Raw genomic sequence first — 56889 nt, 5'->3', positions numbered from 1 at the left:
GGCCATGCTGTCCAATGGCCTTGATATCTACCGTGGCAATATTGATTCCGTTGGCATTACGGGCGGCGGGGCTACTGCTGCGCGCAGGGTGCGCCGGTATGGCAGCCGGGATCTGGTCATTGCGGTGGCCTTTCCCCGTTATATGGCTGACACGATCACGGTCGCACGGGACGCGCGGGCACAGGGCGCGCGTGTCATGGCGATTACCGACAGCCCGGCTTCACCACTGGCGGCCCTGACCGATCTTGTCCTGTATGTCACGGCAGAGCGCCAGTTCGCCGCCAATTCGGATGCAAGCGTCCTGGCAATGATGGAGGCACTTTGCGCGGCGGTTGCCCACAGCACGCGCGGCGCGGTGGATTCCGCCAACAAGTACACGCGCACGATCCTGCGTTGGCTCGATATGGATTCACGTCCCGGCAATTCCGGCAGCCCCAGGCGGACGACCACGACACGGAAATAAACAAACGATTACATCACAATACAATATTCATATCCGTGGAAGCTGCTTTTTTAGAACAGAATTCTGTCCTGACGCTTTGTGAAAACAGCTGTACCAAAACTTTCATAAGGTTTTCAGGACATTTCACAGACAGACGACCCGGAAGGGTCTGCCTGTGAATCTGGTGAAGTCAAAATATAAACGACAACCTATTTTCCTGTTGTCGGTCCTGCATGTTCTTATGCCCGGAAGCAATGTCTTCCTGATCCATGCGCATAAATATCAATCGAACCAAATATATTCCCGTGCCGGACGGAAAGCCTGATCCTGTTCAGGCTTTCCGTCCTCTGGCTTCAGAAACCTGTCGACACCGTCACCATCGCAGCAGAGGTACTGGCGACGTAATAGGCTGGCGAGTTCTGCGCGACTGTCTGACCATTGGCCGCCGTCGTCTGATAGGCGTTGGTGGTTACGGCTTCCACGCCTGACAGATAATGGAAATCACCAACTGACGGGACATCCACGCCAGCACCGCCCCGTCAGGCCCGGAGCGCATCAGTTAGGAGAGGATGTTGGTGTCGAGAACGATCACCCCCCGAAATCCATGTCCCTGATGGCCTCACGGGACACGGGAGGCAGGTCTACCCCGTCCAGCCTGGCAAAACGCTGATAAATGGCCTGACCGGCATCTACGCCTTGGGACACTTCAGTGGAAAGAGCCGAGCACAGGATATCGCGCACCTCTTCCTCCATAGAGCGTCCATGCCGTGTTGCGCGCAGACGGAGCCTGTGGAGGCCATCGCATCGGATATATTCTGAATTGCGTTAAGGGAAGATGGACCCTGAGCCCGCCCTCAAGCGGATCGCCTTACGCCTGCGAGAGCCATTTCACGGTAGACTGTAGCGCGACCGAGGCCGAGTTGCCGTGCGGCTTCGGTGGGTGATACCCCCGCTTCTACAAGCTTGAGCGCAGCGTTCGCCTTTTTCGGGTCGAGTGGTCGGCGTCCTGGCAATTTTCCCTTGGCGCGCGCGGCGGCGATGCCGTCCTTGGTCCGTTCGGCGATCAATCGTCTTTCGAAATGCGCGATCGATCCGAACACGTGAAACACAAGTTCGCCCGCCGCCGACGAGGTGTCGATTTTTTCTTCCAGGCTGAGCAGGGCGACACCACGCTCTTTCAATTCCGTCACAATTTTCAACAGCTCGCCAAGCGATCGACCAAGCCGATCAAGGCGCACTACCGCCAACGTATCCCCGGCACGGGCGTAAGCAAGCAACTCGTCAAGGCCTGGGCGGTCCATCGACTTGCCCGAGCGCACGTCGGTAAACACCTTTATCGCGCCAGCCTGTTCGAGCCGCATGGCCTGCCCGGCAACATCCTGATCACTGGTGCTTACCCGCGCATACCCCAGAATGCCGCTCATCCACCGTCTCCCAACCGCTCGGTCTGTGGACGTCTGAGGCGTAGACGCACCGCAGACCCTAAACCCGTCCAGAGACTACGTCTCAATAATACCTTAAGTCCACAGTTCTTCTTACCCATTTGTGGACGGATTTATCATGGCACGACGCGATCTCCTGACCGATAGCGAACGCCACGCGCTGTTCAGCGTGCCCGATACGCGCGAGGATCTGGCGCGACACTATATATTATCGCCGCGAGACCTCGCACTGGTTGTTATGCGACGGGGTGACGAAAACCGTCTCGGCTTCGCTGTGCAACTCGCGCTGATGCGCCATCCGGGTTTTGGATTTACGCTCGAAGGCAGCGCGCCCGAACACCTCGTCGCGTTTATGGCGGAACAGATCGATGTGCCCGCATGGGCGTTCGACAACTACGCCTTGCGACCCGCGACCGCGTCGGTCCATGCCCGCGAAGTCGGAGACGCTCTCGGGCTTCGTGGTCCGACCAATGCCGACTTGCCATTGCTGATTGAGGCTGGAGCGAAAGCCGCCTGGTCAACCGATCGCGGCTTGCCAATTGTAAGCGGCATCATGGAAGTGCTGCGTGCAGATGGCATCACGCTACCATCACAATCGGTTATCGAACGCGCTGGAATTGCGGGGCGCGCCCGCGCTCGGAAACGCACTTACGACGCACTGCTCGCGTACGTGTCTGTCGAAAGCCTGGCCAAACTCGACGCCACGTTGATCGTCGATCCGAAAACCGGAGTGACGTCGCTCGCCTGGTTGCGCGAAATCGCTACTGTGCCAACGCCGGACAATGTGCGTGGGCTACTTGATCGATTGGCCTACTTGCGCGCTATCGAGCTACCCGTCACCATCGGGAACGCTATTCATGCTGATCGGTTGCGACAGCTTATCCGAGAAGGGCGTGCCTCGTCCGTGCAACTCATCGGACGTTATACGCCATCTCGTCGGCGAGCGACGCTGGCGGCGATGATTCTGGACCTGGAAACACGACTGACCGACGCTGTGCTCGACATCGCCGATCGCATCATCGGTGGCAGCTTCACGCGCGGGAACAACAAGCAGAAAAGGAGCTATGCCGAGACCACGCGCGACGTGGGGCATATCATGCGCCTGTTTGACCAGACCGTTGCCGCCTTGGCTGAGGCACAGGAAATCGGGATGGAAGGCTTTGCCGCAGTTGATGCGGCGGTGGGCTGGGACAAGCTGCTTCGCGCACGCGGTCAGGCCCGGCAGATAGCCGACCTGACCGCGGAGAGTCCGCTCGTCCGGGCGGCGGACCAGTGGAGCCGGCTGCGCAAATTCGCGCCGCTTTTCCTTGAGGCAATCGATTTCAAGGCAGGGCGGGGGAGCGCCTCGACGATCGCGGCGTTGAACACGTTGCGCGAGATGAATCGTTCGGGAAGCCGCGATGTACCACCAGACGCGCCGATGCCGTTCCGCAAGGAATGGCGGACTCTGGTCAGGGCGGGCGGCGGAAAACCTGATCGCCGGTTATGGGAAACCGGGGTTCTGGCGCACCTGCGTAATAAATGGCGCTCCGGCGACATCTGGGTTGAACGCTCCGCCAACTACCGCAAGTTCGACAGCTATATGCTCTCCTCCGCAGAGGTGGAAGGATCGAAGAACCCTTTATTGATACGCTTGGCTGGTGATTTCAGGCTTGTGGTGATTTGATTGACTACTTTTGGGTTCGTTTTCGATCTGCGTTTTGAGCAGATCGAGTGCCGCCACCCGCTGGATTGCTATGCATTCGCGCTGATCCGCTCCAGGAAGAGGAAGCGGCGCATATTATAGACGATATTGGCCAGGCCGATCCTCATGGTGGCCCGGGTGATACCGACAGTTCGGACGAACAGACCCATTTGCGATTTCTGGTCAGCAAAGACATGCTCGACGCGGGATCGGATCACGGACTTTCCTGCATTGGCCTGCTGGATATGGAGTGGCATGGGTTTGAGATGCGGCTTCTTCCTGTGAACCTTTGAGACAAAGCCCTGCTTTTCCATGAAGTCTTCATTGGCTTTTGAGCGATACGCTGTATCAGCCCAGACGCTTGAGGCCGTATTGGCTTTATCCAGCAGTCCCTCTCTCAATCGCGCGCCATCACTGGCGGCGGCATCTGTTGTCTTCCATTTCCGGATGAACCGATACTTCCGGTCGATGGAGACGTGATCTTGTACCGAGAGCGCAAGCAATTTTTCCGGTTTCAGGAGTTCTTTTCGATCCGATTGGAACGACGTCCTGCTCTGATGTTTTCTCCGACAGTATAGCGCTCCAGAATGATGGCTTTTGCTTCACAGAGGGTGATGCTGTTTCCCTCCCTGTCGCGCACTTCATAAGGCTTTCCTCGTTTGAGAACGCTGAAGATCCGGTTCACAATACGATTGGCAACGGCACATAAAGCCTGTTTGTGATGATGACCTTTCGCCGTCATCAGCCTCCAATAAAGTTCTGCCAGTTCAGGATCTGTTTTTCGTGCCGTATCAGCAGCAAGATAAAGTGCATGTTTGATGCGGTTATTGCCACCCTGGGTCAGGGTCTGGCCCGCTCGCTCCACACCACCACTATCAGCCCTCCGGGGAAACAGGCCACAAAAACCTCGTAAATGTTTTTCGGAATGAAACCGTTCAATGTTCTGCAAGATACCAATCAGGGTCGGCGCAAGATGTCGGCCGACACCCGGAATACTGAGCAGAAGAGCCTGTGGGTCGAGGTGTTTGTAGAGATCGGCAATATGCTGCTCAAGATCTCCAACTATTTGAATTTTCTTCAGAACATTCTCAATTTCCGTCGCAATTTCGAATTGCAGTTCCGAAAAATCAATGTGTGCCCCATGAAGGTTCTGGGCGTATTGCGCCGCTTCACGTAACCCTGTGATCAGCGTTTCCACAAAGGGCCCACTGCGCGGATGGTTCCCTCCTGCATGGGCTGCAACATATTTGGCGAGTGTCGTACGACGCGCCTTCAAAACATCCGAGGGGTGAAACCATTTCTGCAACAGGGCCAAAGAGAGCCGTGTTCCTAAGTCGGGCAAGACTGCTTCAAGCCTGGGGGATGCCCAACGAATGAGATCAAGCAGGCGCCGCCTGGCATCCGCGATCTCGTTCTGAAAGCGGCTTCTCTGTTTGGTTAGACGTTGAAGAGCGTGGCTTTGCGGATCCGGAATGTGGACTGGATCAAGACGTGGTCCACCAAATGACGGTATGGCCGCCAGGATCTGGGCATCAGCCATATCCGTTTTGGCGTGTTCGGAAAGGTAACGGCGTAGAGCCTTGACCCGTTTTCCCTTGACGCGAGCCACGGTGACGCCAGCATCTGCAAGATGGTGGGCAACAGGAAACCAGCTCATGCCGGTTGGCTCCATGATGGCCTGAATGTGGTCATCCGCCCTCAGCCCCATCACGGCTGTCTGAACAAAAGCGGCGAGTGAAGGCTGATCGTGCCTGAAACGAATTGCACGGCCATTAGGGCGGCCATCGTCATAGATCTGAGCGAGGTGATCTCCGCGAATGGCCAGATCAATACCAATGGTACGGAATGTCATAGTCGGTCCTTTCTGGTGAGGGAACCAACGCTACGGTCACAGTCAGGTGTGTCATTCGTGGCCGATCAACTTCACTCAAAGCAGACGCCACAATCTTGTTACTCTTGCCCCGTCAGCGCGGCCGGACCGGGTTCATGCTTCACAAAAGACGAGACGATCGGCGGATCTCTCAGGGACTTCAGCCCCGAACCGGCCTGGTTCGCTCTGAGAGTATAGACCCGGTTCCCGGCATGCCGGGAACCGGGTCTGATCCACAACCACGTCTCCGAAGCCTGCGCTTCTCCGACTTTCTCCATGGCATCAAACCCGGTCCCGCTATCGATACCTGGGATTTGTAGCCAAAGAATGGGATAGCGAGATCACTCGACGGCATGGTTCCATCGTCCTGCCGCTTCGCTTTGGTGAACTTCAGCGTCCAGCGCGCATGACGATCCTTGTGCGACAGCTTTGACGGCTTGTCCTGCCAGTCTTCGGGAATACGGCCTGCCCGGAGATCGACTTTCTCGGCGTTCGTGTTGCGCTGCTTTGGAGCCGCTACCAATGTTGCGTCGAGGATCTGGCCTGACATCGGGAGATAACCGGCGTTCTTCAAAGTAGCGTCAAAGCGGTCGAACAGTCTTTCAATCGCACCCGCCTGGGTCAGGCGTTCACGGAACAGCCAGATTGCTTTGGCGTCAGGTACACGGTCCGACAGCCCCAATCCCAGAAAGCGCATCAATGACAGACGGTCGTTGATCAGATACTCCGTCCGTTCGTCGGACAGATTGTTCAACGTCTGGATCACCAGAATTTTGAACATCAGCACCGGATCGAATGGTGGTCGCCCGCCTTTCCTGCCATCCGAATAGGCCAGAGCCTTCTCCAGATCAGGGCGGAAAACCTCAAAATCCACAGTCCGGGAAAAGGCTTCGAGTTGATCACCAAGCCCGCTCAGCCGAGCAAGCCGCTCTTCAACGTCAAAAAATCCCGCCTGTTTCATCTTCCATATCCCAATCAACGCACGAGAAATAGAATCACAGAGCAGACCTCAAAACCAGAGGGTTTTTCGAACCCTCCATCTCTGGCAGGACCAGAGCGATCCGAACCGTTTCGTGCTCGACGAGCTGTACGCGGACGCGGATGCGGTTGCCGCCCACCGCGCGACGCCCCACTTCCAGAACTATCTCTCTCAGATCGGCGATCTGGCCGAGCGCGGCGCGTTCGTCTTCAACCCCGTCTCGGCGACCTGAGGGTGGTGCCATGGGCAAGCTTAAAGAATGGGTGGGGTCGGCGCTGCTGGCACAACCGTTCTACATAGAGGAGCTGCGGATGATCGGCCTGTTGGCACCTGCGCTTCGCCTGGGCCTTATGGGCCTCGTTCATCCACGCGGCTACCGCTGGCGCGGGGCCGCGATCCGGCGAAAAATCAATAACTGACTTGAAGGAATACAGTCGTGACCAAGGGTATCGAAGGCAAGGTCATTCTCATTACCGGCGGCAGCACCGGCATCGGCGCAGAAACCGCGCGGCTTCTCGCGGAACGCGGCGCAAAGGTGGCCATCGCCGCGCGGCGCAAGGACAAGCTCGACGAGGTCGTCGCGGACATCGCCGCAAACGGCGGCACGGCACGTAGCTACGCGCTCGACGTCACCGACAAGGCGGCGGTCCAGTCCGTCGTCTCCGCAATCATTGCCGACTTCGGCCGCCTCGACGTGCTGATCAACAACGCAGGGCTGATGCCGATCCGTCCGATGGCCGAGGTCAACACCGACGAGTGGGACCAGATGATCGACGTCAATCTGAAGGGTACGCTCTACGGCATCGCGGCGGCCCTTCCCGGCTTTCTCGAGCAGGGCAGCGGCCACATCATCAACCTGAGCTCGGTCGCCGGTATCAAGGTCTTCGCACCAGGCGGCACGGTCTACTCCGGTACCAAGTTCGCGGTCAGCGCGATCAGCGAGGGCTTGCGCCACGAGGTGGGTGAAAAGGTCCGTGTCACGTCGATCGAGCCCGGAGCCGTGGAAAGCGATTTGAAGTTCACGACGTCTGGCACGGCAGCCGAGACGGTGCTAGACTTCTACAAACAGGCCATCCCAGCGGCATCGGTGGCGCGTGCTATCGCGTTCGCTGTCGAACAACCTGATGACGTTGACGTCAACGCGATCGTCATCCGGCCGACCGCACAGCAGTTCTGATTTCGACGAGGAGGCGGGGCCGCGTGTGCTCCGCCTCATGGGGAACGTACCGGCCCGCTCGTCCGTTACTCTGCCGAATGATATCTGTCCGTTTAACTTGAGGAGTCGATAATGCCCAAACTCGCGCTGTACGTGCCACTGAAGGCCAAACCCGGTAAAGAGAGCGATGTCGCCAATTTCCTGACCTCGGCATTGCCGCTCGTTCAAGCCGAGCCGGGCACTCTGACCTGGTATGCGATCGAGGAAGGTCCCGGTGCGTACGCGATCTTCGATACGTTCGACACAGAGGAGGATCGGCAGGCCCATCTTGACGGCAAGGTTGCCGCCGCGCTGATGGAGAAGGCGGAAGAACTGTTCTCGGAACCGCCGCAGATTCACAAGTTCACCCTGCTGGCCGCGAAATAGCGGAGCGGTCGGCACACCAAGCTGCCGTACGACTGCACGGTTAGGGTCGCCTGCCGTCGGGAATGGACGGCCTGGCCGGCTCTGGAACTAAATAGAAGAATACGACAGGCCATCCGCGATAGTGGATGGCTTTGTCTTTTGCGCTTATCCTGCCTTTTGATGCTGCTGCTGATAAGTCGGCGTTGATATGTTGCGTTATCATGGCGCCGTTGGTTTCGCAGGAACTTCTTGAGGTCATCAATCTGCCGCTTTTTTAGATCGTCCTGGCCCAGGCAATCGAAAAGCCGCCGTAAATCGATCCGAGAACTGCCGAACGGGAAGGAACCGCTCAGGCATCAGGCCGTTTAGGAGACAGACATCGGTTGGAAAGATGCGATGCTATGCGCCTTTGCGCTGGTCCGGAGCATCAGCAAGCTCTCGATTTGATGACGCCCAGAGCAGAGCTACAAAAGGAGAAGATCCGTGAAAGCTGTCGTGTACAACGGGCCAAAAGACGTTTCCGTCAATACCATCGATGATCCCAAGATCGAAAAGCCGACCGATGTTATCATCCGGCTGACCACGACCAACATTTGCGGGTCCGACCTTCACATGTACGAGGGCCGTACCAGCTTTGAGAAGGGCAGGGTCTTCGGTCACGAAAACCTTGGCGAGGTCATCGAAGTCGGCGCTGCCGTAGATCGTATCAAGAGGGGCGATCGCGTCTGCATGCCGTTCAACGTCGGTTGCGGGTTCTGCGAAAATTGCGAACGCGGTCTGACTGGTTTTTGCCTCACGACCAATCCTGGAACCGCCGGCGCAGCGTATGGCTTTGCCGAGATGGGGCCGTGGCAAGGCGGTCAGGCCGAGATGATGCGCGTACCTTATGCCGACTTCAATTGCCTGAAGCTGCCCGAGGACGCTGAGGAGAAGGAGGATGACTATGTCATGCTCTCCGACATCTTTCCGACGGGTTGGCATGGCGTCGAGTTGTCGGGTTTCTTGCCTGGTGAGAGTATCGCGATCTATGGGGCTGGTCCGGTCGGTTTGATGGCCGCGCACTCAGCCGAAATTCGCGGTGCCTCTCAGATCTTCGTGGTTGATTCTCACGACGACCGTTTGAAACTGGCCGAGGCGATGGGCGCGATTCCGATCGACATGCGCAAGGGCGATCCCGCCCAGCAGATCCTTGACGCGACCGGCGGCGTCGGGACCGACCGTGGGGTCGAGGCGGTAGGGTATCAGTGTTGCGATCGCCACGGCAAGGAGCGCAGCAATTACACGATGAACTGCCTCGTCAAAAGCACGAAGGCCACCGGCGGCATCGGCGTCGTCGGCGTGTTTATCCCGGAAGACCCGAATGCGCCCGACGATCTCCAGAAGGAAGGCAAGATTGCGTTCGACTTCGGCAACTTTTGGTTCAAGGGGCAGAAGATCGGCACCGGGCAATGTAATGTAAAGCATTATAACCGGCGGCTGATGAACCTCATTAAGCATGGCCGGGCCAATCCTGCTCAAATCATCTCGCACCGACTGCCGCTCGATCAGGCGCCAGACGCCTACAAGCATTTCGATGCGCGCGATGATGGATGGACAAAGGTCGTGCTTAAGCCGACCGCCTGACCTTAGTCTTCAACGGAATAGGGAATAGATTATGACGTTAGAGGGCAAATCAGTTGCCGTTCTGATCGCGCCCCGCGGGACGGAAGAGCCAGAATTCTCGAAGCCCAAGCAAGCTATCGAGGAGGCTGGCGGCAAAGTGACCGTGGTCAGTTTTGAAGCGGGCGTGGCTCGCACAGTCAATAGCGACCTTGACGAGGGCGGCAGCTATACTATCGACAAGACGTTTTCCGATGTCAAAGCCGACGATTTCGACGGACTAGTTGTGCCCGGAGGAACGGTCGGTGCCGACAAGCTGCGCGGCAGCGCCGAGGCAATTGATTTCATCCGGGCTTTTTTCGATCAGAAAAAACCGGTAGCCGCGATATGCCATGCACCCTGGACATTGATCGAGGCGGGCGTGCTTAAGGGTCGCACCTTGACGTCCTACCCGACGCTGAAGGTCGATATCGAGAACGCCGGCGCTACATGGACCGATGAGGAAGTCGTGGTCGACAACGGCCTTGTTACCAGCCGCGACCCCGACGACTTACCCGCCTTCTGTGCCAAACTCGTTGAGCAAATCGCGGAAGGTGCCGGCGCTGGGCCCGCGGCCGCGAATTAATACGGGACGGTTTCGACGAACCATGTGAGGGCGCGCTCCCTGGTGAAGGTCCACACAAAACAGGCGTAGCGGATGGCCGGCGATTGGCTGTCCGCTACGCCGCGTATCAGACGAAAACGGCGCACTTCCGAGGACTCAATCCCCAACAAGCCGCGTCAACCGCGGTGACACCTCGCCGGCTCCCGCTTCCAGATGCGACCCATTTCAGCGTGCGTGCGGTTGAGATACGCCTGATCGAACGTGCGTTCGGCCAGGTTTACGACCTACAGCGCCGCTTTGAGATAGGGGGCGGTGAGACTGCCTTCTGCTTCCGCAACGAAGAAAGGGACGCCGCTGGCAACGATACGGCCGCCATCTTCCCCAGCCCCCGGTCCCAGATCGATGACTCAGTCCACCTGCCTGATGGCGCGCATGTCATGTTCGACGACCACGACCGTATTGCCGGCGTCGACGAGGCCCTGCAGGTGTTGCATCAGCCGGTCGGCATCTGAGGGGTGAAGCCCCGAAGTTGGCTCGTCGAGGATGTAGATCGTGTTGCCGCGTTGAGCGCGTTGCAGTTCAGGCGGCAATCCGTCGATCGTGTCGACCTCCGGCACGCCGGCCTGGTCGATAAGGCGACGGGCATAGGGCGCAACCGATTCCAGATAACGCCGCTGGGCTTCGGCATAAAGGGTGCCGAACGCGAGCGATGACTTGCCCGAGCCCGATATGCCGGTGAACACCACGAAGGCGTCACGCGGTACATCGACGTCCACATTTTTTAGGTTATTCTGGCGCGCGCCGCGAACCTGCACGCAAGCGGGCGGTCCCGCATGCCCATGATCGGTGGCGGGCGTCGTCGCGTGTATATCCTTGTCCTTCAATTCAGTCTTCCTGCCATATCCGCCCGTGCGGCCCGTGGTTCATTACGGTCGGGGTAACGGATCAATGCGTTTCCGACTCAATACATCCAACGGCCAGGCTGGCTCGATGTTCGGAACCTTTGAAATATTTTTCCAGCATTAAACAAAGGTTACGACAAAACCATTTTCCCGTTAGGTCGCGCGACGAGGCCACACACACTCCGCTGGTAAGCACCTGGGCCAGGCGGGCCTGGTCCGTGCCGCTATCGGCGTGTAACGACTGCACTTCGGCGGTTGTTACCACATCGCGACGCGTTGCCCAGTTGCCAGAGCGCGCTTCATCATGGCCAGGGTCGGGCTATGATGACGGCTGGCCTGTCAATCCGAGCGTCTGGCGCCGCGTCTTAGAACGCGACTGAACGGTCGACGTTGGCGGCGTCGAGGAAGAGGGGGAAGAAAATGCCGTCACCCGAGATAACCGGAGTGGTTATCCGGAACTTCCTCGATGTCTGGTGTTGCCAGAGGCGCTTTGGATCGGCGGGTCAGTAGTGAATGACCGTGCGGATCGACTTACCTTCGTGCATCAGGTCGAACGCCTCGTTGATCTCCTCCAAACCCATGGTGTGGGTAACGAACGGGGCCAGATCGATATCACCTCTCATGGCGTCCTCGACCATGCCGGGGAGCTGTGTACGTCCCTTGACGCCGCCGAAAGCGGACCCCTTCCAGACGCGGCCCGTAACGAGCTGGAATGGACGGGTGGAGATTTCTTCGCCCGCGCCGGCAACGCCAATCACGATCGACTGACCCCAGCCACGGTGCGCTGATTCAAGAGCGGCGCGCATGACATTGACGTTGCCGATGCACTCGAAGGTATGATCGATGCCCCATCCCGTCATCTCGATCAGCACTTGCTGGATGGGCTTGTCATGGTCCTTGGGGTTGATGCACTCGGTCGCACCGAACTGGCGTGCCAGCTCGAACTTGGACGGATTGGTGTCGATGGCGATGATGCGACCCGCCTTCGCCTGGCGCGCGCCCTGAATTGCCGCGAGGCCGATCCCGCCAAGGCCGAACACGGCGACCGAGTCTCCAGGCTGGACCTTGGCGGTATTGTGGACTGCGCCGATGCCGGTCGTGACGCCGCAGCCCAGCAGACAGACATGTTCGGGGTTAGCCTCGGGATTGATCTTGGCGAGCGAGACTTCGGCGACGACAGTATATTCACTGAAGGTTGAACAGCCCATGTAATGATAAAGGGGCTGGCCATTGTACGAGAAGCGGGTGGTGCCATCGGGCATCAAACCCTTGCCCTGCGTTTCGCGGACAGCGACGCACAGGTTGGTCTTGCCCGACACGCAGAAATCGCACTTGCCGCACTCGGCTGTGTAGAGCGGAATCACATGATCGCCCGGCCTGACGCTGGTGACGCCCTCACCGACCTCGACAACGATGCCCGCGCCCTCGTGGCCTAGAACCACCGGGAAAACGCCCTCCGGATCACTGCCCGCCAGCGTGTACGCATCGGTGTGGCACACGCCGGTGTGCGTCACCCGGATGAGCACTTCGCCCTTCCGGGGTGGAGCGACATCGATTTCGACGATTTCGAGTGGCTTGCCCGGCTCGAAGGCTACAGCGGCGCGAGATTTCATGTTGGGATACCCTCGTTGATGGAAACTGATTGCCGGTGCGAGGCCGTTGCACCATCGCAAATTCGTCGACGTTCTCATACTGTCAGGGAGTATCTTTGTCATACTCCCTGACAGTATACAAGAGGTGTCCTACCGAGGATCTCAAACCAGAGAAGGCAGCAGGGGCTGGCTTCTAAGTGCGAGAGAGCACGGGCAAGAAAATGAGCCTGAAATCGTCATTTAAGATAAGTACGCAGAATCTTCATTACGCCCTCCACGCCGTCATCGTGATCGCTGCCCTCGCTTTTGAGGGCCGGATCTGCGCCGGAACCGAATGTTTCCCTGAGGTGACTCTCCATCACTTCCGCCATCAGCCCGTTTGTCGCGCCACGCATGGCGACAATTTGCTGCAGCAGGGGAGCGCAATCGGCCCCGGCTTCGATCGCGCGTTCCAGAGCGTCCGCCTGACCCTTGATACGCCGCAAGCGTGTGATGGCTCGCTTTTTGTCCTCTGATGAATGTGGCATCGCGTTTTCCCGAGAAATCGCTTCAGCATACTATACAGGGGGGGAGTTTCAATCCTGCACTGAGACGGGCGTTTCTCTCATCGGGCGAGGTTCCGGTCATGCTCTCAAGCCTGCGCCGCAAGCAACCACGGCATGGGCTGAGGGTCCGATCATGTATCTGGGAGGGGGAGCCATCGCTTGCTCCCCAGGTTTGCCGGTCAGACCGTAACGACGACCTTGCCGATCTGGTCGTTCGATTCGAGGAAGCGGTGCGCGTCCTGGATGGCGTCGAGCGGGAAAGTGCGCGCGATCCGCGGCTTGAGCGCGCCCGATTCCAGACCCGCCACGATGAAGGCCTTGGCGCGATCAAGGGCGGCGTCGTCCGAGACGATCTCACTGTAGAGATAACCCTTGAGCGTAAGGCTCTTGCCCAGCACGGAGAACAACGGGAACGGTGTCGGCTCGCCGCTGAGCGCGCCATATTCGAGCAGGATGCCGCCGCGCGCCATGCTCGCGGTCAGCGGCTCGAACGACGGGCCTCCGACCGGGTCGAGCACCACGCGCGCACCTGCACCATCGGTTATCTTCATCACCCTCGCCACCAGATCCTCTTCCTCGGTCGCGACGACATGATGTGCACCGGCATCGATCAGGGCCTGGCGCTTGGCTCCGGTACGCGTCGTCGCGATTACCGTCGCGCCGACCATCCGCGCAATCTGGAAGGCAGCAAGGCCGACGCTACTGGAAGCAGCGGTGACGATGACGAAATCGCCCTCGCCGAGCTTCGCCTGCTCCACCAGCGCGCCCCAAGCGGTGACATACTGCATCCACACGGCCGCCGCTTCCTCGAACGACAGCGCGGCCGGATGCTTTACGACAAGGCGGGCAGGCACGTTGGCGACCTCGCCATAGGTGCCCCAGCACGCGATGTCGAGCGGGGGGATGACGCTGACGGCTTCGCCTTCCGCAAACCCGGTCACGTCCGCGCCGATCTTAACGACGGTGCCGGCAGCCTCATAGCCAAGGCGGCTCGGGAACTCGGCTTCCTGAAGGTAGGCATGGTTGCGGAACATCACCTCGGCGCGGTTTATGCCTATCGCCTTGACCGCGATCTGCACCTCGTCGGCCGCGGGCGCGGGCACTGCCAAATCTTCAATCTTGAGGACACTGGCGTCGCCATATTCGTGGATTCGAACGATGCGGCTCATGGGCCACTCCTTGAATATTGAATGATCGTTCAGTATCGGTATGGGCCACCAGCTTCAAGCTATTATTTATCGATCATTCCATATCGGGCGCGAGACATGACTGAGACGAAAGCCCGTCGCGGCGCAGGTCGCCCTCGTGTGTTCGACACTAACGCAGCGCTCGACAAGGCGGTGCGGCTGTTCTGGCAGCGCGGCTACGAGGCGACATCGATGGCCGATCTGGTGGCGGAGACTGGCGTCGCCGCCGCCAGTCTTTATGCGGCGTTTGACAACAAGGCGGGGCTGTTCGCGGCGGTGATCGAGCGCTACGCCGCGACGTTCAGCGTCCACCTCTATGCACCCATCAACGATCCGGCGTTATCTACCTTCGAGGCCGTCAAAGGCCTGCTGGAACGAGCGGCGTCATCGTTTTCGGAACCTGGAACGCCCGCCGGCTGCTTCATGTATTCGGCAGCGGCAGCCGTTTCGCCAGCGTCTGCCGCCATCGAATGCCTGCTGCGCGAAAAACGTATCGCGGCGGAGGCCCTCCTGATCGAGCGTCTGCATCGCGGCGCCGCGCAGGGCGAGCTTGCGGCCAATGCCGATCCGGCCGTGCTAGGCAAATTCATCAATACGGTCATGGAAGGCATGTCCGTTCAGGCGCGCGACGGCGCTACGATCAACCAACTGCTCTCCATCTGCAAAATGACACTCGATCGATGGCCGGCCGGGATATGATTGTTAAATGGTGGTCATCTGCCAATCCGCTTCCCGCGACCGAACAGTCGAACTTATCTCATAGGACGAAAGCACATGAAACACGTGGAGGGATCGAAGAACCGTTGATTGGCGCGCGTGGGTCCTGATTTAAGGCTTTTGTCGTGGTGATTGACGGTTCCCGGGGTGGCTTTCGACCTTCGCTTTGAGCAGATCGGGGGCTGTCATCCGCTGGATGGCTACGCGCTTGCGTTCAACCTCTCCAGGAACAGAAAGCGCCGCATGTTGTAGACGATATTGGCCAGGCCGATCCTCATGGTGGCCCGGGTGATACCCACGGTCCGGACGAACAGACCCGTCTGCGATTTCTGATCGGCAAAGACGTGCTCGACGCGGGATCGGATCACCGACTTCCCTGCGTTGGACCGCTGGATATGGCGGGGCATGGGCTTGAGATGCGGCTTTTTCCTGTGGACCTTCGAGACGAAACCCTCTTTGTCCATGAAGTCCTCATTGGCTTTCGAGCGATACGCGGTGTCGGCCCAAACGCTTGAGGCCGTATTGGTTTTATCTAGCAGGCCCTCGCGCAGTCTGGCGCCATCACTGGCGGCATCCGTCGCTTTCCATTTCCGGATCAGTCGAAACTTTCGATCAATGGAAACATGCGATTTGTAGCCAAAGAACGGAATGGCGAGGTCCGTGGCCGGGGGCGTCCCGTCCTCCTGCCGCTTTGCCTTCGTGAACTTCAGTGTCCATCGCGCATGGCGATCCTTGTGGGATAACTTGGCCGGCTTGTCCTGCCAGTCCTGCGGAATGCGGCCTTCCCGAAGATCAACTTTCTCCCCGTTGGTATTGCGCTGCTTTGGCGCTGCCACCAGCGTGGCATCCATGATCTGGCCGGACATCGGCAAATACCCGGCGTTGCGCAGAGTTGCATCAAACCGGTCAAACAGTCTTTCAATAGCTCCCGCCTGGGTCAGGCGTTCACGGAACAGCCAGACCGTTTTGGCGTCAGGCACCCGGTCCGATAACGCCAGGCCGAGGAAGCGCATGAAGGATAGCCGGTCGTTGATCAGATACTCCGTTCGCTCGTCGGAGAGATTGTTCAGCGTCTGGATCACCAGGATCTTGAACATCAACACCGGATCGAACGGGGGGCGGCCGCCTTTGCTCCCGTCTGAATAGGCCAGAGCCCTGTCCAAATCAGGGCGGAACGTCTCAAAATCCACAATCCGGGAAAACGCTTCGAGCTGATCGCCCAGCCCGCTTAACCGAGCCAGTCTTTCGTCAACATCAAAGAAACCCGGCTACTTCATGAGCCATTCCTCCCGTCATCACACCAAGGATCGAATCACACAGAGAGGGCCAGAACCAGGGGTTTTTCGAACCCTCCACTTAGGTGCTCTAGATAAGGGGGAACAATTTCTTAACGGAAGCTATAAATATCTTGTTTGGACAGAAGATACCGACACCAAACCGTTAGAAGTTCTCCTCGTGGCGAATGGAATTCCCTCCGATCAGACACTGATCTTTAGCTATCAAGCAAGCAGTAAGGTCGATGCAGCTAAATTAATGGCTTCTTTTACGGAACGCGTGAGACCGGGAGTCAGAGGTGGCCCCCATTTTTCGGACAGGTGTCTAAGCTCTCATGACCGTCATTAGGGGAGTGCAGTTGCAAGAAGCCTACACCATGACTGGTGTCTGGTGTGACCAAAAACTGATAGTGGACCTGACGGGTGTGCCGCGAGCCGATCGACGACGATTGATCATGCTCTCATCCGCGGGTTGGCTACCGCATTTCCCATTTCCGTCGTGGGCCTTCCTCTCTCTATAGACGGGCGTCGGTCGAAACCTGCCCCAGCTTACAACGAGGATTACCCATCTTGCCTGGTCTTCGCGGCACGCCCGTCAGGTCCGATGACCGGGCGAAGGAAGCCGTGTCAGGTTGGTTGCACGCGGCGACCGATATCCCAGATGAAGCCGACCAGCTCGCGCGCGATCGCCGTGATTACTTTCGGCAAGGCTTTACCGGATGCCGCTAAAGTTCGGTAGCGCTGGCACAAGCGAACTTGCGCCTTCCATGCAATTGCCCTGATTTCCTCTGGCAAGTCCTCGACACGCGCCCGATAACGGCGCTCCTCGCGTGCCGGCAGGCGGTATGACCAGGCTGCCTCAACCAGCATTGCGCGTGTTTCTCGGTTTCCGGTTTTTGTGATGGCGCCGCGACGGGTACGGGTGCCACTGGAAGCCTCTGATGGCACGAGACCAAGCCAGCCCATGAGTTGTTTGGGTGTTTCAAAACGGCTGAGGTCCCCGATTTCTGCAGCAAGCGTTATGGCCACGATGGGGCCGACACCGCGCAACGCCTGCAATGCCTTTACTACTGGCGCGAGTGACCAGCGCGGTAACGCCTCCATGAGCATGGTGTCCAGTCGATCGCAACGCTGCTGAGCTTCTTCAATGCGTCGGATGCTTTCACCCAAAATAAATTGCTGATGTGGTATTTCAAATGCCTGACTTCCCAGCCATCTCCAGTGCGCTTTTGTCCAGTTCGTACGACCGGTGAATTTACGCCCATGGCGCAACAGAAACCCCAGAAGCATCTGTCGGCAGGCAACAAGATCCTGTCTGACCTGGCGCCGACTGCGTACGAGGTCTCGCATAGCCTCGTGTGCCGGATCCGGGATCCAGATTGCCGTCAACTCACCCGATCGCAACAGTCGCGCCAACATTTCGGCGTCTCTCCTGTCCGTCTTCACCCTGTCGGCTGGCTTGCGCGGTATTACAGATGGGGCGATGACACTGCAGTCCATACCCATGCCCAGCAACTGGCGATGGATGCCGTACCCGCAGCCACCTGCCTCATAGCAAAAGTGGAGTGTCGCATCAGGCGTAGCCAGGCGCGACACCAGACGTCGTATGGCCTCGGGCGTGTTGAGAATTGTCCCGTGGAACCGGATTTCTCCCGATCGCCCATCGTCTGCAACAGCCACGGCAATCGTCTCTTTGTGGACATCCAGACCGATGAATTTTACCGTCGACATTGTCATTCTCCTCTCGTGACAAAGTGAGCTTACGCTCCTCCTGACCTCGGAAGGCGAGGCAAATGACGGTCATTGGGTCTATAATCCGACCTGAGAGAGGACGGGTTTTATGGGCAAGGTTACGCACAAGAGGTATGCAGCGGAGTTCAAATCACGGGTTGCGCTGGAGGCGATCCGCGGGGAGCTGACGCTGGCGGAACTGGCGTCGAAACATGGCGTGCATCAGACGATGATCGCTCAATGGAAACGGCAGGCGATCGAGGGGATGGCGGCAACCTTTTCCGGGAAGGCGGCGTCTGAGCCCCCGGTCAGCCCTGCTGATGTGGAGAAACTACACGCGAAGATAGGCGAGCTTCTCGTGGAACGGGATTTTTTACGCGATGCCTCTGCTCGGTTGGGCGTGATCAGAGGCGGCAGATGATTGACCCGAAGCGAGCACGTCTGCCGATCATCCGGCAATGCACGCTGCTACAACTCAACCGGTCGGGCGTGTACTATCGGCCTGTGCCACAGAACGAGGCCAATCTGGCGTTGATGCGGCTGATCGACGCCCAGTTCCTGGAAACGCCGTATTATGGCTCGCGGCAAATGACATGGCATCTGCGCCGCCTGGGACATGAAGTCGGTCGTAAGCGGGTCCGGCGGCTCATGGCGATTATGGGGCTGCGGGCGATCTACCAGAAGCCACGCACAAGTGTGCCGCATCCGGAGCATCGGAAATATCCCTATCTGCTGCGGGATCTGGTCATTGATCGACCTAACCAGGTCTGGTGTTCCGATATCACATATATCCCGATGAAACGGGGATTTCTCTATCTCGTGGCGATCATGGACTGGTTCACGCGCAAGGTGCTGTCCTGGCGTCTGTCGAACACGATGGACGCGGAGTTCTGTATCGAGGCGCTCCGGGATGCACTGATGCGCTACGGCACTCCGGAAATTTTCAATACGGACCAGGGCTCACAATTCACGACGCCCCGTTTTACCGGGCTCCTGGAAGAGCGTCAGATCCGCATCAGCATGGATGGACGTGGGTGCTGGCTGGATAACGTGTTCATCGAGCGTCTGTGGCGGTCGCTGAAATACGAATGTGTCTACCTGCACGCCTTTGAGGCCGGATCAGAACTTCGAGTGGGGCTCACGAAATGGATCGCCCATTATAACGGGCAACGTCCCCATACGGCTCTGGCTGGACGAACGCCTGATGAGGCGTATCATGGCGTGCCGACGCCATCTGGCCCGGGGTTAACCCCGGGCCAGATGGCCAACAGCAACGCCGTCAAAATGGCGGCATAACAACAACCGGGTATAGCTTATTCAAACCCAAAAACTGTCCGAACAGACGGGGCCACCTCTCTCTTCAGAGTATGCCGGACGGTCTCAAAATTGGGTTTGAAGCCACCGGTGGACAGGAATGGGCACTCTGGCGTCTTCTCATCAGTATGGGACTCAATGCAGTCCAGTTGCCTCCTGCACAGATCAAAGCTTTCGCACTCTCCATGGGGAAACGCGCGAAAACCGATCAGATCGATGCGGAATTGATTGCGCGCTTTATGGCTTTTCGTCCAGAAGAAGGACGAACACTGCCGGATGTAAAACGCCAGTTTCTGCGGGTACTGACGGTGCGCAGAGCTCAGATGGTGGAGGCACGTAAACGGCTTTCTGCCCAGATTTCGGCGCGCCGCAAACAGGGTGTGAGCGCTGAACTGGAGGACATGGACAGCAGTCTCAAAGCATTTCTCGAAAGCCAGATCAGCGAGCTCGAACAACGGATTGAAAGCGTTATCGCAGAGGCAGAAGAACTCTCCGCGAAAGCAGAACTTCTCCGCTCCATTCCTGGTATCGGCCCGGTATCAGTCTCCATGCTTCTCGCAGAAATGCCGGAACTCGGCCGTATGACGGCGACAGAAGCTGCTGCCATGGCCGGACTTGCACCAATGGCTCACGATAGTGGCGCGATGCGGGGGAAACGTGTCATTTCAGGGGGAAGAAGATCTCTCCGTCACGTCCTGTTCCAAGCAGGATTGGCAGCTGCCTGCCATAATCCTGTTCTGAAAGCTGTCGCCAAACGCATGAAACAGCGGGGCAAGCCACATAAACTGGTGATCGTCGCTATCGCACGGCGTCTCATCACAATCGCCAACGCCGTCCTCAAAACAGGCCTGCCATGGCGCATTAGCTCCGCCGCTTAAACACAGTTGCTAGCTGGCGTTCATCCGGACATAATGCTGGAGGCTGGCCCGCTCGGGGTTATGTTAGGACTGATTGTTGGCAAACCGGTCGGCATCTTTGGTGTAACAATTCTTTCGACCCGTCTGAAGATCGGCACGCTTCCGGCTGAAACGCCGACGGGGATGCTGTTTGGGCTTTCGCTGCTATGCGGCATTGGGTTCACGATTAGTCTGTTTATCGCAAACTTGGCATTTTCCGGATCAGATCTTGTGACACCAGCTAAGATGGGCATCTTTGCTGGCTCTGTTCTGTCTGCCCTGATGGGGTGGCTTTGGTTACGCTTCTTATCCCAACACAACCGGCTACCCCCCATTCCTGACAAATTATAGTAGCTTTGTTTTTAAGCCTATATTAGGACCTGCCTCAGCGAGGCGTCTATCAAGAGTGCATAACGTTGCTCCGTGATCGGCGCAGACGGCAAGGTGTAAGGCATCACCTGCACGCAGCCCTAACGCATACTGATCAGAAAAACGCGCCGCTGCCCTGAACTGCTGTGTTGTTATGGGCAAGATCTGAAAGCTTTCAGCGGACAGACGAGTAAAGAGGGCTAACGCATTTGCACGGTCAGCAACGTTGATCTGACCGCTCCGTAGTTTGATTGAAAGTGCGGAAGAAAACTCAGTCGCGACCCAATCACTTATAAATAATTCGTCTGGATCCTGACTGGAAAGCCATGATTGCATCCGGTCTGTCTCTGCCTCGTTGGTCAGCGCGGCAACCAGAACGGACGTATCGATATAAACGCTCAATATCGTGCCTCGTCTCGCATATCCCGTACCATTTCTCGCGCGGACACAGCCTGGACTGTCATATTGGCTGTAAGCGAGCGCAGAGCGTTCAAATCAACAGGCTTGCGCTTGCATGTGACTTTGTCGATTTGTGCGACGATTTTCCCCCGACGCATAATACGAACGGGTTCGCCCTGCATGGCCTGATCGACCAAACGACTGAGGTGGGCTTTTGCGTCCACCAAATTCACAGTTTGCACATCGAATCTCCTGACCATTAAACTAGTCATTTCATAGCACGGAGATTTATTCTAAGGTACACAAATTAAGCGCAACCAGATCGCAGCACAAAGTTTCGTGTCCGCTTTTGTCATATCTGCGTGCATAGCCGACTTGCCGCTTCTCACCTAAGCCGCTGCACAACCGATAAAGGATTGTGGGTCTGTGCGGGGGTGTAATTCCTCACGTCCGGAATGGCAGAGGCGATGAAACCGTCTTTTCCAGAGTTGTCTTTGTCCAAGGACAAGGGCTCCAGATCAGCACATCGGAAGAGCATTTTAGAGACGATTTCATGCGTTGTACCCTATGTCCGATAATGTAAATTAACGGACATAGGGGGTGGAAAGGGGGCGATTATTGGAAAAAAGACGGAGACTTACCTTTTCTTGGCTTAAGGGTTTTCCAGCATTCAGATGAAGATCAAACGTGCGTTGTATCGCCTCGACTTTTTTAGAGATATATCGAGACGAGATTTCTGGGAAGAAATCTCGTCCTATAGTTCCTAAATAATGGTATCTGGTAATATCTATACGGATAATTCTATATCAATCTTATAAGAAAATAACCCATAAATACAAGAAAACAAAGAGCACCTATATAGATAGATATTGATCCAATTATTTGGAGGTTTTTCAAAGATAATTTTCTATGCCCGTCATCCTCACTTACATATGCCGTTAGAAAATATATTCCGACTACAACAACTCCAAATATAAATGAAAGTATCGCGAAATTCATCCCCGAAATACTTCCAAGTGATGAAGTGTTCTGGACTATATAAGATAAGAGTGCCCCAACCGCCGCCGTAGCAAGGAGAAACGTCTTTAGACCTTCCAAGCGTCTGTTGCTGTTTTGATTCTCGATGTCGCTAGCAATTTTATTCGTTTCCGCAATTAACTTTGCTGTCTCGGCTTCGATTTTTTTTATCTCTGCCGCCTCTTTAAGACTTAAATTAGTCATACTCACCTGCTCAAAATCATTACTAGATATCTGGAAGATTAATTATCGACTTATCCTCATAACATACTTATAAGCTAACACTATAGGCGAGGGACATAGCGCGCCTTCCGGCCTGTGAAACAACGGAAAAGTCTCTCAGACGCATTGTCATAACGTCCCGTTCGGAGTGTGACGCAAATCAGGCCCTGTGACTCAGTCTTCCGGTCGAGGATTTCAGATGACGATTTCTCTTGAAGCGCTCAAACAGGCCCGACATGAAAGCCGGTCTGGCACATTGTCTTACACGCAGGCGCTCGAACAACTCTCCAGGCGGCACGGGTTCCGGACGTTTGCGGCCCTCAAGGCCAGCCTTTCCAGGTCAGTGCCCATGGAACTCCCGCGCTCAAACACCGAAAAGACGGGCACCACTACTTCTGGCCTGAAGTGGACACTGGTCGAGCCGGTTTTCGTCGGAGAGTTAGAGGATGCTCCTCCATTTTCCATGGACCAGATCGAGCCGATAGGCGACCGGCTGATTGAGACCACTCATTCCATTCCCCTGCCAAAAGAGCTTATCGAGTATCTGGAGCCCGTATGGAACTCTTATGCTGTGGACGTTTCCAAGAGCGACGTCTCGTAGATTAAGTGGCTGCTCCTCCGTTCGCTGAAAGACTGACCCGTCTCAGTCTCGAACTGGGACGCCTGGACCAGGCGCTGAGAGCGGCATCGGTGACGCCTGCTGTTGTGTTCCGACAACGCTTGGCTGCCATCCAGCGTCACTGCGCTGTCGATGGCTGGATGATTGATCCCTGGTATCTCGTCGCTGAACTCCACGGTCTTGTCCCGAGAGTAGTCGGGCAGGACAGTTTCGAGCGCGGCACGACCGTGGATGCTGCCTCTCATGCCTTTACGCTCTGGCGTTGGTACGCCCACCCGGATGAGACACAGGCAAATGCCATTGCTGAATCTGAAGCGTTCCTGAGCGATCAATCAGCAGGCTGGGGGCCCATCCTCGATGCAGGGGTCGCTTTTCATCGCTGGCTGGAGTCCGGCCGTCCCCGTGCTCCCTTCTGCGCAGCGTTAGGCCGCTACTGGCACTCCCATGATATTCTCCGGACGCCTTTGATCCTGACCGGCATTGAGTCACTCACGCCAGGAACCCCTTGGGAGATCGAGCCCTGGCTGTGCTGGTGGCTCGATGCTCTTCTGGCCGAAGTCCGCGAGGCGCACGACCTTCTGCGCCAGCTAGAACAAGCCAGAAGGCAGGCGCTTGAAAGATGCGGCGCGCAACGTCGGCATTCGCGCGCTCCCCAGGCGATCAATGTGCTGGCGATCCAGCCTCTCGTGTCCGCGTCCATGCTGGCGGAGCGTCTCGGCATGTCGATGAAAAGCGCGCTGCAGCTTCTCAGCGTATTCCAGGACCGGGGCATTGTTGTGGAAGTTACGCACCGGGCGGCTCATCGCCTGTTCGGTCTTGCCGGCCTGAACCCTCTCCGCGACGTTGTGACACCGCCCAAGCGACCCACTCCCGGCCGAAAACGCGGTCGGCCGCGCAAGAATGACCCGTTCACAGCGCACTCTGTCCTGACGGATGAGATGACGCAGCTCCCGCCGCTCACCCGACTTGATCCGGTTCAGTTCGATTATGAGGATCTGGCTGCAGCCATGAATCAGGCGGACGAAGCCATAATGCGAAGTTCCCTTCTAATCGCCCGCGTCAAGGGAAAGAAGGCCAGTTAGACCTGTCATCTGTTCAGAGAACCTGAAGAGATGACTCTTTCAGCGGTCTCTGCAGTTTCAGGGCGTCCGGTGTGGGGGCCGTCAGCCAGGTCTCGATCTCTTCCCGGTCTTCCAAAATGACGGGCATGGCTTTGGGATGGTAGGGCGCGACCACGGCGTTGGCTTCCGTTGTCAGGAAGCCGAAAAGAGCGGCCGTGACCTCGCCTTCCTTGAGTTTGCGCACCGAGGTCCAGGACGTCCAGATCCCGGCAAAAAAGCGGAGAGGCTTCATCTCATCGGCGGCAAACCACACTGGATGAAACGATCCGTCATCCTGGCGCGCCTGTTCCGAGAAAGCCGTGAAGGGCACCACGCAGCGATGCGAAACACCCAGCCAGCGTCGCCAGTGCGGAGATGCCGTATTGCGGATATTCGTCACCCCCCCGGTCGACCTTATGGCCTTTCAGGGCAGAGGCCGGAGACGGCATGCCCCATCGGGCCAGAGCCAGCTCCCGACCGTTCTGCCCGTTGCGCACAATAGGCGCCGCGTAATCCGGATAGACATCCGGCATGAAGGGAAGATTGCCCGTATGGTCATTGAGAACCTCCGCAAGAGCGCGGATCTCATCCTGTGAGGACGTCTGGGCATAGAGGTTACACATGACTGCTCTTCTGTTCTGAAGCCGAATGTCCCATGCGGGACAGACTATCAAAGAAGAAACAACGATCGCTGTGCCTCTGTTTCCTTTTCAGAAGAAATAGAGAGTCTTTTGTTGTTGGTGCGGTGGACTTGTGGGCAGAGCCGCTTCCTGTGGTCAGCTCGTCAGAGCTGTCCCCGGGAAGTGAGCGGCCACCGTAAGGAGGCTGTCCACAACTCCACGGCTACTCGCTTGCTTTCAGACCGATGAGGAAAGGCCTTTAACATCACTCAAACCGCATTTCCGCCGCTTCCGGCCCTGCTCTTACTGGCGAGGTGCTTTTGGTGGGCGGCATCGTGAGCCGATGCCACACGTCCTCACGATCGGGCCTGTGTCGAATGGAAAAACGGACGATCTACTTGACCGCGGGCTTGATGAGGACACGACACCAACGTCTCCGGCCGGTGAGAGGTCTAGTAGTCCTCTCTCGTAATTTAAGTCTGATAAAAGCGAAGAAATTTATCAGCTTGAGGGCTCGAAAAACCCCCCTTTTTTCAGCCTATTTAAAATTATAACTCATTGATATCGTTGTATCTGAAAAAGCTGGGATGAGGGTTTTTAGAAGCCTCCACCTCAATCAAGCAGATTACATTCTCAGGAAAACGACTTCGCACAGAAACAAGCCTCGATTGTAACGTGATCATCAGGCCTGCTCTCGAGGGGAATATATTATCGAGTTGTCCGGGAAGGAGCGCCTCTGCTGCAGGCGGCTGATGCAACCGCTTCTCTAATGTTTCCCGACCGAGCATGTCTGCCAGGATGCCAGTTGTCGACGAACCCGATCCACCAACTGATCAACAGTCTGGATCTGAGGCGTTCCGAAAGTGACCTTCAGGGTATCCCGATACAGATATTGACCCTGATCAGCCGGATCCAGGGGGACTCTCGCCGCGCAGCTTGCAGTCTTCGGTCCATCAAGGTCCATACAGTCGAGAACGAAAAGACGGCCATTCACTTTTTTGACATAGAAATGCCCCCAAGACGTGAGAAAGACCTTATAGTCTCCAATGTTTTCTACCTGCCGTTCAATTGCATGATATTTACTTAATCGGTCCCACATCGCCTGTCCCGAAACATTGTCATCGAAATTCGTGTTGACCGTGACATCGACAGTGCCGCGATAAAATGCGCCGCCTTCGACATCTGTTCTGACGTTCGCCGGATGGAACAGCGACCAGACATCGGGTCTGAGGTCAGGCAGTCGCTCGATCAGCATGAGGGTGGAGCGCTTCTCCGGCCCGGTCCAGGGTGAATACATGGCAACGTATCCGGCAGGGATATCGTAGCATCGCCCTGCAACAACGTAGTGTCCCGGCTTCATGTAGGCGGGAACGTCATGGGAAATCCGATAGGCCGCACCCGCGATGAGAAAGGCAAAAGCCCCTCCCACGCCAAGAAGAATTTTACTGCGTCTGGACAGTTTCAACACGCAATGATCCGATATCAACTACGGGGGAATAATGCTGCAGGCTGATGCGTCACCAGCGTTACACCCTGCATCGTATGGCCAGTTTCAAAAACAAGAGACGAGGCGCCACGATGGGGTAACTCCTGATAATTACTGAAAGAGGCAGGACTGTTTCCCGAGAAACCGGAACGTGTAAAGTCCTGCAACAGGGGCGCACCCAGGCTTTTCGTCAGGTCCTGCGACAGGAGAGACGGAGCATTGAAGCCGGGCGCAGCTGTTCCGGGAGACCGAACTGTTGAGGCGCTCATCCTTCCAAATGACACATCGCTTGCCAGGCCCTGTTTTCCGTTAGCAAGACTGACCGCTGACTGGGCCGTCACGGTATTTCCATTTTCCGTGATAAAAGTGGGCCTGCTGGTAAGCGAGATGGAGCTGACACCGGCCTGATCCAAGGATATGCTAGTATCCCTGCTACCGTCACCTGGTATCGACAGGGACAGTGCGTTCCATTCCTGATCCTGTGCCGAAATGATACCATCATGATTACTGTCGAGATGGTCGAGCGCGGCAAAGTCACGAACGGGCGCCAGTTGGTTTCCCTCACCCTGGACAAGGACACCCTCGCCAGGCGTAATCCAACCCGTTTCATTTCCATCAGTGAAATGATGAGAGGCTGTTGATGAGACCGTATGCAGCTGATCATTCTTATAGGAAATTACGATCGGATCCCAACTGTCTTCTTCATAGATATCGTCGTAAACCCACGATCCGTCATCATCAATTCCGTTCCCGATAAGCCCTGGCGAATCTGTGGTTATAATTTCCGGCCCTCCGGATTCTCCTGCTATGGGACCGTCCGGATCGTTGCTCACTGTAATCCGTGTCCCGCCTGCCTGAGGATAGGTTATTACGACCGGCTGGCCGGGAGCTGCGAAAACGGGCTTACCGTCCGGTCCTAAAGGTGCGGCATTCTGATTATTGGGATCTGGTGTCGGGATAGGATCGGCCGGAACAGGAGAGGCCGGACCAGGAGAGGCTGAAGGGGGCACATCAACAGGAGCAGCGTTAGTCGTGGGTTCTTCGGAAGTAGTTTGGTCTTCAAAACCGGTGTTTCCCAAAGGTTGTTGAATATTTTGTCCCGACACCCCTGAAAGAATGTCATTTTTTGCCCAGACTTCAACATTGTTACCCGCTTGAGTAACGGTAACGTGAGTATTGTCCTCGTTGAAAAGAATTTTACTATTTCCGTTAACGGTGCCGGAACTATTTCCGCCGAATGCCGCTACTGAACTCAATCCGGCTCCATTAAACGTATTGTTCTGTCCGTTAATAAAGGTTGTAGAATTTCCGCTAGGATTAATCGTGTTATCGTCGCCGTTGGCCGTGAAGGACTGGTTCGTGCTTCCGCCCATAAGCACTTTGGTCCCGTTTCCGGTAATGGAATCATTCGTACCCCAGACATAGGTGGTATTGCCCGCCTGAGAAAGGTAGGCATTAGAATTGTCGGCCAGAAGGTGGACGATTTGACCCGTGCCATTAACCTGAGCGGAGGAGTTTGCACCAATCGCGGCTACACTCCCGTTAGTCCCGTTGAAGGTATTGTTTTGTCCGTTAATAAAGGTTGTAGAATTTCCACTCGGATTGATCGAGTTATCGTTGCCGTTTGCTGTAAAGGACTGACTTTGCCCTGGGTCGACCGTGTTGCCGCCCATGAGGACTTTGGTTCCATTTCCAGAAATGGAATCATTCGTACCCCAGACATAGGTGGTATTGCCCGCCTGAGAAAGGTTGGCATTAGAATTGTCGGCCAGAAGGTGGACGATTTGACCCGTGCCATTAACCTGAGCGGAGGAGTTTGCACCAATCGCGGCTACACTCCCGTTAGTCCCGTTGAAGGTATTGTTTTGTCCGTTAATAAAGGTTGTAGAATTTCCACTCGGATTGATCGAGTTATCGTTGCCGTTTGCTGTAAAGGACTGACTTTGCCCTGGGTCGACCGTGTTGCCGCCCATGAGGACTTTGGTTCCATTTCCAGAAATGGAATCATTCGTACCCCAGACATAGGTGGTATTGCCCGCCTGAGAAAGGTTGGCATTAGAATTGTCGGCCAGAAGGTGGACGATTTGACCCGTGCCATTAACCTGAGCGGAGGAGTTTGCACCAATCGCGGCCACACTTCCATTAGTACCATTATACGTGTTGTTCTGTCCGTTGATAAATGTTTTTGATCCTGAACTGGAATTTATGGTATTATTTTTACCGGAAACAGAAATCGTACTTCCATCAAGAATATTCGCAACTCTGTTGTTATTGCCATTTATAGTTGTGATGTCCGGAGAAGCTACAATAACATTTGCATTTTGTGATGATATAGATTGATTTCCTCTAAAAACGTATTCAGTTGGAATGTTACCTTGATTGCCACTCATGTTTGAAACTTGACCGTTCGAAGATACAGTATAACTGTCCGTCTTTCCGTTCTGAACAAGTGTATACTCTGTCAGGTCTCCCGCATGTGATTGCGAGACCAGGAGTTCTCCACCGCCCTTCACTAAATACGTTCCGGCAGACAGGATGGCCCGTTCGCCCACCTGTGTACCTATTCCTAGGTCACTCCAGAATTGGGAGAAGTTCGAAACAAGGGGCGTACCCCCCTGCGAATGGTATAAATATTGCCCCAGTGCAGTTTGGGCGCCGATTAATCCGGCATCCATCAAATTGGCGATTGCCTCTGTCTGGGCTCCAATGGATTGATCTTTAATATATTGTGATTGAGTTGTTACATCGCGCAAGTCTTCACTGGTTGCATTAGGAATCCAGGTTCCATTTTGCAGTGCCGGCTCGTAGCCACTCCAGTGCACTGGATCCACGTTCAGTGCTTGATATGTATCAATATGAAATTGCGTAATTTGTGCAATACTTGCAGGCGCGCCAGAATTGATATCAATAGTTCTCATATCTGCTTGTGCAAGTTTTACCATCATCTGCTCGGTTTTTAACCCAACAGATTCTCCGGATTTAACACCTGCCTGCATATTGGCATTGGCTGTTATTCCGTTCATTCCAATATTCAAGGCAACGGAATAAGCTATAGTTGGGTAAGCCGAGAGACCATAACTGGACTGATCAGAGTAAAATTTGGCTACGTCCTGCTGGACCAGGTTCGCAGATGCATTGTTGTTATAATCCTGGTTGACGGCATTTATATCTGCCCGCAACTGAGTCAATTGTTGTGAAGAATAGGTTTTCAGCGTTGGATCCGGCATGGGCACACTCCAGAAAATTATTTATTGCAAAACAATTCCTTGGTGTTTCATCTTGTTACAAAGGCCACAAGGTGAAATACATTAAATAATCGTAATTGTATGAACTTTTCCGATTAACCGTAACCTTCCCATAAGGTCTCGATCTGGGCTTAAGCCGCCGTCACGAGGATATCTGGTCGAATGTGTGTGCGACCTAGACCCCCTTTTCGGAGCTGTTAGCCGATCAGGCGATGCAAAGTTTTCATTGCTTTTCACAAAAGTTGAGAGGGAGAACACAGGAGAGGCGTGCAAAGGGTCGTAATGCTCTGAAAGCAGAGCCATTTTGTGGAGAATAGGAAAGGGAAGCCGCCTTTTATCGCAATGTTCTCTCTTAAAAATTAACTTGCGTCCCGCGTTCGTTTGTTCTCTTTCTGTTCTCGTTAAGGAGAACAGTCATGACTTCGAACGCGCTGGCGCGTCTGCGCGAGCAGGTCCGATGCCTGGAGCGTCGGAGCCTGCATCATTCCCCCTTCCGGGTGCTGCCAACAGGCCTGCAACCGGTCGATAATCATCTGGGTGGTGGCCTCAAAACCGCCAGCCTGCATGACATCCTGGTGCCCGATCCGCTCGAGATCGGAGCCAGCCTCGCCCTGCTTCTGCCTCTGCTCGCGCGCAGTGGCCAGCCTGTTTTTTGGCTGGGGGCGGTTCCCCCTCAGCTTCATGCCTGGGGACTGCGTCAGACCGGGATGTCGCTCCGGCACCTGATCTGCGTTGAGAGCGATGACACCAGTGTTCTGGCCGTCGCCGAGGACATCCTGCGCGGTCCCGAGCGCGCCCTTGTCGTGATATCCGGTCCGCATATTCCCTCCCTGACAGAAGTGCGTCGTCTGAACCTCGCCGCCGAAAGCAGCGGGAATACCGGCTTCTTCCTGCGCCCTGTCAGCACCTCCCGCTCCTGCGGAAAAGACCCCTGTGCCTGCGCCACACGCTGGCAGGTTACTTCTCATCCTTCAGCCCCTCTCTGTCTGCCGGGACAGGTTCTGCCGCTTCCCGGCCCCCGCCGTCTTTCCGTCTCGCTGTTGCGGGTGCGTGGAGGACGTCCTGCCCACTGGCTCCTCGACTGTCCTGATCATGCGCCGTTTTCTCGCCCTGTGGCTTCCCTTCTGGCGCACCGAGCGCCTCCAGCTCTGCCAGCCGGATCATTACCCTCCCGGTCGCCCGCTTGTCGTGCACGCGCCTGAGCACAACCGCCAGACGCTCACGGCCGTCAATCCGGTGGCACTGGCGGCAGGGCTAAGACCCGGCCAGCCCCTGGCCCAGGCACGCAGCCTTGTGCCGGATCTGTTGTGCGCCGAACAGGACAACGAAGCCGATAACGAGGCCTTGTCAGCGCTGTGTTCCTGGCTGCTGTGGCTGTCGCCCCTGCCCGCTCTGGATGTGCCCGATGGCCTTTATAGCGACACAACCGGCTGTGCTCATCTCTATGGCGGCGAGGAGGCGATGTTGTCTCTCGTCCGGACGCGTCTTTCCGAAAAAGGTCATGTCTGCTCTCTCGCTTTGAGTGACAGTGCAGCGGCCTCGCGCGTTCTGGCACGCTCCCGCCTCGACCGGGCCTGTGTCATTCCGCCCGGTCAGCAGAAACAGGCTCTGGACCGACTGCCTTGCTCGGCCCTTCCGATTGCCCCGGAGACAGCATCCCATCTCAATCGCCTGGGACTGACAACCATTGGTGCGCTTGCGGCCCTTCCCCGCGCGCCTTTGGCCAAACGGTTCGGCGCGGAGCTTCTCACCTGTCTGGACGAAGCCCTTGGCCGTCAGACCAGGCCGCTGAACGTAGTTCAGGTGCGGGACCGGATCTCGCTCTCGCGCTCGCTTGTCGAACCTGTCGGCACGGCCGAGGCGATTGCGACCGTGATCGAGGCTCTTGTGCCGGAAGCCTGCGCCCTGCTCTCCCGTCGTGGTGAAGGCGCACGGCAGATCGATTTTCTCTGTGTGCGTGTCGACAGCACAGTCCAGGCCATCCGGGTGGGCACGTCCGATCCGACCTCGGATACGCCCCGCATCCTCCGTCTTCTCAAGGATCAGATTTCCCGGATTGAGCCCGGTTTTGGCATCGAGGCTGTCACGTTGACGATCAGCGCCAGCGAGCCCATGGAGGCCGGCCCGGATCGCCCGGTGCTCTCAGACCCGGAGGACTGTCAGGCGGACACACTGCCCGCGAGCCTCGTCGACCGGCTGATCAACCGCCCCGGGATCACATCCGTCTATCAGCTCGCGCCCCGGTTTTCCGCCTGGCCTGAAGACGGCCAGTCTCGCGTTTCTCCAGGCGACATGGCAAAACCGGCTCTCGCGAGCCAGATGCTCTGGGCGCGGCCGAACATCCTGTTCGATCTGCCCGTCCGGGTGCAGGTGACTGCCCTGCTCCCGGACGGTGCGCCCCGCCAGTTCGTCCTGAAACGTCAGACGCATCGCATCGCGGCAGCCGACGGCCCCGAACGTCTGCTGGGCGAGTGGTGGCACACGGCCGAACGCTATGGCGCAATCCGCGACTACTGGCAGGTCGAGACCACGACCGGCCTGCGCCTGTGGCTGTTTCGCCAAGGGGACGGACACCACGACTGGTCCGGATCGGGCGCGTGGTTTCTTCAGGGGGTGTTCTGATGGAGCCCCGTGACGATCTGATCCCTGCCAGTACCTCGGACGTGGCCGAAGTCCTGATGCACGCGCTGTGCTATGACGGACGCAGGCGGACGCATGACGCCGCCGAGCTGATGGCCCGTCTCGTGGCCGAACGGCTTGTCGCCTATCTGGAACGCTCGGGATTCGTGGTCATGCGCGCGCCGACCAGCAACGCTCCCGACAGCAGCCGGCACCCGCATCCGCACAGGCGCTGAGCCGTGAGCGCGCCTTACGTCGAACTGCAGGTGACATCCTCGTTTTCGTTCCTGCGCTCAGGCAGCCAGCCGGATGAACTGATGTTCCAGGCGAAAGCTCTGGGCTATGACACGATCGGTTTGGCCGACTGGAACACTGTTGCCGGGGTCATCCGCGCCCATCTGGCAGCGCGGGAGGCCGGTCTCCGTTTCCTACCCGGATGCCGTCTGGCTTTGCGCGATGGGAGCACGCTCCTGGCCTACCCCCGCAATCGCGCAGGCTGGGCGGGTCTGTGCCAGCTTCTGACGCTTGGTCATCATCGGGGCGAGCGGGATGTGTTCCTTCTGGGATGGGAGGATCTCATTACAGCGGCACCGGACCTCCTCCTGATCCTCTTGCCGCCCGAGGACCTGGCGGCGTTTCCCGGGCACGTTCAGAGCCTGCTGGCTCTGCCACGACAAAGGACGGGCGAAGAAGAAATCCGGTTTCTCGCGCTGACGATGTTTCGAGAGCCGGGAGACCAAGCGCGGCTTCACGCGCTCGCGGCGTTCAGTGCGGCACAAGGTCTGGCCTGCGTTGTGACGGGAGATGTGCTCTACCACGATGCGCGCCGTCACGTTCTTCAGGACGTCGTCACGGCGATCCGGGAAGGCTGCACAGTCGATGCTCTCGGCGACCGCCGTCACGTTCACGCCGATCGCCACCTGAAAGCCCCTGAAGAGCAGGCACGCCTGTTCGCCGCCTTTCCGGACGCCCTGGCCAACACGCGACGGATTGCCGAGGCCTGTGCTTTCAGTCTCGACGACCTGACGTACCAGTATCCGACCGAAACCGAGCGCACAGGCGAAAGCGCGCAGCAGACCCTGACACGCCTGGTCCAGGCCGCGCTACCGCGTCGCTACCCGGCCGGGGCGCCGCCTGAGGTCGAGACGCAGATTGCCCACGAGCTGAAGCTGATCGGCTCTCTGGCCTACGCGCCGTATTTCCTGACCGTGAATACGATCGTGCGTCATGCCCGCTCGCTTGGCATTGTCTGTCAGGGGCGGGGGTCTGCCGCGAACTCTGCCGTCTGCTACGTCCTGGGAATCACCAGTATTGATCCGGTCCGCTCCGGCCTGCTGTTCGAGCGGTTCATCTCGGCTGAACGGCAGGAACCGCCAGACATCGACGTGGATTTCGAGAGTGACCGCCGAGAAGAGGTCATCCAGTGGATCTACCGGCATTACGGTCGCCACCGCGCGGCTCTGTGCGCGACCGTGCAGCGCTATCAGCCCAAAGGGGCGTTGCGGGAAGTGGGTAAGGTCCTGGGGCTCCCGGAAGATCTGACCGGCCAGCTTTCAAAACACATCGCTTCATCGTTAGCCGATCCCGATCTGTGCAAGGCGCGTGCGGCCGATCTTGGCCTGAACCTGAAGGATCGCCGACTCAGTCTAACGTTCCATCTCGCACGTCTGCTTCTGGGCTTTCCCCGCCAGCTCGGCACCCATCCGGGCGGGTTTGTGCTAACCAAGGATCACCTGGATGAACTCGTCCCCCTGATGCCAACCGCCATGGACGGGCGGCAGATCATCGTCTGGGATAAGGATGACATCGACGTCCTGCGCTTCATGAAGGTGGACGTTCTGGGACTGGGAATGCTCGGCTGTCTGCGTCGCGGGTTTGAGCTGTTGCACACCGTGTATCAGACCCGCATGGATCTCGCTTCGATCCCGCCCGAGGATCCGCAGACCTATCGCATGATCCAAAAAGCGGACACGCTCGGCACGTTCCAGATCGAAAGCCGGGCGCAGATGTCCATGCTCCCGCGCATGAAGCCCCGGACTTTTTATGATCTGGTCATTCAGGTGGCGATCGTCCGGCCAGGGCCGATCCAGGGAGATATGGTCCATCCCTATCTCCGCAGAAGAGAGAAACTGGAACCTGTCACCTATCCGTCCGAGACCCTGCGCGGCATCCTCGGGAAAACACTCGGTGTCCCGCTGTTCCAGGAGCAGGCCATGCAGGTGGCCATCCACTGCGCAGGCTTTACGCCAGGCGAAGCCGACCAGCTCCGCCGCGCGATGGCGACGTTCAAAATGACAGGTGGCGTCTCGCCGTTCCGGGACAAGCTGGTGAACGGGATGCTGGCCAATGGCTATGAGCAGGACTTTGCCGAGCAGACCTTCGCGCAGCTCGAAGGTTTTGGCAGTTACGGCTTCCCCGAAAGCCACGCCGCCTCCTTTGCCCTGATCGCCTATGCGTCAGCCTGGATGAAATGCCATTACCCGGATGTGTTCTGCGCGGCCCTGCTGAACAGCCAGCCGATGGGATTTTATGCGCCCTCGCAGATTGTTCAGGACGCACAGCGCCACGGGGTCGAGGTCCGGCCGATCTGTATCAACGCCTCACGATGGGATTGCACACTGGAGCGCGGCCGGAACGGACGGCATGCGGCAGTCCGGCTGGGGCTCAGGATGGTGCGCGGGCTGGCGAACGGCCATGGGGCCGCCCTGATCGCGGCCCGGATGCCGGACTATGAGAGCATTGACGATGTCTGGCGCCGTGCGGATGTGCCGGTCTCGGCCCTGGAATGTCTGGCGGAAGCAGATGCCTTCCGGGTGTTTGGACAAATGCGCCGTGCTGCGCTCTGGTCGATCAAGGGTCTCGCCGATACCGCCCTGCCGCTGTTTGAGGCGGCGGATCGGGGCCGGAACTTTCCGCTTCCGGAGGTGATCGAGCCGGAGATTGCCTTGCCGCAAATGTCAGAGCGGGCGTCGGTGCATGAAGATTACCGGACGACGGGACTCAGTCTGAACGGGCATCCCGTCGCGTTTCTACGGGAGGGCCTGCGAAAGGAAGGGATCGTGCGTTGCGGGGATCTCCCTTATCTGCGGGATGGGCGTCGGATCCAGCTCACCGGGTTGGTGTTGATGCGGCAGAAGCCAGGGACGGCCAACGGCACCATGTTCGTCACGATCGAGGACGAGACCGGAACGGCCAATCTGATTGTCTGGAAGGATGTGCAGGAGAGCTTCCGCCGTCCTCTTCTCGCCTCCCGTCTTCTGGCCTGCAAGGGGCGGCTTCAGAAGGAAGGTGATGTGATTCATGTCGTTGTGCTCAGCCTGGAAGACCGCACGCCGTTGCTTCAGGGATCGGAGCTGTTGAAGGCACGGGACTTTCGGTAGGGGACAACACCGGCTCGGCCGATTTTATTTTAAGAATGAAGGCATTGTTGTTGGTGTTGAACCTGTGGCGTTGTGGGCAGAGCCGCGGCCTGTGGTCAGCCTGCAGGGCTGTCCAGCAGGACGCGAGCGGCCGTGGAACGGCTGTCCATAAATCCACAGGCTTTATGATCAGGTTGATCTCCGACATCGATTGCGTCGGCCGCATCGTTCATCATCAGTTCCAGTCAAGTTGCCCACCGGCGCCTGAATGGCTTATCGGCGTCCATGTCGCGATGAACGAGTCCAGCGCGCCAAAATTATACGCGAGCGCGAACAAGGCTGTGCCCACGATAAGTCCGATGAAAAGCTCTCTCATTGCTATATTATCCCTTACCCGAAAAGCCTGCATAATCTGTTCCGTCTGCAATGTACTGACAAAGACCCAGAACCGCACGGGATGCATCCTCTGCGTCCCGCGGCCCTTCCAGCCACCCCGCTTGGTAATTTTCGGATATCAATGACCAGACCTGATATGCGATTTTCGGACTAACCTCGATCCCGAGCCGTGCAAGTCCTTTGGTAACGACACCCGCGTCCGCAACTTCTACCGCCGCAGCGAAATCGTACTCGTCGGATCCGTCAGCATTTTCCGTTGCCCTGGTGACAAGGGCTTGAAGGGTGGGGCGAAGGGATGCCGGAAAGCTAACCTCGGTCGTATCGTTGTCACTGGTCATCGCCACTCACCTTCAAGAACTCATGGAACTCGTCATAATGTGGTTCCAGGGGCGGGATAACGGTAATTGCTCTGCCCCCGGCTAGCTTCAGGCTGGCCCTGACTACCGATCCGATCTGTGCGTCGCTCATGTCCCGTGACAAGGTGATTACGCCTTGGCCCGCACCAAACCTTCCCTTGAGGACATCCAGCATATCGATTTCGTCGGTCGTTTCCTTGTCGATCATAGCACTTCCTCCAACCAGTTTTCGACCTTCAGCCCTCTGACGCGGCTGAACTCACGGACATTGTTCGTCACCAAAATGGCTTTGAGCGTGTATGCGTGGGCCGCGATCAATAAATCATTCATGCCGATTGTTTGCCCTGCTGCTTCGAGCTCCGCCCGAATGCCTCCGTATTCGCCATCTACTGGAATATCGAGTGGTAATACCGGTACAAAAGCCAGTACGCTTTCAACGCGGGCCAGGAGTTTTGGAGAGCCCTTTTTTGCACATCCGTATCGCAGCTCCGCGGCTACAATGATGCTGGTACATAAGTCGGCCGGATCAAGCTGTTCGAGATGCTTTGCTGCCGACCCAGAGGGGTTGCGGACAAGATCGCTGATAATATTTGTATCAAGAAGATAGGCGCTCACAGGATATCTTCTGGCTTGGCGGCTACATCCAGAACTTCCGGGAAGTCGTCCTCGGGTGCCAGAGGGGGCTCTTCTCGCCATGCTGCGAGGAGTTCGCTCAGCGAAGATGGAGCTTTGACCGGCTCAATCACCAGTCTTTCCCCATCGCGTCGGATAAGCGCGCGGTCTCCCGGCAGTTCAAATTCGACAGGAATACGGACTGCCTGGCTGCGATTATTCCGAAAGAGTTTTACTTCCCTTGGGCGCGGGGGAATTTCCGGGACCGGCATGGCTGCCTCCTGCTTGTATATGCCATATTGTATATGCCGTTTTCCTTTGAAGATCAAGAATTGAAAACGGTTGGTCTCTCAAGGTCCTGGCGAAAAAAGGGCAGTGAAGAGAACTGCATCAGGCGATTTTGTTTAGAAAATAGGAGGGACTTTTGTTGGTGTTGAACCTGAGGAGTTGTGGGCAGAACCGCGTCTGTGGTCAGCATGATGGGCTGTCCAACAGGATGCGCGCGACCGTGAAACGGCTGTCCATAAATCCACAGGTTTTGCGTTCGATACCGGCCCTCAAACAGGGTGATTTTCGAAATCGCATGGGTCGAAGGACTCAGTCTGTTTTCTCTCTAGGTCCTCGACAATCACCCTGGCTCGTTCAGCAAGGGCAAGCATATCCGGAAACCAGCACAAGTCTGCCTCTACCGCCTTATGGATCGCGTTCGTATCATCGACGAAGCGCTCTAACGTCGATATATACTGGGCCTTGAGTGATGCCTCATCGGGAGCCGTGAGGATCGCCTGATCAGTCATACCGCGTCCTCCAACCGGTTTTCGACATTCATTGGCGTTTTGCCGGCTCTTCAAGCTCTACGACAAAGACCCGAGCGTTCGCGTAGGGTGTAGCGGACGGATCAGGATGCGTGATGATGTCTGAACCGGCAGCGGCAGCAAGTAATGTGCCAAAATATGGATCATTTTCTTCTGCGATCGAGAGCACCTCGTTCGCGCTGACGGACGCGCCGAACTGTTTCCCGAGCTTGCTCAGGATATAGTTGTCCAGCACCGCATGAATCATGAAGGGCTGATTTCGAAGAGACAGCAGAGTTAACAAATTTTCTGGCATGTCTTCTTCAGGCTCAGCCTCCATGACGGCCTCCACGTTATCAAGCAGAACGTGGAGCACCACACCATATACCGTGATCTCCAACGCACGCTGCGCCTCTGTCTCCGTATTATTCACGGCTGTATTCCCTGTTCGCTGCACGACATCAGTTGGACTTTGAGTTGGGAAACGGATGTTTCCCAACACGCTCATCGTCACCGTGGCTCAGCACGGGCTTAAAAAGGCTTAATTCGCTTTGCCCGATAGCACCGCCTGATTGGCGGCCACAGCTTTTTGCGAGCTGATTGAGTTCAAATCATCTGCCGTTGCGCCCGCCTGAACCTTGGCCTTGCCCGTCTGAACCTGCTGCAACCCGGTCGTCGCTTCTTGGGCCATGTTATCCAGGCTGATCGCGCCAGCGGCTTCCGCCGCCTTCGGTGCAACGGCCTTTTCATAAATGATTGGTGCGCCATCGGCCGTCGTGGTCGGCGCACCCGGAGCGGGTGCCACGGCCTCTACAGGCGCAGGCGCGACAGCAACCGGTGTGACGCTCACAGGCTGACCGGGCTGTGCTGTCACCTCAGCCTGAAGAGACGGTACAGCCGGTGCTGCGACAACAGGCGTGCTGTACGCCGTGCGGTTAATGATCAGGTGATCGGGGCCGGTGGAATCCGTCGGATCCTTGTCATAGATGTCGACCAGCTTGTCGTTACTGCCAAAGCAGAACAGAACCGTATGCAACTGCGGACGGGTGCCAGCCTTCACCGGTGCCCAGATGACCTGCGCCAACCCAAGGGTTGCAACACTGGTGACAACTTCACCCGCCTTCATGGCAGCGCGGCCGCCAGCCGTCAGGCCGGTCGTGTAAATCTTGTAGATATCGCAGGACCGACCGTTTTTCTGGATCGTACCCTCAGCCTTACCGACCGTGCTGACAACGCCAAACCGGTCCGTGTTCTGATTGAACTGACTGAGCAGCACGGGCTCAGGCGCGGGCATCCCGCTGCTGCAGGCCGCCAGAAGCAGAAGGGCAGAGCTGGAGAAAAGTGTTTTTGAAATGGCTTTCAGTGTCATGACGGACCTGTCGATCACGGTCCCCGCCTGACAAACGGGGACACAGTATGTTGCGTTAGGAAAAGTAATAACCGATTGCTCTTATACGTCAATAAGCGATTTCGGTTATTATCAAATTGACACTGACGCCTGCTCCCGTGTAGCGAGGGTCCATGGGAAGACCACCACTCGATATCAAACTCACATCCGTGCGCCTGAATTCCTCCGCGCGAGAGCGGATCGTCCGTCTTGTCGGACAAGGGGGCATGGCGGAGTTTATCCGGGAGGCCGTTGAGAAAGAGTTAAAGCGTCGCGAGCAGTCTCTTCGACGTCAGGGCGATCCGCCTTCAGATCCCTGACGGCTTCTGCCAGCCCTGCCCCCAGAAGCAGAAAGGCAATCCCGCCAAGCGGCATGTTCAGAAAAGCGCTCTGTGACGACAGAGGCCACTCATGCAGCACAGCGGCCCCGAAGAGACCGACACGCCAGGCAATCTCTGCTGCGGAAAGACCGGTCTGCCTCCTGGCGGTGCGTCCCAGAACACGCCACCAGCTTCCGATCATCGCGACGAACAGGACGGCGCCTAAAAATCCGCTGTTGGTGGCGGCTTCGAGCACATGATTATGGGTGTGCTGAACACACACAGACACCCCGCCTCCATCCGGTTGGAGATGGCTCGGACCGGGCTTCAGAAACACCTCAGAACGGCAGTAGTGCCGGAACGCATCGTCCCCTAACCCCATGACCGGATGCGCTTCGATCATCACGGCCGCGCGGTTGTAAATCTGCCCATACGGAGAGCTGGCGAAGTGGGTAAGCTGGGTGTGTGTCTTTGTCACCAGATGACCGAAAGCGTCCGGGGACACGAACGCCAGAAGTCCAATGAGAACCGGACTGGCAACCAGAAGCGCGAGCGCAGGACGCCGCAGGGTCGGGAGCACCATAGCACAGACCGCTGTGCCAAGAAGAAATGTCGCCAGGGACATTCGCTGGCCTGCCAGTACCAGCAATCCGAGAACCGGCAGAAGAACCGCGCCCGTCAGAAGCGTTTTTCGCCAGGAGCGTGTCGCCCGCTGTCCCAACAGCGCCCCCACAAACAGGGCAGCCGGAAGACCCAGAAGAGCGAAAGGCGCAGACACGCGCGGCTTGTCGTAGGGGCCAGTGAGTGTCCCATCACCAAAACGCGGATTGCCAAACAGGTTATGGCCCGTGATCGCCTGAAGCAGCATCTGCCCACCCAGATACAGCACGCAGGCGACCACCAAACGGCGACACCATGTCCAGGTCCGGGGATCCTGTAACGTCCAGAACGCCAGAGCGAATGCCGCGACCGGAAAGCGGATGGCCAACAGCGCCTGGGTGAAACTGGCAGTCGCCTCTGCTGGAACTGGCACCTGACGTGGCAGGGAACACAGAACCAGCCACCCCCACCAGACAAGGGCCGGCCAGACGAAACCCTGACGACACCAGTGCCACTCGCGGGTCAGGGCGCTCCGAAGCAGAAATCCGACGGCGAGCCCATCCAGACAGCCCTCGGCGAGACCGCGCCAATGCACCAGAAACAGCGGCAGAACCAGAGTGGTCAGTGCGCCGAGACGATCCAGAACGCGCAGAAGAGTGGGCTTTTCAAACACCATCCTGTCAGATCCAGCTCGCTCGCGTTTTCGGTCCCTGCACGCCTACGGCGGCCAGCGAGACACCGGCCTCGGCCAGCATCCCCACTTCCCGGGTGCGATGATCCCGCAGTGCATACAGGCTGCGATCAAGGAACAGGGTGTTTCGGGCTCCGCGTTCGATCAGGGAGCGGAAATAGGCATCCCGGAACCGGATGACAGCGCCACGCTCCAGCCGGGACGCCATGACGATGACGGCGACGGCCGCCTGCAACCGGCCGAGGACGACGCAAGCCTGCGACCAGGCATGACAGGTTACACCCACCTGCCCCGACAGATACTCGGCGGCCTCGATCAGCTGCTCGGCACTCGGCCGACCGGTGGAACAAAGATCCCGCAGGCTGCTGCAGATTTCCAGATAGAACGTCGCCGTGCCCTTGAACCCGCGCAACGCTGTCCGGTCATACACACTCGAACGGTCGGTTCCGGAACTCGGCCCTTCACACCGCATTTCTTCAATGCGAATGCCGCTTTTAGCGGCTACGTGATCTACTTTTTTAGAAGATTGAATGTTTTTAGTATTTGTATAGTGGGCCCCGTTTTGAGGACCCATGGGCCTCATTTCTGCTGGATACGACGTTGAAAAAACACCGTTTTCCACAGGCGCGTTATCCGGCCCGGATTCACGCTCGGCACACTGCCCGGCCAGAGCCGCAGAAAGGGCCAGCATCTCCCGGTACAGCCCCTCCAGAGTACCGAGCTGAACCGTCCTCAGACGGCTGCGCATGATCCCCACTGCCTGCTCAAGGATGGCCTCCAGTCCGAGGGTTTCGGCCTGGGCACGGACCGTGTCGTTCAGGCTGGCAATGTTGTCGCGCAGAAAGGACACGCGCTGGCGCAGTCGCCGCTGTTCCGCGCTCAGGGCCAGCAGATCCGGCCAGCGATAGCGCAGGGACGCCAGATTGAAGCCAACCTGCGTCTGGCCTTCCTCCGCCTGCCATCGTCGGCCGCGCTGTCCGTTGCGTCCGTCCTGCGGCACCAGAAGCCGCGCGTCCGCCAGCTCCCGGATGTGCCGCTGCAGTGTACTGCGCGACAGTCCTGTCCAGGACATGAGCGTGGTGTTGTGCGCGTAGATGAAGGGCGTCTCAAGCGCCGTCCAGGCGTCCGGAGAGGTCTTCTCCACCATGATGATCAGCGTCGAGGCTGCTCCCCGGCTGACGGGCAGGACACCGCGGAGGGATTTCAGCATGTTCAGCATATCCCGTTTGCCGGGTTCAGCCGGGACGGGGGTGGTCAGTTCGTCGCGTGCGGCCAGCATGGCCTCACTAATCCGGCGTCGGCCACGCCGTGTGCACGGGGCCTGCGCCCTCTGCGTCTGTGCAGAATGCTCCATTGATCGGTCCGGTCTGGGGGTGAGAGGACCACCTCACGGCCGGACACCAGACAAAACGCTCCCGTTCGCAATTTAGTGCTTGCGTTTCGAAAAGAGCTGACGCTAGATGAATTTACTAATTTCTCACCTAGCAACTGTTTTGCCGGAGCCCTGGCTCTTCCGATCGCCAAATCGGAGGAGGCGGGGTTTTTGGTTTGTGGGCGCTACGTCATCGGGGGTCCTCTGGATCGACTCGCTGGCGCCGCCCACAGGGACGTCTCCAGACATCCGGGCATCGTGCCTCCGTTTGGGCGCTGCAACAACCTCGAAAGCGTCTGCTCAGAAAAATAATTGAGTAAAAACGGGCATTTAGTGTGTCCATTTTGGCGCGCTATTTTCAACTTGTGACGGCCTCCGAAGCCCCGCTGCCCATGCGGCTGGCCACCGTCTGCTGGTACTGGCCTACCGTCCAGCCACTCATATTGTTGGCCGCGAGCGTCTTGGCGGAGACATACTGGCTGAGTGGCGTACTCGCATTTGACTCGGTTGCAATGGCGGCGCCGGCCTTGGTGCCGAACATGTAGGCCCCATACACCTGCGTTCCGGTGGCCGGAGCCCCTGTCGAGCGATTCACGGCGGACGCGTAATCACTGATGATAGCGCTCGCCACCTTGGCCTGAGCAACGGGATCGGAGCGGTCCGCGGCACTCAGACCGAGTTCTGAGGCATACTGGTTCCAGGTGCCGTCCGTGACCTGCCAGACTCCCTGAGCACTCGAGGACGTATTCCCGACATTCTGGAAATGGCTCTCGATCTGCCCGAACGCCGCCAGCGTGTCCGGATTGATCCCGGCCGCCTGCGCCGCAGCAACCGCGTCTGCCCCATAGGTCTGTGCCATCAGCGTCCCATACGCATCCGCCGTGCCCCACGCGCCCTGATACGAGGATGTGGCGGTGGTCCCGCCAGTCGTTGTCGCGGTCGATGGCCGCGTAAAGACGGGCGATCCGGGTTCCGGGTTGGTCGGCACGATCTGCTCAGGCACTGCCCCGAAAGCCGCCGTGACAGGACTGCTCATGCCGAAGGTCAGCAGCGTCAGAACCGGGAAGGCTTTCACTTGGCCGGATGCGTAAACAGGACCATCCCGGCCGCGTTCTCACCAGAGACAACACAGGCCGGGGACGCGCCGTCCACGAGCGGGCGATAGGCCACGACATCGGCCTCCGGGATCCAGGCAAACGTCGTCCCCGAGCGCAGAACCTGCCGCCAGCCCTGAAAGACCGTGTCCGTCACCGCGATCTGCGGAGCGGCTGTTCCAACATGGACCGCACCACGACGCGGCTCGGCAAAAAGCGGCTCGAAGTCGTGGGCGGGACTGCGGCAGGTCACGGGAACCGGCGTGGCGTGCAGCGCCTGCGGGGCCTGTGTGACTGTCGGGGGCGGACCCCAGTTGCGGGAACCGATCTCCGACTGACGCTCCTGCGACAGCCTGTCCAGCTGCTCCGGCGTCAGATGCTGCGCTGAGGCCTGGGAGACCAGGGGGGCCGCCAGCGAAACACAGACGGCGAGCCAGAAGCGAAAGCGCATGGTGCAGAATCCTTTAGAAAGTACGTCCCCATAGTGTGACCGATCCGAATGTGAGTGCGAACACGACCCTGATTAACGCCCCCGGATCGCACTCACATGCGCGCCCGTCATGATGTCCGCAGGAGGATCAAACCTATGCGCTCTTTCATCCCGATGCTGATGCTCGGGCTTCCGGCTGTTGCTCTCGGAGCCTCGACCTGCCCCGCCGCCGAGCCAATCCATGCTGCCGGTGGCTCTTCCCCGTCACGGCCTGTACCTGTTATGCCGGAGATGGGGCCAACGCTGCCCGCTGCCGATATTGCCGCCTCACCTGCTTTGACCCGCCTTGCGAGCCAGGGCGCACAACTCTATCGGCTCAAATCCGAACATGGTCTTGAGGCGGTCTTTGCCCGGAGCGGCACGCAGTTCCGTGTCTTTTACCTGACGCCCGACCATCTGGCCGAAATCGGAGGGGTCATGTGGGATGCGACCGGTCATAACATCACGCGCGACCAGGTCTCATCGATCCCGGGTGCGATCCCGACCGTGCAATGGACTCCCTCTGGCTCAGGTCAGGGCTCAAGGCCGGGCGCGCCCTCAGCGACGTCTGCACCTCCTGCAGTGGATCCTGTTGAGCGCGTGAAGGCGGTTGCCTTCGGGCTTGAGGGGCAGGACACGGCACCCCGCGTCTATATGTTCATCGATCCGCTCTGCCCGTTCTCGACCCGTGCCTACGCCGCCCTGAAGCCTGCTGTTGCTTCCGGACGCCTACAGCTTGCGATCGTTCCGGTCTCGATCAACGATCATGAAAACAAGGGCGCCAGTACGCCGGCTGCGCAGCAAATGCTCTCTGCAAAGCAGCATGACATGGCGGCACTCTGGAACCAGATCGATGACCTTGGCCATGCTGTTCCAGGCCACACAACATCCGACACGGCGGGCGCCAGCCTGATGCTAAATCTCTCTGCCGCTCATGCGATCGGTCTGAGAGGAACGCCAACCTTCGTGTGGAAGGATCGCAACGGCACCCCGCATGTTGAGGCAGGACTGCCAGACGATCTCGATGCGTTTCTCGCGAGCCTTCACGCGTGAGCGGTCGTCCGACCGTGAAGCAGCGGGCCGGACGAGCCGCATTATGGCTCGTCTTTCCGTTTATCTTTGCGCTGAGGCCGGGTCTGCGTACGGCGCAGCAGGGTCTTCGGATCCTTCAGGACGTTCCTGTGATACAGCCCGTGGATCAGACGACGTTCGAGGACCAGCCTCTCATGTCGCCGCAAATGGCTGCAATCCGTAAGCGCACCCGAACCCTGGGGCGACTGTATGGCACGCTCTGTGTGCTAGCGAGCCTCTGGTGGGTGATGATCCTCATGTGGAGCGGCGGGGCTGCGTTCAGCGCATCCTGTGTGGAAGCGCTCGCCTGTGCGATCGTTCTGGGAAGCCAGTTTGTTATTCAGGGATTCTCAAACTGGCAGGCCCGGACAGGACGCGCCGGAAAACTCTCGGAGTATCTCTCGGACGGGCGGCTGCTCTGGCCTCGGTGAGGCCAGTCTCCGGGACGCCTCAGAACGTCCCGGATTGGGCGGCTTTGCGGTCAATCGACCAGGCGGCCTTTTCATAATCAGGGCGATCACCCTGATCGACCGGATCATTAGGTTTGACAATGGTGCCGGCGCGGGTGGCCAGCGCAGGACGCCAGGTCACGGGCGCAGAGCCATAGGGCGCGTAAGGATCGTAAAGCGGCTGCTTCACCTTGGGTGGTGGTGGCACATTGTAAGACGAGATCGAACGGATGTTGCCGTGAGCGCAGGCTGACAGGCTGCACAGCAACGTGAGGCCCGCGACACTTTGCCTCAACGAAATGACCGTCAAGACCTGCTGCCCTTTGCCTTTAGCTCAGCTTTGAGCGAGGCAACCTGCGCTTCCGCCTTCTCGGCACGGCCTCGCCAGAGCTCTCGGGTGTCTTCGCCCCACGCCCGCCACTCATCGCGATTTTTCTCCATCACATCAAGGCCACGATTAGCTACCCTGAGTTCTTCGGCTAGTGCATCATACCGCCTGACAAGGTCGTTATGAAGATCTACGACCTGATTATAGGCAGCCAGGGGAACCGACTTACCGGCAGCCTGTGCCATTCTTTCGGTAGCCTGCGTGATGCGGCAGAGCTTATCGTAATCTAGAATGTCTCCCATCATCGTTCTCCCTAATCTTCGGCGCGGCCAGAGATCTGCATGAGAGCTCTTGTCGTTGAGTCTACTGGCTCGGCCTTGTCGTTGTCGACGGTATTCTGCCCTTTCCCGTCTGCACTCACATTCGACACTGTATCGCGAGCCAGTTTTGCAGCTGTGTCTGTAGGAGCGGCGATCCCGCGGCCGGTTGACTTGTCATTAAAGTCATCGCTGTCCACACGACCGATACTCGTCATGCCCGCCATCGCAGGGATGTGGTGTGGCAGGGTCGAAATCAGCCTGAAGCACATGACTGCGATGCTCATCTCCATCGTGACGAACATGCAGAGCAGGACGATCAGGCCGATAAAATTGTCCAGAAGCCAGCCACGCTCAAAGACGAACCCGGTGGCAATCGAGAACGCCTTCATGACCAGCCAGGAGATCGAGGCAAAGATCGTGTAACTGAGCACGAGACCCGCAATCATCATCACCGGGCGAAAGAGAATTGTGAACAGCACTTCATAGCCACGGTTTCCGCGGCCATGAAGGCCCTCTCCCTGAAACACCAGATGGGCCAGCATCCACAGCGGAACGCCCACCACGGCTTCGACCACGACGATGTACCATCCCGCCACACCTGCCATCCAGTAAGCAAACGGGGTCATCGGGAGAACGTAAGCAAGCGTAATGCCGGGCGCAAGCAGGAAGAAAGCAGCCGCAAAGACAGGCGTGAGCAGGGCTTTGATCAGACCACTCAGTGCGAAGCTGCCCGCAGATGCAATGGCAGCCGGGACATCTCCGGTGGCAAGATTGGCCGCTGTCGCGAGCCCCGCCCCCGTCTTGCTACTGAGCACCGCAGCACCGCCAATAATCGCGAGCGCCGTGTGAATCAGAAGATGGCCAAGCCCGATCATTGCCCCCAGCGGGTCGGTCCAGTCGCTCCCGGATGTTGGCGACAGGAGATGATTGACGATCAGCGTCATGACCCCGTTCGTGATGCCGAGTGCCTGTAGAACACGGTCCAGAGCCGATTGCCCGGAACTGGGTAAAGCTGCGTTGTTAAAAAGCCTCGTCGCCCCATTGGGCGCACTGGCGCTGTCCGACGTGGCCAGCTTCTGCTCTTCCGCAGCCTGATACTGCTCAATCGCGGTGATCGGACCCGCAAGGTCCCTGGAGAGGAATGACCCCAATCCCTGCCAGCTTGGCAGAGTCACCGAGGGGACGATGGAGGACATGGACAGCACCTCTGCATTGAGGCGCGAGATCTCAAGGTAGTAAGCCCCCAGCCCGCTCCAGCCGAGGTTTTTCATAGCCACATAGCCGGCATCACTTGAGCCGTTACCATCTGAGGAATACTGCGCACGGATCTTACTGATCATGGCCGTGGCCGCCTCACTCAGCGCGGAGGAATAGGACGTATTCTGTGCAGTCAGAACCGCATCCATGGAGCGAAGGGCCGTCACATCCCGCGTCTGCCAGATCGTATCCGCGAGAGTTGACATGGGCGTGCGCACCGCGCTGATCAGATCCTGAAGCGCTTTGACCTGCCTGGTGCCAACATCTGTCAGATCAAGATTTGACCCGAGCATCTGCTGCTCAACCTGCTGCGGGATCGTGACTGAGATGCTGCCGCAGGTTGCCGCAGCCGTCGCCTCGCCTACGGCAAGGCTGTAATCCACCGTCACTGGCGAACCATTGCCTGGGTTTGAGACCTTTGGTTCGGGCATAAGGTCAGAATTGTTTGAGGCTTTGTTGACCAGGGCGCGGCAGAGTTCGCTTTCCATCACCGCCATGACAACCTGCCTGGTCCCAGGGATGATCGGTTCTGCAAGCGGCAAAGCGTCCGGGCCGATGGACTTGGCCACAACATCCGTCAGATTGCGGGCCATCCCGATCGCCGTCTTCGCACCCTGCACGACGAGCGCCTGCCCCACCGAGAAGCCACCATTTGCAGGGATCGGCACCATCAGCCCGAGTGCAACAACAACGCGCAGCGGCACCCACCCCGAGAAACTTGCAGAGAAAATCTTCCCGCTCTCTGCTGTCTTATGAACCTGCAGGATGGAGGCATAGCTGATCCAGAACGCTGCAATCAGCATCGCATAAGCAGAAATATACTGCAGCATTGTGCCTGTGGCTGTCTCTGTACCGCCTGACATCGGGAAGAGACTGTCGAGCACGCGGGCGGACCAGTCATCGCCCGCGCTCAGGTTGCTCCAGCTCACGCTGTCTGCCGTGGTTCCGGCATGGGCGGATCCCATAGTTACCCCGAGGGCAACGACTGTCATGGTAGCCGCCCGGAAGTACCGGGACACTCGAAGGAGCCGCATGAACTGGTGCATTGTTTTTAGACCTCGGGGCTCGGGCTGTTATCGCGACTTTGCTCCTGACCCTGTTTTCGATCTTTGGTAAAAAAATCATGGAAACGGTCCACCAGACGCTCGAGTGCCGCGCCAACTTCCTTCAGAAAGTCCTTGCCCGGCTCCTGGCCCGGAAGAGATTCCAGCTTCTTGCCAACGCTGGCAGCGGTTTCCTCTGCGCTCTGCACAGTGGGATCACTCAAAGCGTCCCGCTTGGAAGCTTCATCACCCAGAACCTCGACTTCCTTGCCCAGTCGCTGAGACGACTTCCGCAGTTTTTCCCAGGACTCTGCGAAGCCGGGCGTTTTCTCCAGAGACGCGTTGAGCTGCGCGCGAAGTGCCTTATGGCTCCCATCCTCGGTCATGCCCGCAATGACAGAACGCTCTGACTGGCCGGGCTCTGATGCGGCTTTACTGAAGGCTTCAAAGAACTCATGGCCCACGCGCTTGAGAGCGCCAAGATCTTCCTCGACTTCACGGGCCGCCGCCTGGACCTTCCGGGTCCGGTCCAGGATCTGGCGGTCATCGCTCTTGCCCACCAGATCACTCATAAAGTCGGCCAGTCCACGACGATTGGTCGCCGTGGCGGTGGTTGGCGCAACTTTCGCCTCCGCCTGAGCGGGCTTGCTCTCCGGCTTTGGCTTGTTTTCCGCGGTCGCTTGATCAGCATCGGGCTGGGATGTTCTAGTGCCTGGAGTGGGTCTTACGGCTGCCTCAGGCTTTTCTCTTTCCGACCGGTCGGCCTCACTCTGATCGTCACGATGTACCGCACGATCCTCTTCTGCGGGGCTTTGCAACACCGCATCTTCCACTTCTTCCGGTTGCTCAGAAGGGCGAAGATCTCCTTGGAACTCCTCATCGTCCCGAAAGGGACCGGCCTCTTCTTCAAGAGACCGTAGATATCCTTCGTCCTCAAACGGGTCATTCGAGGGAAGGCCAGGCTCAAGGATCTCGTGCTGTGTCCGGGGCGCCTGCTGAGGCTCGTGGGAGGGGTGTTCACTTTCCGCGACAGGAAGCTCAGGCTCCGTAACGGTTGGTTGGGACATGTCAGCAGAAGCCGGTTGCTGCACTTCCGAAGATGCTTCCCTCGGAGGCGCGGGCTGTGGCGTCGATGTCACAGCGGGGTCCGCCTGCTGTGCATCTGGTCGAGGTGACGGCTCTGGCTCGGCCTGTTGCGCGCGAGCAGGAGTGCCCGACAGGGCCATGGTGATGCGATAGTCCAGAACGGCAGCCAGCCGTGCCGCGGCAACGGAAGCCTGGTCCTCCGGAGACATTCCGGACATATCCAGCGCTGTTTTGCGGAGATCGCGGACAAGATCTCGATCTTCAAGCGAGCCAGCCTGCGCCAGCAGGGCTTTCATTTCTTCGTTCTCCAACCCCGGCAGATCTGTGCCATGAGCCTTCAGGCCAGCCGCGAGAATGGGCGGGATCTGCGGCTCTGCGCCGGTTCCACTCAAGGCCTTCCAGTCCTGGACAAGCCACGCCACCTGAACGGTGAACTTTGGATCGCTTTCCAGTCCCGGGTTTTCCTGCAGCCGCGCGGTCAGGTCCGAAAGATCTTTTGCAAGCCCGCGCTCTGCTTCGGGGATGGTCGACTGCTGAGCATCAAGGGCCTGCAGGACGTAGCCTAACGGCCCTTGTTGAGTGAGAGTACCCGACATGGTCATTCCTATTCGAGATGTTCAGGGAAGCGTTGGGGTAGGAACCGGCAGAGGAGACACCGCCCGAAGCCGTTGTTCAGCAGACGTCGCGAGCCTGTTGGCTTCCATCAGCGCCCGGGTCTGGTCCAGTTTGAACTGCTGCCAGGCGATCCAGTTACGCTGCGCGTCCAGCAAAGCGATCTGGACAAGAACCGACTTGTCCGAGGGCATCGCCTGCAGGTCTGCCTGCCAGTCTGTACCACTGTATTTCCGGTTGATTTCCAGCTCGGTGGCTTCGCTTTCCGAGCCAACCGAGGTGTTGGTGTAACCCTCACGGACCGCCTCAGCTTTCTGGGCGGCACTCAGGGTCACGGTGTTCGCGTGCCACCCGATAATGTCGTCTCCGACGTGCTGGGCGAGCGAAATGGCAGCATTGTAGGCACGGCGGCCCGGGAGGGCAGACTGTCCATCCACTGAGGTCAGAGCACTCCCTCTCAGCGCGGCGGGAGCAACCGGCTGGATCAGTGTCGTGACGTAGTCATTGGCACGGTCGATCGAGGCCTGATCCTGATATGCCGGTGGCGTTAGGAGGCTGGTGGCGTCCTGATCTGCATTCTGCTGATCGGTAGAGGCAAGCGAGCAAATTCCGGCGTCCGCTTCTGCATCTGAGCAGTAAAGCGTAAAATGGCGGTTGTTGTTGGCCTGCGCGCCCTGCCCTGCACCTTCCCAGGACGGCGTTCCTTTCCCGGCCTGCGTGCGCTTGTCCTTGCCGCTATCAAGTGCAGTCGCGACGGCGGCGCCGTTTCGCGCCGCAACAACGGCAGCCTGACCGCCTTCAAGATTAAGGCAATCCTGCCGGTTGGTCGCATGATTGTCGCGCTGTTGGGCTGCCCGGACGTCTCGGGCAAGTTCGGCCTGCACCATGTTGTTGGCGTCTGCGATCTGTTCCTGTGCCCCCACCTGCGCCTTCATGTAATTGCTCAGCTGGGTGAAGCCATCTCCAAGACTGCCATTGATGAGGCCAAGCGTACTGTTCAGGACTTTCTGGGCCGTCGTGATGACACTGTTCATCGCGCCCTGAAGCGTGCTGATCGCGCCCACAATCGCGGCTGAATCAAAGAAGGCATAAGCCGGCTTCGGGGCCGCGACGGTTGCAAGGGTGAGAACCAGAAGGCTGGCGCCTCCGAGGCGTCCGGCTCTTTCAAGAAGGCGCTTCATTGCGTCACCCGGGATATGCCAGTGCTCGAGCCAATCGCCTCAAAACTGTACCCGGACGGAAGCTGACTCTGACCAGAGACATCCCAGCTTTGGCTGCCGGTCGTATTCGTCCCGGCATTGATCAGGCTGTCGCCGCCGCCGCCAAAACTCAGGTTCGGGCAAAAGCTGCCTGCCCCGAGGCCAAGATTGAAGTTCGTATCCAGCCCCGTCACAGAGAGACCGCAATGGGCCGAACTCTGGAGACTGTCCCATTCCGAGGAGAGCTGGGAGCAGATCTTGCCCATCGCCGCCTCGGCAAGTGATGCGACATTCAGTTTACTCGTTACGACATCCAGTCCGACACCGTTGAAGAAGTTTCCCAGACAGGTGAATTTCGTCACGGACTTTGGCTGATGAATCGTTGCGTCGTCTGCCTTCAGGTCTGCAGCAAGCCCGGTCGCGCCTGCCTGCACGAGTGTCTGGCAGCCGGAGGAAGAGTCTTCAGCGAAAGCAGGTGTCACCAGACTGAAACCTAGCGCGGCGATCAGCGGGACTAAGGTGAGACGTGTGCTCTCTCGGCCCGCGCTCATTGTGCCGCACCTGGAGGCGTTCCTGAAGGGCGGCTGTCCTGTCCGGAGACAGGCTTTCCGAGAGGTCCAAGGATCTGCCTCGCGCCCTCTGCTGTCAGCCATCCGCCCGTGGGCTTTTCCTGCTCTCTCGTCTCACCAGACACCTTGACCCTCCAAAGCGGTTTCCATCCTGAGAGATAATAGAGGTGGGGGATGTGAGTGCGTGCCCGGTCTGTCGCGGCGGCAGGAACGGGTCGGCAACCGAAAAACGTCTTTGCGAGACATTCCGAAACCGGAACGGGAAGCCACGAAAATCAGATTGTGAGCCATGCAAAAACGGAATGGGGGTATTCCCCAAACGCGGCCTCGCTGATTTTCGGGACTCCGCTGCCTTCTCCACGCACTGTTGCAAAAATACACAGTTCCCCAAAAACGACGCGTTGTTGGTAACATTTTGCGACGCGAGCGGTTAGGCTGTTTGACGATAGATTAACGCTTCGACGGATGTAAAGAATATCATGCAGGCAAGCATTTCAGAAATTGATTTTCAAGGCAGCGCAGTTTCACCGTGGATCGGTTTGCCGTTCAACAAGTTATTCCGTCCTTTTGGGATCTTAAAAGAGTTAACAACAAGTAAAGAAATATCGTTAAAGCCGACGAAAACCAGAAGGCTATGGTCTCACGACGAGACGATGGAGCTGACGGTATCCTATCCGACGGACACCACGATCAAGGTCATTGCCGCGAAACTCGGGAGAAGTCCGCAGGCGGTTGCGAACAAGGCGAAGCGACTGGGATTGCGCCGTCCGCTGACGCTGAAGCGCCAACGTGCTGCGCAAGCTCGAAAAAATACCGACATCGTTAATGAGCGACACCACAGTCCTGCATCAGCAATACCGGGCGTCTTTCCTAAAACAGCGTCTGGAAGAGCCATCTGGAACACCCAGTCCCTGCATCTGCTGGCTGATCTGTGGAAGAGGCTCTATTCGCCTGCCTTTATCGCTGAATACTTCGGACTGAAGTATAATACCGTGTGCATGGCCGCTAAAAGGGCTGGGCTTCCAAGCCGGGCCGGTTTCACACTGTTACGCTCTTCTCCGACTGAAAACCCGTTTGCTGTTGCCGAAAATGCAACACTTGCCAGCCAGATGATCGCAAGGACCTGTGGCATCACGAACACAGTGTTTTTCCAGCATCCGAAGGATCGCCGCCAGCAACATTACAGCTACCTCGGCAGTCGTCTTGTCGAGCGCCGCGCATCGGGATGCTTTCACTGATGCGTAATGCGTCCGCTGCCATCAGCCGGAGACTTCTCGATCCGGAGTTCCTCCAACGCATCGTCAAGCGCGTTCTCATAGCCTTTTCGGGCAGTCTGATCCTCAACGTCATTCTGGGACTGGCCCTTACCGTATTGGTGATGAAAACACCGCACGTCCGTTACATTTATCATGACTCGCTTGGGAAACCCCGGGAGCTGATCGTCACGGACCAGCCGTATTTTTCTGACTCCGAGGTCATCAACTGGGCAGCGAGTAAAGTCACCAATCTCTATACGATGGATTTCGTAAGTTACGCCAAGCATCTGGATGCCTCTGCGAAAGACTTCGACCTTCCCGCATGGAACGCCTGGGCTCAGTCATTTTCCGGGCCGGGAAATATTGATTTCATCAAGGCCAAACGTGTCTTCTTGACCGCCACACCGAAGAGTGCGCCATCGATACGTTCCGAAGGAAAAACGAGAAGTGGCGACTATGAGTGGCACGTCTCATTTCCAATGCTGCTCAAATGGGAGAATGCCTCCGGCTCGACCACCAACCTTCTGTCGGTGGATGTGACGATCAGGCGCACCAACAGCCCCGAGCATCCTGACGGGCTTGTCATCACAGAACTCAACGCGCCTCGCGCCGCCGATAACGGGGGCTGAATGAACATCACAGTTAGAGCGGTCATCGGGCTTCTGCTGCTAGCAGTTCCCGAAACGGTGGTCTGCGCACAGACCACGCGGGACAGCAACGGCGCACCTCGGGTCGATCCCATTTATGAAGGCTTGCCGCCGCCTCCCAGCGCGATGCAACACTTCTATGACCGGGTCGATCAGGGCCAGAAGAACCTGGACGCAGCAGAAGATCCTCACCGTCTGGCCACCCCTGTGTCGCGGTCTGTGCGTATTTCCCTCGCCCCGGGTGCTCAGACCAATATCATCAGGATAGCGCAGGACTATCCCGCGGCGATCACGTTTCTCGATGAGACGGGTCAGTCCTGGCCCATTGCCTGGGACATCGCCACCAACAAGAGCGGCGGGTGCGACGCCCATGGTCAGGGACAGAACTCCGCCGTGCGCAGTGTGGGGATCAATGCGTGTGTTCCGGAAGCCGGCTCGAACGTCCTGCAGCTGACCCCCGTCTCGCGTTATGCTCATGGCGGTGTTCTGGTCAATCTCAAGGGCGCGCCAAAGCCGATCTCCTTCATGATCATCAGTGGAACGGGCGCCTATGACGCGGACCTGACGGTGCGGGTTGCCGCACGCGGTCCAAACGCGAAGGATGCGCCCAATTCCGAGCCCGACGCGCCAGCTACGGGTGATCGCAACCTCGAAGCCATGCTCGACGGCGCGGCACCGGCCGATGCCGTTCCGCTGCGTGTTTCCGGCGTCAGCCCGGACCGGATCCGGGCTTGGAAGCTCGGCGACAAGATGTACCTCCGCACGGATTACACGCCGATTTCTCCCGCCCCAAGCGCCCATGAGACCGAGTACGGCATCGGAATTTACGAAATCCCCGAGACATCAAACGTGCTCCTGTCTTCAGGCGCCCGGATCGTCTCTGCGACACTATCGGAGGACGGCCCGTGAGCGAAGCTCATCCAGAACCGGCCGCATCTGCAAGCGGCCTTGCCACCAGTTTCAAGGCGTCTCGTCGCCCGGCCTTCGCGGCCGCAGGCCTTCTCGTTTTTGCCGCGGGGGGATGGTACATGATGAGCCACGGCTCGACGCCAAAACCGAAGTCGGCGGCTTTGCAAACCCCAACTCTTGCGCCGCCAGCCGGCGGAAACAACCACTCCGACAAGCTCGACAACGCAACGCTTGAGAAGGAAAAGGCTGATGCCGACGCGGCCAAGGCCAGTGGACGATCTTTTGCAAGCGCGCTGACGACAAACAGGCCATTGGGGGACGATAAAGCCCCTCTGCTGGGTCGGATGCCTGGCACTGGTTCTGCATCAACTGCCGGCGTAATGCCCCCCGGAACGCCTCGGCCAGCGCCACCTCCGCCTCCTGCGATTAATCAGTTCACCCGCGCGCCGGAAGGCACAAAGACTGCTTCCGAACGGTCCGCGAGCCGGGAGCGACTGCCAGGAGAACTCTCCGAAGCACAGGAGGTCGAGCTGTTGGCTGCGTGGAGCGGCAGGTCTGCTTCACTGGACATGGAACTTCCAGCAGAAACCGCGGCAACAGGTGGCCACAGGCAGGACAGCACGTCTTTCACGCAGGAACCTCAGGCGGCTCCATCAGGTGCGAGTACAGCACAGCAGAATGTGGCAACCGTGAAGCCGGCGACCCACAGGCTCCTTGCTGCAGGGAGAGGCGTCTATGGCCATTCCCTTCTTGGTGTTAACAGCGACTACCCCGGCACCCCGGTTCTCGTCGAGATTGATTCAGGACCACTGGCCCACGACAGACTGTCAGGCTCCTTCGAGCGCAAAGATGAACGGCTGGTCATCAAGTTCGATAAACTCATGATCGGTGACAGCGATCCGCTGCCAGTCTCGGCTTATGCGGTAGCACCCGACACCATGGAAACCGGCCTCGCCTCCGAAGTGCATGAACACCTCCCGACACGCATCTTTCTTCCGGCCGCCGCGGCTTTTGTCAAGGGTCTCGGTAACGCGATGCAGAACTCAAACACAAACAGTGTGACCAGCGGGCTGGGCGTGAGTTCGTTCACGCATCTGACCCTGCCCCAACAGCTTGGTGTTGCTGCCGGACGCGCTGGACAGGAGATGGGCCAGATCCTGCAAAAGCAAACCCCGCAGAGCCCGACGGTTCTTCTTCATAAGGATGATCCTATCGGAGTGATTTTCGCGGAGCCGGTGGACGCCCCCTGACTGCACTCACAACGGCCTTTGGCATCCTGCAAGGCCGACACAGGAGGGACCATCAGCATGCGAGGAAACGCAATGCGCCGTGAGGACACAGGGGACGTTGTGGAGATGCTGCGACCGCAGAAGCGCTCCACGGACCGGACCGGCAAACAGGCCGGGGACGGCCCGATGCCACAGGAGGCAGAGCTGTCAGAAAACGGGGCAGATGCGCCAGAGGAAACGACAGCGAGCCGCCGCAAGCCTCTGAATGCGCAGGGTGGCACGGAAGACCGTGCTCCGCGCGCGCCACGAAGCAGACTTCTGGTCGGTACCGCTCTGGCGGTGCTTGGGGCTGGAGGTCTGCTTGGCGGTGCTGTGGCGGTCGGTGCACATTTTGGCGTCCCGATCCCGTTTGTAAATGACAGACCACACGCATCGATCACCACCACACCAGCTGCACCAGCGGTCCCATCGGCTCAAAAATCGGCCTTTACGCTGGCACCACCAGCGCTTGGCACGCCCGACGTCCCGGAAAAGCGGGTCCAGCAACCCTCTGTCGTTCAGAACGACGACCCGTTCGGTGGCGAGGGCATGACAGCCCCGGTTGATCCCCCAGCCGCAACAAAGCCGGCTGAGATCAAAGCGGCTCCAGTCATTCCCGTGCCGCCCGCCGCCACGGATGGAGCGCCAAACGCCTCTGCGGTGCCACCGAGCCAGGCGGTCTCCGTGCCTCAGGCTCAGTCGGCTGTGTCTGCCGCTCCGGCTGCGGCCCCCGCGCCCTCCTTCGCATCCCCTGCATCTCCTTCACCAGACGCAGCCCTCGAGCTGGAAATGGCCAAACAGCTGAAAGCGCTGGATGATCATGTGGCGGCCTTGCAGAAAAACGTCGACGCCATGCAGGACAATGTGACGGCGACGCTGAACCGCGGTCTTGGCGAGTTCAAGGGACGCCTTGATGAGCTTCAGCATCACGAAGACCAGACAGATCGCGCGCTCCAGGCAAGCCAGTCCGCTCTGGCCCATCCTGCTCGTGAACACAGCAGTGCTGTGCCAGTTGCGCCGCGGGCCGTAAGTGCTGCGCAGCCTCACCCGTCAGTGGAACCAAGTGCGCCGAAAGCCGCACCTGTGCATCTGCCCCAGTTCACGGTGCAGGCGGGAGCGCCCGGGATTGCCATTCTTCAGGACGAACAGGGCAACGCAAGCCGCGTCGAAGCGGGCTCCGTCATCCCCGGATGGGGGCCGGTCATCACGATTACCTCTTCAGGGTCGAGATGGGTCGTTCGCACCCCAAAAGGTCTGATCCACTAAGATGGAAGGGCTTTTCGACTTCGCTCAGGATCTTGGTGCCGCACTGTCCTGGCTGCTTCCGTTCCTTTGCTACGTCGGCGGAGGCTGCTTTCTCCTGAGCGGCGTCATGGGCATCTTTCAGCGC

Annotated in this window: 57 protein-coding genes and 5 pseudogenes (1 of these 62 cut by a window edge); 25 read left to right on the top strand and 37 right to left on the bottom strand. The window is 58.1% G+C overall.

Features of this window, described 5'->3' with window-relative positions:
• Positions 1–463: the end of a MurR/RpiR family transcriptional regulator gene (locus ABDK75_RS15055; RefSeq protein ID WP_052427258.1), read on the top strand. It extends 467 nt beyond the left edge of the window; 463 of the gene's 930 nt are visible here — the last part of the coding sequence; the start codon falls outside the window, past its left edge; the stop codon is at positions 461–463.
• Between the two features lie 332 nt (positions 464–795).
• Here the strand turns inward: ABDK75_RS15055 and ABDK75_RS15050 are convergent, their stop codons facing one another.
• The 3 genes from ABDK75_RS15050 to ABDK75_RS15040 all read right to left on the bottom strand — a co-directional run bounded on the left by ABDK75_RS15050 (position 796) and on the right by ABDK75_RS15040 (position 1866).
• Complete coding sequence (locus tag ABDK75_RS15050) at positions 796–966, bottom strand: hypothetical protein (RefSeq protein ID WP_346006310.1); 171 nt, start codon at positions 964–966, stop codon at positions 796–798.
• A gap of 64 nt (positions 967–1030) precedes the next feature.
• Positions 1031–1252, bottom strand: coding sequence for a FitA-like ribbon-helix-helix domain-containing protein (locus ABDK75_RS15045; protein WP_408874441.1), 222 nt, complete (start codon positions 1250–1252; stop codon positions 1031–1033).
• 44 nt (positions 1253–1296) lie between these two features.
• The gene (locus ABDK75_RS15040) at positions 1297–1866 is read right to left on the bottom strand and encodes a recombinase family protein (protein ID WP_211504810.1); all 570 of its coding nucleotides are present in this window, start codon (positions 1864–1866) and stop codon (positions 1297–1299) included.
• A 136-nt stretch (positions 1867–2002) separates the two neighbouring features.
• Between ABDK75_RS15040 and ABDK75_RS15035 the strand changes: the two genes are divergently transcribed.
• A complete protein-coding gene (locus tag ABDK75_RS15035; RefSeq protein WP_346006308.1) occupies positions 2003–3550 on the top strand; it encodes a DUF4158 domain-containing protein in 1548 nt (515 codons plus the stop codon).
• A gap of 68 nt (positions 3551–3618) precedes the next feature.
• On the opposite strand, the pseudogene ABDK75_RS15030 reads toward ABDK75_RS15035, so the two are convergent.
• The 3 genes and pseudogenes from ABDK75_RS15030 to ABDK75_RS15020 form a co-directional block, all read right to left on the bottom strand.
• A pseudogene (locus ABDK75_RS15030) lies at positions 3619–4047 on the bottom strand (transposase); the annotation flags it as partial.
• A 35-nt stretch (positions 4048–4082) separates the two neighbouring features.
• Entirely contained in the window at positions 4083–5420 is a 1338-nt protein-coding gene (locus ABDK75_RS15025; protein WP_062105607.1) for an IS110 family transposase, read from the bottom strand.
• A 316-nt stretch (positions 5421–5736) separates the two neighbouring features.
• Positions 5737–6399, bottom strand: a pseudogene (locus tag ABDK75_RS15020) (transposase); the annotation flags it as partial.
• 112 nt (positions 6400–6511) lie between these two features.
• Here ABDK75_RS15020 and ABDK75_RS17855 point away from each other — a divergent pair.
• The 6 genes from ABDK75_RS17855 to ABDK75_RS14990 all read left to right on the top strand — a co-directional run bounded on the left by ABDK75_RS17855 (position 6512) and on the right by ABDK75_RS14990 (position 10202).
• The gene (locus ABDK75_RS17855; protein ID WP_408874440.1) at positions 6512–6649 is read left to right on the top strand and encodes a putative quinol monooxygenase; all 138 of its coding nucleotides are present in this window, start codon (positions 6512–6514) and stop codon (positions 6647–6649) included.
• A gap of 10 nt (positions 6650–6659) precedes the next feature.
• The gene (locus ABDK75_RS15010) at positions 6660–6836 is read left to right on the top strand and encodes a hypothetical protein (RefSeq protein ID WP_162993567.1); all 177 of its coding nucleotides are present in this window, start codon (positions 6660–6662) and stop codon (positions 6834–6836) included.
• Between the two features lie 17 nt (positions 6837–6853).
• A complete protein-coding gene (locus ABDK75_RS15005) occupies positions 6854–7594 on the top strand; it encodes an SDR family oxidoreductase (RefSeq protein ID WP_062106249.1) in 741 nt (246 codons plus the stop codon).
• A 111-nt stretch (positions 7595–7705) separates the two neighbouring features.
• Positions 7706–7999: a putative quinol monooxygenase gene (locus ABDK75_RS15000; RefSeq protein WP_062106251.1), complete on the top strand. Its 294-nt coding sequence runs from the start codon at positions 7706–7708 to the stop codon at positions 7997–7999.
• A gap of 462 nt (positions 8000–8461) precedes the next feature.
• Positions 8462–9601, top strand: a complete 1140-nt coding sequence (locus ABDK75_RS14995) for a glutathione-independent formaldehyde dehydrogenase (protein ID WP_346006306.1) — start codon at positions 8462–8464, stop codon at positions 9599–9601.
• A 31-nt stretch (positions 9602–9632) separates the two neighbouring features.
• Positions 9633–10202 (top strand): type 1 glutamine amidotransferase domain-containing protein, encoded by a 570-nt coding sequence (locus tag ABDK75_RS14990; protein WP_122050973.1) that lies wholly within the window; start codon positions 9633–9635, stop codon positions 10200–10202.
• A 530-nt stretch (positions 10203–10732) separates the two neighbouring features.
• Here the strand turns inward: ABDK75_RS14990 and ABDK75_RS17850 are convergent.
• The 4 genes and pseudogenes from ABDK75_RS17850 to ABDK75_RS14970 form a co-directional block, all read right to left on the bottom strand.
• Positions 10733–11050 (bottom strand): annotated as a pseudogene (locus ABDK75_RS17850) (excinuclease ABC subunit A); the annotation flags it as partial.
• 536 nt (positions 11051–11586) lie between these two features.
• Entirely contained in the window at positions 11587–12696 is a 1110-nt protein-coding gene (locus ABDK75_RS14980; protein ID WP_346006305.1) for an S-(hydroxymethyl)glutathione dehydrogenase/class III alcohol dehydrogenase, read from the bottom strand.
• A gap of 215 nt (positions 12697–12911) precedes the next feature.
• Positions 12912–13202, bottom strand: coding sequence for a metal/formaldehyde-sensitive transcriptional repressor (locus ABDK75_RS14975; RefSeq protein ID WP_062106258.1), 291 nt, complete (start codon positions 13200–13202; stop codon positions 12912–12914).
• 197 nt (positions 13203–13399) lie between these two features.
• A complete protein-coding gene (locus tag ABDK75_RS14970) occupies positions 13400–14389 on the bottom strand; it encodes a zinc-dependent alcohol dehydrogenase family protein (protein WP_346006304.1) in 990 nt (329 codons plus the stop codon).
• A gap of 96 nt (positions 14390–14485) precedes the next feature.
• Here ABDK75_RS14970 and ABDK75_RS14965 point away from each other — a divergent pair, with 96 nt between their 5' ends.
• A complete protein-coding gene (locus tag ABDK75_RS14965) occupies positions 14486–15106 on the top strand; it encodes a TetR/AcrR family transcriptional regulator (RefSeq protein WP_346006303.1) in 621 nt (206 codons plus the stop codon).
• A gap of 218 nt (positions 15107–15324) precedes the next feature.
• Here ABDK75_RS14965 and ABDK75_RS14960 read toward each other — a convergent pair whose 3' ends face one another.
• Together ABDK75_RS14960 and ABDK75_RS14955 are read right to left on the bottom strand one after the other, a co-directional pair.
• Positions 15325–16365, bottom strand: coding sequence for an IS5 family transposase (locus tag ABDK75_RS14960; RefSeq protein ID WP_346006315.1), 1041 nt, complete (start codon positions 16363–16365; stop codon positions 15325–15327).
• A gap of 660 nt (positions 16366–17025) precedes the next feature.
• Positions 17026–18129, bottom strand: a complete 1104-nt coding sequence (locus tag ABDK75_RS14955; RefSeq protein WP_373317500.1) for an IS110 family transposase — start codon at positions 18127–18129, stop codon at positions 17026–17028.
• 109 nt (positions 18130–18238) lie between these two features.
• Between ABDK75_RS14955 and ABDK75_RS14950 the strand changes: the two genes are divergently transcribed.
• From ABDK75_RS14950 to ABDK75_RS14940, 3 genes and pseudogenes are all read left to right on the top strand, one after another.
• A protein-coding gene (locus ABDK75_RS14950; RefSeq protein WP_346006302.1) for an IS3 family transposase occupies positions 18239–19425 on the top strand; the annotation gives its coding sequence in 2 pieces (ribosomal slippage) (positions 18239–18497 and positions 18497–19425; 1188 coding nt in all).
• A 71-nt stretch (positions 19426–19496) separates the two neighbouring features.
• Positions 19497–20321: an IS110 family transposase gene (locus ABDK75_RS14945; protein ID WP_346006301.1), complete on the top strand. Its 825-nt coding sequence runs from the start codon at positions 19497–19499 to the stop codon at positions 20319–20321.
• 9 nt (positions 20322–20330) lie between these two features.
• Positions 20331–20690: pseudogene (locus tag ABDK75_RS14940) on the top strand (Na+/H+ antiporter NhaA); the annotation flags it as partial.
• Here the strand turns inward: ABDK75_RS14940 and ABDK75_RS14935 are convergent.
• From ABDK75_RS14935 to ABDK75_RS14925, 3 genes are all read right to left on the bottom strand, one after another.
• Complete coding sequence (locus ABDK75_RS14935; protein WP_077804081.1) at positions 20685–21110, bottom strand: type II toxin-antitoxin system VapC family toxin; 426 nt, start codon at positions 21108–21110, stop codon at positions 20685–20687. The pseudogene ABDK75_RS14940 and the gene ABDK75_RS14935 overlap by 6 nt on opposite strands.
• Positions 21107–21349: a type II toxin-antitoxin system Phd/YefM family antitoxin gene (locus tag ABDK75_RS14930; RefSeq protein WP_077804080.1), complete on the bottom strand. Its 243-nt coding sequence runs from the start codon at positions 21347–21349 to the stop codon at positions 21107–21109. The genes ABDK75_RS14935 and ABDK75_RS14930 overlap by 4 nt, the downstream gene beginning before the upstream one ends.
• A gap of 559 nt (positions 21350–21908) precedes the next feature.
• Positions 21909–22328 carry a hypothetical protein gene (locus ABDK75_RS14925; RefSeq protein WP_061928267.1) on the bottom strand — a complete coding sequence of 140 codons (420 nt, stop codon included), beginning with the start codon at positions 22326–22328 and terminating at the stop codon, positions 21909–21911.
• Positions 22329–22545: 217 nt separating this feature from the next.
• Here ABDK75_RS14925 and ABDK75_RS14920 point away from each other — a divergent pair, with 217 nt between their 5' ends.
• Positions 22546–22947 (top strand): hypothetical protein, encoded by a 402-nt coding sequence (locus tag ABDK75_RS14920; RefSeq protein ID WP_346006300.1) that lies wholly within the window; start codon positions 22546–22548, stop codon positions 22945–22947.
• Positions 22948–22952: 5 nt separating this feature from the next.
• Positions 22953–24047, top strand: a complete 1095-nt coding sequence (locus tag ABDK75_RS14915; protein WP_346006299.1) for a hypothetical protein — start codon at positions 22953–22955, stop codon at positions 24045–24047.
• 13 nt (positions 24048–24060) lie between these two features.
• Here the strand turns inward: ABDK75_RS14915 and ABDK75_RS14910 are convergent.
• The 3 genes and pseudogenes from ABDK75_RS14910 to ABDK75_RS14900 form a co-directional block, all read right to left on the bottom strand.
• A pseudogene (locus ABDK75_RS14910) lies at positions 24061–24688 on the bottom strand (SOS response-associated peptidase).
• Positions 24689–25451: 763 nt separating this feature from the next.
• The gene (locus ABDK75_RS14905) at positions 25452–26153 is read right to left on the bottom strand and encodes a hypothetical protein (protein ID WP_346006298.1); all 702 of its coding nucleotides are present in this window, start codon (positions 26151–26153) and stop codon (positions 25452–25454) included.
• A 14-nt stretch (positions 26154–26167) separates the two neighbouring features.
• A complete protein-coding gene (locus ABDK75_RS14900) occupies positions 26168–29398 on the bottom strand; it encodes a hypothetical protein (RefSeq protein ID WP_346006297.1) in 3231 nt (1076 codons plus the stop codon).
• Between the two features lie 434 nt (positions 29399–29832).
• Here ABDK75_RS14900 and ABDK75_RS14895 point away from each other — a divergent pair, with 434 nt between their 5' ends.
• The 4 genes from ABDK75_RS14895 to ABDK75_RS14880 are packed head-to-tail and all read left to right on the top strand — an operon-like array spanning position 29833 to position 35415.
• On the top strand, positions 29833–30618 hold the full coding sequence (locus tag ABDK75_RS14895) for an ImuA family protein (RefSeq protein WP_061928333.1): 786 nt from the start codon (positions 29833–29835) through the stop codon (positions 30616–30618).
• The gene (locus ABDK75_RS14890) at positions 30509–32038 is read left to right on the top strand and encodes a DNA polymerase Y family protein (RefSeq protein WP_082905254.1); all 1530 of its coding nucleotides are present in this window, start codon (positions 30509–30511) and stop codon (positions 32036–32038) included. Before ABDK75_RS14895 ends, ABDK75_RS14890 begins: the two co-directional genes overlap by 110 nt.
• Complete coding sequence (locus ABDK75_RS14885) at positions 32014–32271, top strand: hypothetical protein (protein ID WP_234781688.1); 258 nt, start codon at positions 32014–32016, stop codon at positions 32269–32271. Before ABDK75_RS14890 ends, ABDK75_RS14885 begins: the two co-directional genes overlap by 25 nt.
• Before the next feature lie 3 nt (positions 32272–32274).
• Positions 32275–35415: an error-prone DNA polymerase gene (locus ABDK75_RS14880; protein ID WP_346006296.1), complete on the top strand. Its 3141-nt coding sequence runs from the start codon at positions 32275–32277 to the stop codon at positions 35413–35415.
• 214 nt (positions 35416–35629) lie between these two features.
• On the opposite strand, the gene ABDK75_RS14875 is transcribed toward ABDK75_RS14880, so the two are convergent.
• The 12 genes from ABDK75_RS14875 to ABDK75_RS14820 form a co-directional block, all read right to left on the bottom strand.
• Positions 35630–35770, bottom strand: a complete 141-nt coding sequence (locus tag ABDK75_RS14875) for a hypothetical protein (RefSeq protein WP_156471952.1) — start codon at positions 35768–35770, stop codon at positions 35630–35632.
• Between the two features lie 7 nt (positions 35771–35777).
• Entirely contained in the window at positions 35778–36128 is a 351-nt protein-coding gene (locus ABDK75_RS14870) for a hypothetical protein (RefSeq protein WP_061928494.1), read from the bottom strand.
• On the bottom strand, positions 36118–36354 hold the full coding sequence (locus tag ABDK75_RS14865; RefSeq protein WP_061928498.1) for a hypothetical protein: 237 nt from the start codon (positions 36352–36354) through the stop codon (positions 36118–36120). Before ABDK75_RS14865 ends, ABDK75_RS14870 begins: the two co-directional genes overlap by 11 nt.
• Complete coding sequence (locus ABDK75_RS14860; RefSeq protein WP_061928500.1) at positions 36351–36761, bottom strand: type II toxin-antitoxin system VapC family toxin; 411 nt, start codon at positions 36759–36761, stop codon at positions 36351–36353. Before ABDK75_RS14860 ends, ABDK75_RS14865 begins: the two co-directional genes overlap by 4 nt.
• A complete protein-coding gene (locus tag ABDK75_RS14855; RefSeq protein WP_061928502.1) occupies positions 36758–37030 on the bottom strand; it encodes an antitoxin in 273 nt (90 codons plus the stop codon). Before ABDK75_RS14855 ends, ABDK75_RS14860 begins: the two co-directional genes overlap by 4 nt.
• Before the next feature lie 285 nt (positions 37031–37315).
• Positions 37316–37555: a hypothetical protein gene (locus ABDK75_RS14850; RefSeq protein ID WP_061928504.1), complete on the bottom strand. Its 240-nt coding sequence runs from the start codon at positions 37553–37555 to the stop codon at positions 37316–37318.
• Between the two features lie 28 nt (positions 37556–37583).
• Positions 37584–37985, bottom strand: coding sequence for a hypothetical protein (locus ABDK75_RS14845; protein WP_234781697.1), 402 nt, complete (start codon positions 37983–37985; stop codon positions 37584–37586).
• A gap of 108 nt (positions 37986–38093) precedes the next feature.
• On the bottom strand, positions 38094–38939 hold the full coding sequence (locus ABDK75_RS14840; RefSeq protein WP_234781698.1) for a hypothetical protein: 846 nt from the start codon (positions 38937–38939) through the stop codon (positions 38094–38096).
• A 237-nt stretch (positions 38940–39176) separates the two neighbouring features.
• Positions 39177–40535 (bottom strand): O-antigen ligase family protein, encoded by a 1359-nt coding sequence (locus tag ABDK75_RS14835; protein ID WP_346006295.1) that lies wholly within the window; start codon positions 40533–40535, stop codon positions 39177–39179.
• A 4-nt stretch (positions 40536–40539) separates the two neighbouring features.
• The gene (repC, locus tag ABDK75_RS14830; RefSeq protein ID WP_346006294.1) at positions 40540–41904 is read right to left on the bottom strand and encodes a replication initiation protein RepC; all 1365 of its coding nucleotides are present in this window, start codon (positions 41902–41904) and stop codon (positions 40540–40542) included.
• Between the two features lie 376 nt (positions 41905–42280).
• Positions 42281–42958, bottom strand: a complete 678-nt coding sequence (locus tag ABDK75_RS14825) for a transglycosylase SLT domain-containing protein (RefSeq protein ID WP_346006293.1) — start codon at positions 42956–42958, stop codon at positions 42281–42283.
• 35 nt (positions 42959–42993) lie between these two features.
• The gene (locus ABDK75_RS14820) at positions 42994–43467 is read right to left on the bottom strand and encodes a hypothetical protein (RefSeq protein ID WP_346006292.1); all 474 of its coding nucleotides are present in this window, start codon (positions 43465–43467) and stop codon (positions 42994–42996) included.
• A 135-nt stretch (positions 43468–43602) separates the two neighbouring features.
• Between ABDK75_RS14820 and ABDK75_RS14815 the strand changes: the two genes are divergently transcribed.
• Complete coding sequence (locus tag ABDK75_RS14815; protein ID WP_346006291.1) at positions 43603–44538, top strand: DsbC family protein; 936 nt, start codon at positions 43603–43605, stop codon at positions 44536–44538.
• On the top strand, positions 44535–44987 hold the full coding sequence (locus tag ABDK75_RS14810) for a hypothetical protein (RefSeq protein WP_249210275.1): 453 nt from the start codon (positions 44535–44537) through the stop codon (positions 44985–44987). The genes ABDK75_RS14815 and ABDK75_RS14810 overlap by 4 nt, the downstream gene beginning before the upstream one ends.
• A gap of 19 nt (positions 44988–45006) precedes the next feature.
• On the opposite strand, the gene ABDK75_RS14805 is transcribed toward ABDK75_RS14810, so the two are convergent.
• The 7 genes from ABDK75_RS14805 to ABDK75_RS14775 are packed head-to-tail and all read right to left on the bottom strand — an operon-like array spanning position 45007 to position 51544.
• Positions 45007–45315 (bottom strand): hypothetical protein, encoded by a 309-nt coding sequence (locus ABDK75_RS14805; protein ID WP_211569338.1) that lies wholly within the window; start codon positions 45313–45315, stop codon positions 45007–45009.
• The gene (locus tag ABDK75_RS14800; protein ID WP_234931156.1) at positions 45312–45638 is read right to left on the bottom strand and encodes a hypothetical protein; all 327 of its coding nucleotides are present in this window, start codon (positions 45636–45638) and stop codon (positions 45312–45314) included. Before ABDK75_RS14800 ends, ABDK75_RS14805 begins: the two co-directional genes overlap by 4 nt.
• An 8-nt stretch (positions 45639–45646) precedes the next feature.
• Positions 45647–47902 (bottom strand): DotA/TraY family protein, encoded by a 2256-nt coding sequence (locus ABDK75_RS14795; protein ID WP_346006290.1) that lies wholly within the window; start codon positions 47900–47902, stop codon positions 45647–45649.
• A gap of 59 nt (positions 47903–47961) precedes the next feature.
• On the bottom strand, positions 47962–49635 hold the full coding sequence (locus ABDK75_RS14790) for a hypothetical protein (RefSeq protein WP_346006289.1): 1674 nt from the start codon (positions 49633–49635) through the stop codon (positions 47962–47964).
• A 21-nt stretch (positions 49636–49656) separates the two neighbouring features.
• Positions 49657–50832 (bottom strand): hypothetical protein, encoded by a 1176-nt coding sequence (locus tag ABDK75_RS14785; protein WP_211569341.1) that lies wholly within the window; start codon positions 50830–50832, stop codon positions 49657–49659.
• Entirely contained in the window at positions 50829–51401 is a 573-nt protein-coding gene (locus tag ABDK75_RS14780) for a hypothetical protein (RefSeq protein WP_234931158.1), read from the bottom strand. The genes ABDK75_RS14785 and ABDK75_RS14780 overlap by 4 nt, the downstream gene beginning before the upstream one ends.
• Positions 51398–51544: a hypothetical protein gene (locus ABDK75_RS14775; protein WP_346006288.1), complete on the bottom strand. Its 147-nt coding sequence runs from the start codon at positions 51542–51544 to the stop codon at positions 51398–51400. Before ABDK75_RS14775 ends, ABDK75_RS14780 begins: the two co-directional genes overlap by 4 nt.
• Positions 51545–51898: 354 nt before the next feature.
• Between ABDK75_RS14775 and ABDK75_RS14770 the strand changes: the two genes are divergently transcribed.
• The 5 genes from ABDK75_RS14770 (at position 51899) to ABDK75_RS14750 (ending at position 56765) form a co-directional block, all read left to right on the top strand.
• Positions 51899–52657, top strand: a complete 759-nt coding sequence (locus tag ABDK75_RS14770; protein ID WP_346006287.1) for a hypothetical protein — start codon at positions 51899–51901, stop codon at positions 52655–52657.
• Positions 52657–53304, top strand: a complete 648-nt coding sequence (locus tag ABDK75_RS14765; protein ID WP_211569343.1) for a DotI/IcmL family type IV secretion protein — start codon at positions 52657–52659, stop codon at positions 53302–53304. Before ABDK75_RS14770 ends, ABDK75_RS14765 begins: the two co-directional genes overlap by 1 nt.
• The gene (locus tag ABDK75_RS14760; protein WP_061929044.1) at positions 53305–54231 is read left to right on the top strand and encodes a DotH/IcmK family type IV secretion protein; all 927 of its coding nucleotides are present in this window, start codon (positions 53305–53307) and stop codon (positions 54229–54231) included. It abuts the gene before it with no gap.
• On the top strand, positions 54228–55481 hold the full coding sequence (locus tag ABDK75_RS14755; RefSeq protein ID WP_346006286.1) for a DotG/IcmE/VirB10 family protein: 1254 nt from the start codon (positions 54228–54230) through the stop codon (positions 55479–55481). The genes ABDK75_RS14760 and ABDK75_RS14755 overlap by 4 nt, the downstream gene beginning before the upstream one ends.
• A gap of 72 nt (positions 55482–55553) precedes the next feature.
• Positions 55554–56765: a hypothetical protein gene (locus ABDK75_RS14750; RefSeq protein WP_346006285.1), complete on the top strand. Its 1212-nt coding sequence runs from the start codon at positions 55554–55556 to the stop codon at positions 56763–56765.
• Positions 56766–56889 lie beyond the last annotated feature (124 nt).

Source organism: Gluconobacter sp. OJA (assembly GCF_039638325.1).
In the GTDB taxonomy this organism is placed as follows: Bacteria; Pseudomonadota; Alphaproteobacteria; order Acetobacterales; family Acetobacteraceae; genus Gluconobacter; species Gluconobacter cerinus.
This window is presented reverse-complemented; position numbering and strand designations above follow the sequence as displayed.

Bases quoted from the DNA above. Each gene is read 5' to 3' on its own strand.
- ABDK75_RS15040 (WP_211504810.1), bottom strand. From the start codon at position 1,866: ATGAGCGGCATTCTGGGGTATGCGCGGGTAAGCACCAGTGATCAGGAT.
- ABDK75_RS15035 (WP_346006308.1), top strand. From the start codon at position 2,003: ATGGCACGACGCGATCTCCTGACCGATAGCGAACGCCACGCGCTGTTC.
- ABDK75_RS15025 (WP_062105607.1), bottom strand. From the start codon at position 5,420: ATGACATTCCGTACCATTGGTATTGATCTGGCCATTCGCGGAGATCAC.
- ABDK75_RS15010 (WP_162993567.1), top strand. From the start codon at position 6,660: ATGGGCAAGCTTAAAGAATGGGTGGGGTCGGCGCTGCTGGCACAACCG.
- ABDK75_RS15000 (WP_062106251.1), top strand. From the start codon at position 7,706: ATGCCCAAACTCGCGCTGTACGTGCCACTGAAGGCCAAACCCGGTAAA.
- ABDK75_RS14990 (WP_122050973.1), top strand. From the start codon at position 9,633: ATGACGTTAGAGGGCAAATCAGTTGCCGTTCTGATCGCGCCCCGCGGG.
- ABDK75_RS14980 (WP_346006305.1), bottom strand. From the start codon at position 12,696: ATGAAATCTCGCGCCGCTGTAGCCTTCGAGCCGGGCAAGCCACTCGAA.
- ABDK75_RS14975 (WP_062106258.1), bottom strand. From the start codon at position 13,202: ATGCCACATTCATCAGAGGACAAAAAGCGAGCCATCACACGCTTGCGG.
- ABDK75_RS14970 (WP_346006304.1), bottom strand. From the start codon at position 14,389: ATGAGCCGCATCGTTCGAATCCACGAATATGGCGACGCCAGTGTCCTC.
- ABDK75_RS14965 (WP_346006303.1), top strand. From the start codon at position 14,486: ATGACTGAGACGAAAGCCCGTCGCGGCGCAGGTCGCCCTCGTGTGTTC.
- ABDK75_RS14955 (WP_373317500.1), bottom strand. From the start codon at position 18,129: ATGTCGACGGTAAAATTCATCGGTCTGGATGTCCACAAAGAGACGATT.
- ABDK75_RS14945 (WP_346006301.1), top strand. From the start codon at position 19,497: ATGCCGGACGGTCTCAAAATTGGGTTTGAAGCCACCGGTGGACAGGAA.
- ABDK75_RS14925 (WP_061928267.1), bottom strand. From the start codon at position 22,328: ATGACTAATTTAAGTCTTAAAGAGGCGGCAGAGATAAAAAAAATCGAA.
- ABDK75_RS14920 (WP_346006300.1), top strand. From the start codon at position 22,546: ATGACGATTTCTCTTGAAGCGCTCAAACAGGCCCGACATGAAAGCCGG.
- ABDK75_RS14900 (WP_346006297.1), bottom strand. From the start codon at position 29,398: ATGCCGGATCCAACGCTGAAAACCTATTCTTCACAACAATTGACTCAG.
- ABDK75_RS14895 (WP_061928333.1), top strand. From the start codon at position 29,833: ATGACTTCGAACGCGCTGGCGCGTCTGCGCGAGCAGGTCCGATGCCTG.
- ABDK75_RS14890 (WP_082905254.1), top strand. From the start codon at position 30,509: ATGCGCCGTTTTCTCGCCCTGTGGCTTCCCTTCTGGCGCACCGAGCGC.
- ABDK75_RS14875 (WP_156471952.1), bottom strand. From the start codon at position 35,770: ATGAGAGAGCTTTTCATCGGACTTATCGTGGGCACAGCCTTGTTCGCG.
- ABDK75_RS14870 (WP_061928494.1), bottom strand. From the start codon at position 36,128: ATGACCAGTGACAACGATACGACCGAGGTTAGCTTTCCGGCATCCCTT.
- ABDK75_RS14865 (WP_061928498.1), bottom strand. From the start codon at position 36,354: ATGATCGACAAGGAAACGACCGACGAAATCGATATGCTGGATGTCCTC.
- ABDK75_RS14855 (WP_061928502.1), bottom strand. From the start codon at position 37,030: ATGCCGGTCCCGGAAATTCCCCCGCGCCCAAGGGAAGTAAAACTCTTT.
- ABDK75_RS14850 (WP_061928504.1), bottom strand. From the start codon at position 37,555: ATGACTGATCAGGCGATCCTCACGGCTCCCGATGAGGCATCACTCAAG.
- ABDK75_RS14835 (WP_346006295.1), bottom strand. From the start codon at position 40,535: ATGGTGTTTGAAAAGCCCACTCTTCTGCGCGTTCTGGATCGTCTCGGC.
- repC (WP_346006294.1), bottom strand. From the start codon at position 41,904: ATGGAGCATTCTGCACAGACGCAGAGGGCGCAGGCCCCGTGCACACGG.
- ABDK75_RS14825 (WP_346006293.1), bottom strand. From the start codon at position 42,958: ATGAGCAGTCCTGTCACGGCGGCTTTCGGGGCAGTGCCTGAGCAGATC.
- ABDK75_RS14820 (WP_346006292.1), bottom strand. From the start codon at position 43,467: ATGCGCTTTCGCTTCTGGCTCGCCGTCTGTGTTTCGCTGGCGGCCCCC.
- ABDK75_RS14815 (WP_346006291.1), top strand. From the start codon at position 43,603: ATGCGCTCTTTCATCCCGATGCTGATGCTCGGGCTTCCGGCTGTTGCT.
- ABDK75_RS14800 (WP_234931156.1), bottom strand. From the start codon at position 45,638: ATGATGGGAGACATTCTAGATTACGATAAGCTCTGCCGCATCACGCAG.
- ABDK75_RS14795 (WP_346006290.1), bottom strand. From the start codon at position 47,902: ATGACAGTCGTTGCCCTCGGGGTAACTATGGGATCCGCCCATGCCGGA.
- ABDK75_RS14790 (WP_346006289.1), bottom strand. From the start codon at position 49,635: ATGTCGGGTACTCTCACTCAACAAGGGCCGTTAGGCTACGTCCTGCAG.
- ABDK75_RS14785 (WP_211569341.1), bottom strand. From the start codon at position 50,832: ATGAAGCGCCTTCTTGAAAGAGCCGGACGCCTCGGAGGCGCCAGCCTT.
- ABDK75_RS14780 (WP_234931158.1), bottom strand. From the start codon at position 51,401: ATGAGCGCGGGCCGAGAGAGCACACGTCTCACCTTAGTCCCGCTGATC.
- ABDK75_RS14770 (WP_346006287.1), top strand. From the start codon at position 51,899: ATGCAGGCAAGCATTTCAGAAATTGATTTTCAAGGCAGCGCAGTTTCA.
- ABDK75_RS14765 (WP_211569343.1), top strand. From the start codon at position 52,657: ATGCGTAATGCGTCCGCTGCCATCAGCCGGAGACTTCTCGATCCGGAG.
- ABDK75_RS14760 (WP_061929044.1), top strand. From the start codon at position 53,305: ATGAACATCACAGTTAGAGCGGTCATCGGGCTTCTGCTGCTAGCAGTT.
- ABDK75_RS14750 (WP_346006285.1), top strand. From the start codon at position 55,554: ATGCGCCGTGAGGACACAGGGGACGTTGTGGAGATGCTGCGACCGCAG.